Source organism: Aquiflexum sp. TKW24L, from assembly GCF_023502205.1.
In the GTDB taxonomy this organism is placed as follows: Bacteria; Bacteroidota; Bacteroidia; order Cytophagales; family Cyclobacteriaceae; genus Cognataquiflexum.
Window position 1 is genome coordinate 1 of the sequence record NZ_JAMFLG010000036.1, and the last position, 46,410, is coordinate 46,410.

At 40.7% G+C, this 46,410-nt stretch carries 36 protein-coding genes; 17 read left to right on the forward strand and 19 right to left on the reverse strand.

The features are described from left to right. Positions 1-342 precede the first annotated feature (342 nt). The gene (locus M3O96_RS18005; RefSeq protein ID WP_249722839.1) at positions 343-810 is read right to left on the reverse strand and encodes a hypothetical protein; all 468 of its coding nucleotides are present in this window, start codon (positions 808-810) and stop codon (positions 343-345) included. A 199-nt stretch (positions 811-1,009) separates the two neighbouring features. Between M3O96_RS18005 and M3O96_RS18010 the strand changes: the two genes are divergently transcribed. Then, positions 1,010-2,083 (forward strand): Gfo/Idh/MocA family protein, encoded by a 1,074-nt coding sequence (locus tag M3O96_RS18010; RefSeq protein WP_249722841.1) that lies wholly within the window; start codon positions 1,010-1,012, stop codon positions 2,081-2,083. A 253-nt stretch (positions 2,084-2,336) separates the two neighbouring features. Here the strand turns inward: M3O96_RS18010 and M3O96_RS18015 are convergent, their stop codons facing one another. Then, positions 2,337-2,663 (reverse strand): hypothetical protein, encoded by a 327-nt coding sequence (locus tag M3O96_RS18015; protein ID WP_249722843.1) that lies wholly within the window; start codon positions 2,661-2,663, stop codon positions 2,337-2,339. Positions 2,664-3,075: 412 nt separating this feature from the next. Between M3O96_RS18015 and M3O96_RS18020 the strand changes: the two genes are divergently transcribed. Next, positions 3,076-4,374, forward strand: a complete 1,299-nt coding sequence (locus M3O96_RS18020; protein WP_249722845.1) for a cation:proton antiporter — start codon at positions 3,076-3,078, stop codon at positions 4,372-4,374. A 111-nt stretch (positions 4,375-4,485) separates the two neighbouring features. Here the strand turns inward: M3O96_RS18020 and M3O96_RS18025 are convergent, their stop codons facing one another. After that, the gene (locus M3O96_RS18025) at positions 4,486-4,749 is read right to left on the reverse strand and encodes a hypothetical protein (protein WP_249722847.1); all 264 of its coding nucleotides are present in this window, start codon (positions 4,747-4,749) and stop codon (positions 4,486-4,488) included. A 588-nt stretch (positions 4,750-5,337) separates the two neighbouring features. Between M3O96_RS18025 and M3O96_RS18030 the strand changes: the two genes are divergently transcribed. Continuing rightward, positions 5,338-6,330 carry a glycosyltransferase gene (locus M3O96_RS18030; protein ID WP_249722849.1) on the forward strand — a complete coding sequence of 331 codons (993 nt, stop codon included), beginning with the start codon at positions 5,338-5,340 and terminating at the stop codon, positions 6,328-6,330. A gap of 117 nt (positions 6,331-6,447) precedes the next feature. Here M3O96_RS18030 and M3O96_RS18035 read toward each other — a convergent pair whose 3' ends face one another. Further along, positions 6,448-6,966: a YciE/YciF ferroxidase family protein gene (locus M3O96_RS18035; protein WP_249722851.1), complete on the reverse strand. Its 519-nt coding sequence runs from the start codon at positions 6,964-6,966 to the stop codon at positions 6,448-6,450. A 396-nt stretch (positions 6,967-7,362) separates the two neighbouring features. Here M3O96_RS18035 and M3O96_RS18040 point away from each other — a divergent pair, with 396 nt between their 5' ends. Continuing rightward, entirely contained in the window at positions 7,363-7,965 is a 603-nt protein-coding gene (locus M3O96_RS18040) for a DUF4142 domain-containing protein (RefSeq protein ID WP_249722853.1), read from the forward strand. A gap of 338 nt (positions 7,966-8,303) precedes the next feature. Here M3O96_RS18040 and M3O96_RS18045 read toward each other — a convergent pair whose 3' ends face one another. The 4 genes from M3O96_RS18045 to M3O96_RS18065 form a co-directional block, all read right to left on the reverse strand. Further along, the gene (locus M3O96_RS18045; RefSeq protein WP_249722855.1) at positions 8,304-9,344 is read right to left on the reverse strand and encodes a glutathione synthetase; all 1,041 of its coding nucleotides are present in this window, start codon (positions 9,342-9,344) and stop codon (positions 8,304-8,306) included. A gap of 13 nt (positions 9,345-9,357) precedes the next feature. Next, entirely contained in the window at positions 9,358-11,193 is a 1,836-nt protein-coding gene (locus M3O96_RS18050) for a peptidase MATCAP family protein (RefSeq protein ID WP_249722857.1), read from the reverse strand. Between the two features lies 1 nt (position 11,194). Then, complete coding sequence (locus tag M3O96_RS18055; protein ID WP_249722858.1) at positions 11,195-11,968, reverse strand: N-formylglutamate amidohydrolase; 774 nt, start codon at positions 11,966-11,968, stop codon at positions 11,195-11,197. 656 nt (positions 11,969-12,624) lie between these two features. After that, on the reverse strand, positions 12,625-13,905 hold the full coding sequence (locus M3O96_RS18065; protein WP_249722860.1) for a mandelate racemase/muconate lactonizing enzyme family protein: 1,281 nt from the start codon (positions 13,903-13,905) through the stop codon (positions 12,625-12,627). A gap of 376 nt (positions 13,906-14,281) precedes the next feature. Here M3O96_RS18065 and M3O96_RS18070 point away from each other — a divergent pair, with 376 nt between their 5' ends. Next, positions 14,282-15,568 (forward strand): PQQ-dependent sugar dehydrogenase, encoded by a 1,287-nt coding sequence (locus M3O96_RS18070; protein ID WP_249722862.1) that lies wholly within the window; start codon positions 14,282-14,284, stop codon positions 15,566-15,568. 26 nt (positions 15,569-15,594) lie between these two features. Continuing rightward, a complete protein-coding gene (locus tag M3O96_RS18075; RefSeq protein ID WP_249722864.1) occupies positions 15,595-15,927 on the forward strand; it encodes a hypothetical protein in 333 nt (110 codons plus the stop codon). Positions 15,928-15,990: 63 nt separating this feature from the next. On the opposite strand, the gene M3O96_RS18080 is transcribed toward M3O96_RS18075, so the two are convergent. The 7 genes from M3O96_RS18080 to M3O96_RS18110 all read right to left on the reverse strand — a co-directional run bounded on the left by M3O96_RS18080 (position 15,991) and on the right by M3O96_RS18110 (position 24,255). Continuing rightward, positions 15,991-16,818: a ZIP family metal transporter gene (locus M3O96_RS18080; RefSeq protein ID WP_249722866.1), complete on the reverse strand. Its 828-nt coding sequence runs from the start codon at positions 16,816-16,818 to the stop codon at positions 15,991-15,993. A gap of 216 nt (positions 16,819-17,034) precedes the next feature. After that, positions 17,035-17,454: a DsrE family protein gene (locus M3O96_RS18085; protein WP_249722868.1), complete on the reverse strand. Its 420-nt coding sequence runs from the start codon at positions 17,452-17,454 to the stop codon at positions 17,035-17,037. A 72-nt stretch (positions 17,455-17,526) separates the two neighbouring features. Then, positions 17,527-19,944, reverse strand: coding sequence for a TonB-dependent receptor plug domain-containing protein (locus M3O96_RS18090; protein ID WP_249722870.1), 2,418 nt, complete (start codon positions 19,942-19,944; stop codon positions 17,527-17,529). 131 nt (positions 19,945-20,075) lie between these two features. Further along, positions 20,076-21,338 (reverse strand): NAD(P)/FAD-dependent oxidoreductase, encoded by a 1,263-nt coding sequence (locus M3O96_RS18095; protein ID WP_249722872.1) that lies wholly within the window; start codon positions 21,336-21,338, stop codon positions 20,076-20,078. Positions 21,339-21,475: 137 nt separating this feature from the next. Further along, positions 21,476-21,952, reverse strand: a complete 477-nt coding sequence (locus M3O96_RS18100; RefSeq protein WP_249722874.1) for a nucleoside deaminase — start codon at positions 21,950-21,952, stop codon at positions 21,476-21,478. 492 nt (positions 21,953-22,444) lie between these two features. Beyond that, complete coding sequence (locus M3O96_RS18105) at positions 22,445-23,185, reverse strand: LytR/AlgR family response regulator transcription factor (protein WP_249722875.1); 741 nt, start codon at positions 23,183-23,185, stop codon at positions 22,445-22,447. Next, a complete protein-coding gene (locus M3O96_RS18110) occupies positions 23,182-24,255 on the reverse strand; it encodes a sensor histidine kinase (RefSeq protein ID WP_249722876.1) in 1,074 nt (357 codons plus the stop codon). The genes M3O96_RS18105 and M3O96_RS18110 overlap by 4 nt, the downstream gene beginning before the upstream one ends. Before the next feature lie 268 nt (positions 24,256-24,523). Between M3O96_RS18110 and M3O96_RS18115 the strand changes: the two genes are divergently transcribed. Next, positions 24,524-27,037: a TonB-dependent receptor gene (locus M3O96_RS18115; protein ID WP_249722877.1), complete on the forward strand. Its 2,514-nt coding sequence runs from the start codon at positions 24,524-24,526 to the stop codon at positions 27,035-27,037. A gap of 337 nt (positions 27,038-27,374) precedes the next feature. On the opposite strand, the gene M3O96_RS18120 is transcribed toward M3O96_RS18115, so the two are convergent. Both M3O96_RS18120 and M3O96_RS18125 read right to left on the reverse strand, forming a co-directional pair. Continuing rightward, entirely contained in the window at positions 27,375-28,352 is a 978-nt protein-coding gene (locus M3O96_RS18120) for a pyruvate dehydrogenase complex E1 component subunit beta (protein WP_249722878.1), read from the reverse strand. 116 nt (positions 28,353-28,468) lie between these two features. Then, a complete protein-coding gene (locus tag M3O96_RS18125) occupies positions 28,469-28,894 on the reverse strand; it encodes a rhodanese-like domain-containing protein (protein ID WP_249722879.1) in 426 nt (141 codons plus the stop codon). A 232-nt stretch (positions 28,895-29,126) separates the two neighbouring features. Between M3O96_RS18125 and M3O96_RS18130 the strand changes: the two genes are divergently transcribed. Together M3O96_RS18130 and hisS are read left to right on the forward strand one after the other, a co-directional pair. Next, positions 29,127-29,630 (forward strand): metallophosphoesterase family protein, encoded by a 504-nt coding sequence (locus M3O96_RS18130; RefSeq protein WP_249722880.1) that lies wholly within the window; start codon positions 29,127-29,129, stop codon positions 29,628-29,630. 451 nt (positions 29,631-30,081) lie between these two features. After that, on the forward strand, positions 30,082-31,449 hold the full coding sequence (gene hisS / locus M3O96_RS18135) for a histidine--tRNA ligase (protein ID WP_249722881.1): 1,368 nt from the start codon (positions 30,082-30,084) through the stop codon (positions 31,447-31,449). A gap of 228 nt (positions 31,450-31,677) precedes the next feature. On the opposite strand, the gene M3O96_RS18140 is transcribed toward hisS, so the two are convergent. After that, positions 31,678-31,959, reverse strand: a complete 282-nt coding sequence (locus M3O96_RS18140) for a hypothetical protein (protein WP_249722882.1) — start codon at positions 31,957-31,959, stop codon at positions 31,678-31,680. A 192-nt stretch (positions 31,960-32,151) separates the two neighbouring features. Here M3O96_RS18140 and M3O96_RS18145 point away from each other — a divergent pair, with 192 nt between their 5' ends. Together M3O96_RS18145 and M3O96_RS18150 are read left to right on the forward strand one after the other, a co-directional pair. Further along, a complete protein-coding gene (locus tag M3O96_RS18145; RefSeq protein ID WP_249722884.1) occupies positions 32,152-32,484 on the forward strand; it encodes a YbaB/EbfC family nucleoid-associated protein in 333 nt (110 codons plus the stop codon). Next, positions 32,484-33,488: a glycosyltransferase family 2 protein gene (locus tag M3O96_RS18150; protein WP_283774037.1), complete on the forward strand. Its 1,005-nt coding sequence runs from the start codon at positions 32,484-32,486 to the stop codon at positions 33,486-33,488. The genes M3O96_RS18145 and M3O96_RS18150 overlap by 1 nt, the downstream gene beginning before the upstream one ends. Here the strand turns inward: M3O96_RS18150 and M3O96_RS18155 are convergent. Next, positions 33,485-33,703: a PspC family transcriptional regulator gene (locus tag M3O96_RS18155; RefSeq protein WP_249722887.1), complete on the reverse strand. Its 219-nt coding sequence runs from the start codon at positions 33,701-33,703 to the stop codon at positions 33,485-33,487. The genes M3O96_RS18150 and M3O96_RS18155 overlap by 4 nt on opposite strands. A 67-nt stretch (positions 33,704-33,770) precedes the next feature. On the opposite strand from M3O96_RS18155, the gene M3O96_RS18160 reads away from it, so the two are divergent. From M3O96_RS18160 to M3O96_RS18185, 6 genes are all read left to right on the forward strand, one after another. Beyond that, positions 33,771-35,558 carry a tetratricopeptide repeat protein gene (locus tag M3O96_RS18160; protein ID WP_249722889.1) on the forward strand — a complete coding sequence of 596 codons (1,788 nt, stop codon included), beginning with the start codon at positions 33,771-33,773 and terminating at the stop codon, positions 35,556-35,558. Positions 35,559-36,193: 635 nt separating this feature from the next. Further along, complete coding sequence (locus M3O96_RS18165; RefSeq protein WP_249722891.1) at positions 36,194-39,448, forward strand: SusC/RagA family TonB-linked outer membrane protein; 3,255 nt, start codon at positions 36,194-36,196, stop codon at positions 39,446-39,448. A 59-nt stretch (positions 39,449-39,507) separates the two neighbouring features. After that, entirely contained in the window at positions 39,508-41,259 is a 1,752-nt protein-coding gene (locus tag M3O96_RS18170) for a RagB/SusD family nutrient uptake outer membrane protein (protein ID WP_249722893.1), read from the forward strand. Positions 41,260-41,418: 159 nt separating this feature from the next. Beyond that, positions 41,419-44,940 (forward strand): CRTAC1 family protein, encoded by a 3,522-nt coding sequence (locus tag M3O96_RS18175; RefSeq protein WP_249722895.1) that lies wholly within the window; start codon positions 41,419-41,421, stop codon positions 44,938-44,940. Positions 44,941-44,999: 59 nt separating this feature from the next. Then, on the forward strand, positions 45,000-45,248 hold the full coding sequence (locus tag M3O96_RS18180; RefSeq protein WP_249722896.1) for a ribbon-helix-helix protein, CopG family: 249 nt from the start codon (positions 45,000-45,002) through the stop codon (positions 45,246-45,248). Further along, positions 45,229-45,639 carry a type II toxin-antitoxin system VapC family toxin gene (locus M3O96_RS18185; protein ID WP_249722897.1) on the forward strand — a complete coding sequence of 137 codons (411 nt, stop codon included), beginning with the start codon at positions 45,229-45,231 and terminating at the stop codon, positions 45,637-45,639. Before M3O96_RS18180 ends, M3O96_RS18185 begins: the two co-directional genes overlap by 20 nt. Positions 45,640-46,410: the final 771 nt, after the last annotated feature.

Consider the following 46,410-nt stretch of genomic DNA (forward strand, 5'->3'; position numbering starts at 1 on the left):
CTAGTCCCCAACATTAATTCGAATGTTCAGAAAGAGTAATGACATTTAATGTGAAATAAATAGGCCTCGTCCACGATAGCGATCGGGATCGGCCACCGCGGTTGTTCTTGGGAGAGGGGCAGGAGAGGAAAAGCGGCGGTGCCGCTTTTCCTCTCCTGCCCCTAAACAATAAAACACTAGTTCCCCGAGCTTGCCGAGGGGCAATTTAAGTTTATGTCATTGGTAACCGCAGCTTGCGAAGATTATCTGATACAGTGTGGCGGACATAAAAAATTGTAAAAAAATGACAGGGAGGTGAATTTGGCCAGTATTGGCTATCAAAATCACTCTCTATCATTTAAATTAATGCGTTTCCGTGTTTTCTTCAGGATCTTTTTTTGGTTTCTCCTTTTTGATAGGTGGATTGCTTTCCCTGTCTGCATGACCAGGTTTATAGGAATCATCCAATTCCGTCGTCGGATCTACGATGATGTTATCATCATCTTCCAGCGCTTCCCTTTCTTCTTTGTGGTCATTCTCGTGAGGGTCATTTTCCTCTCCAATAACTCTCTTTGCTTTCATTTTAATGTCTGAAGTGATCTTGTAAGGGTTTAAGGTTACTATTCCTTCCCTTTCGAGAATAATGGTATCGTTCTGAGAATTCCTATTGCGCTGAGCACAAAAAATTTGAATATTTTGATCCAAATCTTGATTACAAAATAAAAAGGCGAGGCCACGCCTCCGATAGTGGCTTTTGGTATTCTCTTCTTTGATTTTGGTAGGAGCTCCTATTGGCTGCTGATTTTGCGGATTCGATGTGTTGATGTCCATGGTCTGTTTTATTGATGTTGTAAGCCTCTTAGTTCAATTGTCAGACCGAAATAATTTTTGATGGGAATAATGTAAAAATTATTGAAGCCTTTGGCTGAGGGTTTGTAATTATGAAACTAGTGGTTTGGCGCTTCCATGACGGTTTACAAGAGGCCATGTGCTTATCTACTATTACTAAAAACCCCAACCTAAATTCATCATGACCTCAGGCCAAAATTTCGAACAAAAAAGTGCTGGCGAATCGGGCCGATTGCCGCCTGTGATAGATGGACCTGTGCTCAATATAGCCATTATGGGTTTGGGAAATTATGGCCACATGATCGCAGATGCAATGAAGTATTGCAAACGGGCTAAAATAGCCGGGGCAATCAGTGGATCGCCTTCAAAAATCAAAGAGTGGCAATCGAAATACAGCATACCTGAAAAGAACTGCTACACGTATGAAAATTTTGATGAGGTTAAAAATAATCCCGATATAGATGCTGTCTATATCATTACGCCAAATTCCCAGCATCATGGGCAATGTTTGAGAGTGGCTGCGGCCGGCAAACATGTAATCTGTGAAAAACCAATGGCAATCAATGCAACAGAAGGTCAGGAAATGGTCGATGCCTGTAAAAAAGTGGGAGTGAAGCTGCTGATAGGCTACCGGATGCATTTCGAAGCCAATACATTGGAAATCATCAGGATGCGGAATGCCAGTGAATTTGGAGCAATTAAATTTTTCCAAGGGTTATGCGGGTTCAAGATCGATGAATCTGCCAAGAATAGGCTCAATTATGAGACGGCAGGTGGAGGAGCAATGATGGACATGGGGATCTATGCGATCAATGGTTCACGGTATATGGTAGGAGAGGAGCCGGTGTGGGTCACAGCCCAGGAGATGAAAACCGATCCGGAGATGTTTAAAGAAAGGGTGGACGAATCCATAACTTTCCAAATGGGCTTTCCAAGCGGAGCAGTTGCTTCATGTTTATCCACCTATGCGGCAAATTTTTTGGATAAATTTTTTCTTCTAGGTGAAAAAGGATTCGCTGAAATGCAGCCTGCTACAGGTTACTACCCCATCCAAGCCTGGACCCACAATGGTAAACTTGAAATGGGTCATGATTCCCACCAAACCACGCAGATGGACCAGATGGCCATGATTATTTTGGATGGGATAAAGCCGACGATTCCGGTTGACGGGGAAGAAGGCGTCAAGGATATGAAAATAATCGACGGAATATATAAAGCAGTAAAAACAGGTCAAAAAGTTATGTTGAACCTTTGAAAGTGATTAACTCATTCATTTTTTTATGGTTATCCGCTTCTTTGCCAGTAAACCCATATTCTTCTTCAGTAAGGACGGAAGACCGAAGACCGATGTACCGGGAAATTAAGTCCTCAGAACTGAATTAGAATAGTTATCTTCTCCTCAAGCCCAACGTGCAACATTGCGGATACTCATAATTTTTTTAAAGGAGTAAAAGCAATTTAATCTAGGAACAAGATATTGTTTTAGCAGGATGACGAATTTCATCCAATTACCTATTGGGATTAATTTCCTCAGCATCCTCTTTTATGGGAAACTCCTGATCATCTTCTTTTTTTCCTGGATCTGAAATTTCTTCATTTTCTCTTTCAGGAAAAGATATCTCCTTTTCTTCTTTCCATTCCGGCTTCGGTTGATTGTCGGGAAATTCTCTATCAGGTCCCGGATAAAGTAGGCTTATTGGAATAATCCATGAACGCCAAAATGATGGAAAATACATGCCCGGTGCAGGCACTTTGACTATCCCTGTATTTGTAGAGCAAATGTTCTTTACACTACTTGTGATTTGAGTAGAAGTGTTTTCGGATTTCAGTTTCATACCAATTGTGTTAAGTTTGAATCAACAAGAAGTCAATTCTCAGACCAAAAATACTAATGGCAATAAATGGATTTTCGTGGCCATCCAGCTAGATTTTTTTCCCTCAAGAATCACTAGATTTCCCAACAGGACTGACATTGATGATAGAACAGTTTTTTTTTCTATAAAGATGAGGGAGCGTTGGGATCTCTTCCCATCACCACACCATGGGAATTTTTTGTAACATTTCGGTAAGTGATCGAACTTCGACCGGCTGTATTATTATTCCTATTTTCAGTGAAAAACTGCACGTTGAAAAAGAGGAACATTCCAACAATTTCCGAAAGAATAATTCCCTGCATAAAATTTGTATGGTAAGCATGGGCAAAACTTTAAGAGGTACACTCCTTCGGAATACAAAACCACAATTAAAATGAAATTTTTAGAAAATCTAGAGTTTTTTGCAACCTACAAAATACTGTTACTCTTGGTTGGCTTGGCTATCCTTGCTGCCACTTTCCTTCCCAGATTCCTTTCCTCCTCACCGGTATCCATGCCCATGATAGTATTGGGCATAGGTGTGATCGCAGGATTATTGACCATAGACATTGATCCCGGATTTATGTATTCCAAGACTAAAATTTTGGAAAGCGTGACAGAAATCGCCGTCATCATTGCCTTGATGGAAGCAGGTTTGAAGATTGACCGGCTATTTGGATGGAAAACATGGAGGATACCCTGGAGATTGCTGAGCATCACCATGCTGCTCACCATCTTGCTTATTTGGCTTACAGGATGGTGGATTGGAGGATTGGTGCCTGCAACAGCATTGCTTTTGGGTGCCGTCATGGCACCGACTGACCCGGTTTTGGCAAGTGATATCCAAGTTGCAGCTCCCAATAAAGGTGCAAAAGATGAGGAATCCGGCAAAAGAGAAGAAGAACCACATACCGAAGAAGATGAGGTGAGATTTTCTCTAACATCCGAGGCAGGCTTAAATGACGGATTGGCGTTTCCTTTTACCTATCTAGCCGTTTTTATAGCAGCTTCTGGATTCAGTCAGGAAGTGGTTTGGTCATGGTTAGCTACCCATGTGATTTACAAAATTGCAGTGGGAGTTGGCATTGGATATTTTGTAGGGAGGCTCGCCGGAAAGCATTTGCTTTCTATTTCTGCATATAGTGATCATTCCAGAGCAATATCCGGATTAGCATCACTGGCACTGACACTCATTCTTTACGGCGTCACTGAATTGCCGGCAGGATATGGGTTTATAGCCGTATTTGTCGGTGCTTTGGCATTGCGGAGGTTTGATCCTGATCATTCACAACACACACACCTCCATGGATTTATTGATAAAACACAGCGGATCATGACCGCTTTCATGATTCTGGCGTTTGGTATCGTTTTGGGCCTGGGTTTTCTGTCAGGAGTCACAATGGCCGAGATGATGATTGCGGTTTTAATCGTGTTTTTGATTAGACCACTGTCTGGCGTGCTAGGTCTCTTGGGTTCAGGACTCCCCAAAAAAGAAATCGGCGCCATCAGCTTCCTTGGGTTGAGGGGAATAGGTTCCCTTTATTATTTCTACTACGCGATAAACATTCAGGAATTTGAAGGGCAAAATTCCGTTTTGAATATCATGATGGTCACTATTCTTTTATCTATTGTCGTCCATGGAGTTCTATCTCCGGTCATCATGAAGCGACTCGAATCAGCGAAAACAAAGTAATTTTATTGGGTTGGGTTTAAAAGAGGATGTGGTGTTGAATAAAAAAAGCATCCCAGCAATCTTAATTGCCGGGATGCTTTGATATACATTGCTTGATGTTAAAACTGATGATTAAAAACCTTTATCAGATTTATCAGATCCTTCTGTTTTGACGATTTTGTTGTAAATCCCAAAAAGCAATAGTGGGGAGACCCATTGGCCTACAAACAAACTGCTGTTGTCTTTTTTAAACAGTTGAAGCGTCAAGGAGACCGCCATGATTGATACTGCTGACCATAGGAATACGTCAGAAGGGATTTTTGCAGTTTGGTTCTCAATGGCTTTCGCAACTTCTCCTTCTCTGTGTTGGGGGTTTTCTCTTTCGTGGTTTGTCATGGTAATAATAATTTTGGTTAGAATTCATTTGAACCCAAATATCGTATTCGGGGTATCACAGAATCTTCAACATTCATTCCAATATGGACCCGATTAGGGAATGGAAGAAAAATCACCTAAAGTACCCTATTATTAACCTTTTAAACCATTTTTATCAGCGTTTTAGAGATTTTTCTAGAGGCAAATAATATACACAGTGTAACCTTTCTGCATTCACTCTGACTCTTACCTCTTTTAGCATTTTTTTTCAAATATATCAATCTTGTAACACTTTCCATTCTAAGTATAAGCCAAGAAAATTTCATGTAACTATATTTATTGCACACTGATTTATTGGAAAGTATTAACAGAAGCGACTTTTTAATTTTCAGCAAATCAATACTTCCTGATTGATATTCTGACCATTTTAATAAGCTCAAAATGCCATTAACCAAACCACAGAAATTAAATCGTTTGAAAATAAAGGGTCCTCCAAAAACCCAAACATCAAATTCTTCATTTCAAGGAAATACCTCTAAGGAGGTTTATGACATAATCGTTTTTTGCCATTTCAGGTGGGACTTCGTTTATCACCGGCCACAACAAATTATGAGCAGAATGGCCCATGATTTCAAGATTCTTTTTATTGAAGAACCACTTCCAAAAGCGGAAAAAAGCAATTCTATTAAAGTCATAAACAACAACCTGCATGTATTACAACCCAATATTACCGACCTCAAAGAACTTTCTCAGGTTCTCTCAGGTATCATAGGAAAAGAGGCAGAACCTATAGCATGGTTTTATTCACCATCATTTTGTGGGGTTTTGGAGGAATTTAATTTTTCAACCGTGGTGTACGATTGCATGGATGAACTCCCCCTGTTCAATGGATCTTCTCCTGAACTGAACGACCAAGAATTGCTGTTGCTCAAAAAATCCTCAGTCGTATTTACAGGGGGGAAATCTCTTTTTGAAGCCAAATTTCCATTACATAACAATGTTTTCTGCTTTCCCTGTTCTGTGGATATGGAGCACTTTTCAATTGCCACCAATACCATTGGCATTCCTGAGGATTTACTTTCCATCACAACTCCCATTATAGGATTTTTTGGGATTTTGGATGAGCGGATCGACATGCAGTTGATTGAGGAAACAGCAAGATTTCTCCCTGAATATTCTTTTGTTTTTGTTGGTCCTGTAGTCAAAATCCGTGATGAAGATCTTCCAAAACTGCCAAACATCCATTATTTGGGGATCAAACCTTATTCAGAGCTGCCCCATTTTCTGAAGTCTTTTGACATCGCCATGATGCCATTTGCGCTCAATGGGTCGACAAAATATGTCAGTCCCACCATCACCTTGGAATATATGGCAGCAGGCAAGCCAATCATTTCGACCAAAGTCAGTGATGTAGAAAGAGACTATTCAGGTTGTATTCGTCTGATCAGCAGTTCAAGTGAATTCGCTTCCGACATCCAAAAAATCCTGAGCAAAGAAATTACCCCAAAAGTGTACCTGTATGATGCCATTCTCAACAAAACATCTTGGGATCGAACGGTAAACAAGATGAAAGCAATTTTAAAAGAGAATGTCAAAGGTTAATTTTCAGTGTTTGTTTTCTTCAAATGATTGAAGCCGTCTTCCGGATTCTTATCTGAAACAAACAAAAAAAAAGATGGAATCAAATCCCATCTTTTTTATCAGTCGGTGGTTCTTCCCTTATTCTTGGTAAGCTTTTTCATTCACTTCCTTCTCGGCAATTTTAGACAATAGTTGGTCGGCCTTTTTTTCTTCTTCGAGCGTTTGCTCAAGGAGTTTTGCAGCCTCATCATGTCCCATCTTTTTTGCCATTGCTACCAACGAACCATAAGAAGCAATCTCGTAGTGTTCAACTTTTTGGGAGGCAATGATAATCCCGGCATCTCTTACCATAGAATCCTCTTTGGTGTCAGACAGGATGTCTTCAGCCTCGGAAATCAACCCTTCCATGGCATCGCATTTTTTGGCCTGTGCTTTCTCATCAAGCAGTTCAAATACGGACTCAAGACGGGTCACCTGATTTTTGGTTTCCTCCAGGTGAGCTTCCAATGCTTCGGTTAGCTTTGGAGAAGTAGCTGCTTTGCTCATTTTCGGCAATGCTTTTAATAAATGCTTTTCCGCCCAATAGATATCCTTAAGTTCTTTTAAGAAAAGTTGGTGGAATTTTGATTCCTTCATTTCTGTGGTTTGCTTTGCCATAATGGTTTTATTTGGTTTAGTAAAATTTTAAAATTCTAATCATTTAGAATATCAGTGAAGGTTCAACCTTCCTGCCAAAACAAACTTATCGTCTCAGTAACATGGCAAAACCTGAATTAGCGAAGATCGATGGCTTAAAAAGGGAAGATTTATTATAACACTGTTACTTTTTTACCCCAATCCAAATTGACATGTAACTCATTCTAAACAGTAAGATTTGGAATGAGGGCATGATTTTTCACCTTGAAATTTAGTAAACATAATACCTAATTCTATAACCCATATCCCCTCCAAAATCCCGAAATTTGGGGAGTTGATTATTATATTTCAAAAAATACTATCATGTGTTTCTAAAGGAAATAACATCGTTCTATTTAAACTAAACCAACTTTATTTATGAAAAATCTTTTGAAAATTAAATCTATGATGCTTCCCCTCGCTATCGGGGCTGTAGCAATGTTAGTAGCTTGTTCGGAAAACAAGACCCAGGGTTCAAAGGAAATCGCTGAAGAAATGAACGAAGACAGGTTGGACAACGACCAAAACAACATGGCCATCATCCAAACCAAAAATGATGATCAATATCTAGTCGATGCTGCCGAGATCCACCTTGAGGAAGTCAGTCTTGGTAAATTGGCGCAGCAGAAAGGGACTTCTCCAGCTGTAAAAGATCTCGGTAAGAAGATGGAGGCTGAGCATTCTAAGTCTTTGACCGCACTGAAGGCTTTGGCTTCCTCCAAAAACATTGTCATACCTAACACAGAAACTGAGAATACCAGAGGCACTATTGAAGACCTTAATGAGGAAACAGGAGAAGATTTTGCTAAGGATTACAGTGAAAACTCTGTAAAAAACCATGAGGATGCCATCAAGCTTTATGAGAACGCCGCCGAAAATGCTGAAGATCCTGAAATCAGAAGCTATGCAAACCAGACGCTTGCTACCTTGAGAAGCCATCTTCAACTCGCCGAAGCCACAAAAGAGGGTGTTAAAAAATAAAAATCAAATAAACCACTAGATCAATTTTTTACATCACCACGAGACATAAGTTTTCTTGGGGTGAAAGCAGAAGCAGGAATGAAGATTGGATAAAAAATATCCGGTTTTCATTCCTGTTTTTTTTTGGGAAATATACTGTTAGCATTTAATCAACTCAAAATTGTATTTAAGCAAACATGCCAGTAAATTGATTTTCCATTATTACTATTTATGCCGAAAGACAGGATTGCACTGTAAATCGGACTTCCGACTTCCGTCAATATTGGTGTAGAATATAAGGCTACTGTCAATGAAGAGAATAAGCATAAACTCAAATCCTTAACCCAAACTTATCCATTCTACAACACCGCTAGATGGATATTGCTGACATCCTTTCCGTAGATGCTTTTTAGATGCACCTTATACTCGATTGATTGGATCACAGCACCTCCAAAATCTACCTCAGATAGCGCAGAGATTAAGTTCAAAGTCCCCGGGCTGAAGACATTGATCTCCATCATCTTGTTGCCCACGATATCGACACCGACCAAAAACATTCCGTCTTGGATCAATTTAGGTTTCAAAATCTTCACCAGGTCAATCATTTCCTGGTCAACTTCTGCAAGGTCCCCTTTACCTCCCGCATGCAGGTTGCTCCTGATATCACCTTCTTTATTGGTCCTTTTCAATGCCGCATATTTCCCCTTGACTTCCAAAGGCACGCCGTTCATTAAGAAGAACCTTGTATCCCCATTTTTTGCTTCCTGCAAATACTCTTGCGCTATCACAAATCCATCAAGAGAAATTGCCTCAATGATCTGATTCATATTGGCTTTGGAATTTTTATCCACCACAAATACATTTTTTCCACCTGAGCCCTGCAATGGTTTCAAGATTATCTTTTGTTTTTGTTGAATATAAAATTGCTCAATTTCTACCGGGTCTCTGGTTATTATAGTTCTGGGGCGTAGGATTTCGGGATAATGCTGGAAATACATTTTGTTGACGGCATTTGAAAGACTTTCTGGATGATTAAGGACAAGAACGCCATCACGGATTGCAATCTGACTAAAAATATATGGCGCAGATTGCGCCCAGTTGCGGCGGTTGAGATCTTCTGAAGGATCATTCCTTAAAAACAACACATCGAGATGCTGCGAACTGATAACCAAAGGTTCTGCATTCAGTAGGGCTTTGAGAAAAGTCTCGCTTGTTTTGAAACTCTGTTCTCCAATGGACCTTGATTTTACAATCATATGTCCGTCAGCCGCGTACCCAATATCACCCACTCCGGCTATATAGACAGTATGGCCTCTTTTATGTGCTGCAAAAGCAAGGTAAATGGTTGTGTAAACAGCTTTTTCGGTAAAAATGTCATTGACGATAAATGCGATCTTCATTTGGTTTCTGGGTTTATGTGGTTAGGTTATCCAATGACATGCCGGCCTTAATTCTTTCCAATCTCAACTTTGATTCCTCAGAGTCTAGGTAGGAGGGAAGCATGGGTTTTTTTAAGATCCTGACATGGGTAAGTTCCTCAATCAAGGGTAAATGTTCGAGTGCAAATTTCCCTCCAAATAATAAGGAAAGGTCACCGCCTTTTTGAATAAAATCGAGGACTTGGATCAGCCCTTTGAGGTAAATGGAATCTTTGGTATAACCACCCCCACGGTGAACCCTCATACTGACCATGAATGCCGTTTTGGGTTTAAATCCATATTCTTTCAAAAGAAGGTTAAACGTCTCAATGAAATCTGCCCCTTGTATCAAGGAGTCCACTGCCATGACTCTGGCAGCCAAAACTTTGAGCCTGTTGATATCCAATCCACCAACTAAATATTCCGAAAGTACAGCCAGGCCTTCTTGGGTTTGCTCATATCCCGCAAACCCGGAATACATCAATCCAAGGGGTTGGAGATGACCATTGCAATAGGTCAAAAGGTGTGTTCCTACCTCATGCTGGATCAAAGCTTCCATTCTAGAAGCACTGATAGTTAGATTTTTTCCTATTGACAATTCTGGACCCGATACGATCAAGCCATTTACGTTGTCCTTTATTTTTACCCTGAGATTCAAATGCGGAAAAAAGGGCCGGTATTTATCCAGTTCCTGATCAGCATACTGTGCAAAATCGACGGCATTTACCGTTTTGTTCTCGGGTTGTTCATTTGCGAGACCATTGTTCAATAATGAAATGGCACAGTTTCTAACTACCTCATTAACTTCCCCAAAAACACTCCGGCTGGTATGTAGAAATTTCTTTGTTCCCCTTTCCTCCAGCATGATCAGCTGCTTTTCTAATTCCAGGCGCTTATCTCTCAATAAAAAAGCCAATGTGGGGTGATCTACATTTTCCAAACTGATATTAAAAAGCTTCCTCTTTTCAATCTCAGGATCCAGAGATATCAGGCGATAGGTAAAATTCGGAGGTTTGGTAAACTTGTTGTCTCTAAATTTTTTCCATTCCTCTGTACTGTTAACTGGTGTAACCCGAAGGATAAAATCCAGCTTTTCGCTGATTTGGGAAATCTCCTTATCAGCTGAACGTGTCAGACTATCCAGCCGAGTTTTTCCAAGGCTGAGGTAATGTTCAAATTTGTTGTCCGACTGTACCCTTACAAATTCATAAGCTGCTAGCTTGATCACCCCTGCAAATTTTCTACTCATCTGCCTGTAAAAAATAGGGAATTCGAGCCTGTTTTCTATGTCTCTGAAAATGGTGGGAAAGGCTATTCCCAAAAGTAAGGTCCCCGTTTTTTTGAGAAAATCCAGCGCGATCATTGGACCAAAAGTCTCCGGATGACGGTGGGCAGATTCTTTTAATATAATCTGAAGTCCGGGTAGATGGCGCTTGAATTCCGAAAATCCTTTTTCTAAAGCATCAACCGTGGCTGTAGTTTTCTTTCCCGGATAACAAATCTCAATATGCTGTGAACTTTCAGGATTATCATTGTTCCAGATTTCGAGGATCATAAAAGTTTTGAAATCCGTGATTGCAACTTCTATCAATCTCTTCAACAAGTTCTTGACATCCAAGTCCGCCCTTACGATCAGAAAAGCCCCTTGGGTCCTTACAAGAGAAGCGAGATAAAACTCCGGGGTATCTATAAAGCGATATACGCAGATAAATGGCAGCTTTTGATCGATCACCAATTTGCCCCCATTTGGTAAATCTACGGAGATAAACTCCCCTTTTTCGAAGGATTCACAAATCGAGGCAATCTGGGTGGGATCAATTTTATCTGTCATTCTAAAGTGTTTTTTTTAACGTTTCTAAAACCAGGTAAGTAGACGAATAAACAATTTCGGAAATTAAGCGGATGTCATTTTCAAAACCCTTACCGGTAAGTTCATCCATAAATATTTTTTTGAATTCAATACTGATAGGGCAAATGTCATCCCCATATTGCTCAAATAGCCATTTACCAAAGTACCCTCCTTTAAATTTAATATTTTCCCTCACGTCCAAGTTGCGGCCACCATAGTCAAAAGCTCTAAAACTTACCATCAAACTATTCAAGACCGGCTGCCATACTTCCCGATTCATATTGTCAGTTCCCAAGTTGACATCAGGATTTGCAGAGGGGTCTGCGATTATTCCTTCCCTTTGGTGGTTATAGCTGTGGATATCAAATACAATGATCTTGTCGTGTGTAGAAAATAGCTCATCAAAATACTTTTTGGCGGCGGAGTAAAAATCGTCATAAACCTGGAATGACCTTTCCAAATCGTCAGGTGACAATGGCTTTTTCCATACTTCCAAACCCCAGGCATCATCAGGAACTTGGTATACTGCTTTTTCCCTTGGCCGATTTACATCGACCTCGAATCTGGAATGGTTCACGATGATCCGGTTATCCCATTTGTTGGCCCACGTTCCGGTAAAGGGGTCTTCTTCCCTTAGCCTTCCTTGCTCATCAAGTGAAAATAAAGCTCTCAGTTCCTCCCTGACAGCATGCCCTTCATGGATGGCAGTCATGACCAATGGTGAAACCCCTTTAATAAAAGTAAAGTAATGAGTCATCAGGTATTGATTTTTTTCTGAAACTGCCAAAACCATGCCTTATGCGACATTGAATTAAAAATTAGACTTAACACTGCCATGTCAGCAAACTATCGTCTACCCAAAGAGGGTAAATTCAATTTGATATGGGCCCATATTGCTTTCAGTAGCCTAAAAAGTGGCCTGAGAAAATAAAGAAAACTCATAAAGAAAACTTCAGAACTTCTTGGACAAGTTTTGATACGAACTTAATCGAAGATACTTCGGCCCCGTTCATCACGTAAAAAATAACGCCACCAAGGCTACCTACAAACTTGGTTCAAATTGTGAATTTAGCCATAGCTCCGTTATATCAAAGTATACCTTCCTTTACCTCTCAGTACTAGCTCCCCTATACTTTGACCGTGTTTATACCGTGTTTTCACCGTGTTGGAGGGGAATCCTAGTTCCTTACTGAGGGAGTTATTTTTATTGATGCCTTTCATTTTATTTAGGAATTCGAACAGTTATTGATGGTGATTTTTTTCAATTAGGTGTGGTTACAAACTTGATCCAACTTGAGGGTCTGGCAATTTCTGCTTCCGTCAAAATAATATTCCATTTTCCTAAAGGCCAGCGCAGCCAACGAAAAGGTGACATCAAAGCTTAAAATCAAACGGAGGCGTAATGAAGCGCCTTTATTTTCCGGCAATGGTTTCTACGTTGACATCCTTGCTTTCAAATAATCCCGGCATAAACTGAAGCCCAAGGCCCGGCAGGTCGGGTGGGGTGACCATACCATTTTTGACCTGAGGCGAGTTTTCAAAGAAGTAGGAATCACGCTCTTTCCAGTAAGGATAGACGCTTTCTACAAAGTACAGATTGGTGATTGCGGCAGCCAAGTGTGTAGAGGCGTACCATAATATCGGTCCACCTGCAGTATGCATCATTGTTGGGATGTAGTAGGTATTCGCCATATCCGAAATTTTTTTGCCCTCTGATATTCCCCCACACCAGGTAAGGTCATACATGGCTATTTCTGCTGCTTTGGACTCAAACATCTCCCTAAAACCAAACCGGGTGGCTAGGCGCTCACTGACTACCAAAGGGATGCTAGTCTCCTGATTGAGTGTTACATAAGCCTGCATATTATCCTGCAGGAGCATGTCCTCGAGAAAGATCACATTATAGGGTTCAAGTGCCTTGGCGATACGGATGGCACTCGGAAGATTCCAAATGCTGTGAAATTCGCAACCTATTTCCAGGTCATTCCCCACCGTATCTTGCACCCGCTTGATCCAGGTCAATGATTGATCGATTTCTTTTTGAGATATATACTCCCCATTATTTTTGTATCCTACTGCATCGAAAGGACAATATTTGATGGCAGGGATACCTTGGTCCACGAGAAACCGGGCGATCTTCTCCATATCGGTATCGAGTTTCCAACCGTTAATATTTCTCGAATCGGTGTAGGTGTTATAGACCCTTATTTTTTTATTTTTTGAGCCCCCAAGCAATTGATACAATGGCAGTTTACTTACCTGCCCGAGAATATCCCACTGGGCAATATTGATAGCTGACAGTGCCCGCATCTCCGCACCGCCGGTCACATGAAATGCATTCTGTCTGAATATCCGTTCCCAAGTCTGTTCAATTTCCAGCGGATTTGTCCCTATAAGTTTACCCGCCCAACTGTGCCATTCAAGGTCTTTGATCGCAGAAGAACTCGCTTCGTTGAACGGATAAGTTTCACCCGTCCCGATAATACCTGCATCTGTATGCAGCCGCACCCACATCCACTGCACGTTAGAACCTGCCACTCTCAGGTTCTTGTTAAATCGCACAATATCGATTTTGGTGATCTTAAGATCGGGGGCATTTGCCATAGCCTTTAATCCCAATGGTGACAAAGCATTTAAACCCATCAGACCAACGGTACTCAGGGCAGTTTTCTGCATAAAATCTCTTCTGTTCATAATTAAATATAAATAATTGCGGGATGAAATGTATCTCCTATTAGAAAGATTGGAAGGGTGAGTTACCAATCTGTTTTAACACAATAGCCATTACTTGAAAGTAGAGGACTGCATCGCTTCATTCTTGGCAACAAAGCAGGAAATTCTCGCCACATAATGTGGCAAAAGGATTTTCTTGAATTGTTGTAAGTGACATACTTACTGCACAGAGATTGTTTTTTGGATCATATTGGTTCCGATCTCCATTTTGAAGGCAATAGGGTTTTTTTGGTTCATTTGTTGCCTCTTTTCAACAATATGGGGTAATCCAAACTGTTTACCCTAATCTCATTTGCAGAGAGAACCAAAATATATTTTTAATAAAAATACTCAATCCATGAAAAATTTTATCATTCCGATGTCGCTGCTTTTAATGGTCACTGCATCCTGTGCCACTAGGGTCGTAAGCGATGAAAATGCTCAATTTTCCCGCCAAGAGGCAGATACGGTTGAAACAGCTATTGGTCCGCTCGTTCTTCCTGCACCTGACTCTACGGAGTCCGTTAGAAACGAAAGCAAGCTTGTTGATTGGCCTACCGAAGGGCTTCCTACAGCTCCCGAGGGTTTTGTTGTGTCCAGATTTGCAGATGGTTTTGATAATCCACGCATCACTTATGTGGGGCCAAACGGTGACCTGTTTGTAGTTGAAAGCAATACCAAAAATAGTGCGGACAGGATTACCATCATGCAGGATCAAGATGGAGATGGCACTTATAAGTTCAGGGAAATTTTTATAGATGATCTTAACAAACCGTATGGCATGTTGGTGTTGGGGGAATTTTTTTATATCGCCCATACCGATGGCGTATATAGATATGCTTATCAGCAAGGACAAAAGAAACTTACCAGCGTAGGTGAAAAAATCCTTGACTTACCTGCCGGTGGATATAATAACCACTGGACCCGGAACCTGATTGCAAATGAAGACAATACCAAAATCTATGTGTCCGTGGGTTCTGCCAGCAACAATGGCGAATATGGAATGGATGAAGAGATACGAAGGGCTTGCATCTTAGAAATCAACCCGGATGGAAGTGGAGAAGTAGTATTTGCGTCAGGTCTGAGAAATCCTGTTGGCATGTCATGGAATCCCCATTCGGGTGAGTTATGGGCCGCAGTCAATGAGCGGGATAAATTGGGCGACAAATTGGTGCCTGATTACATCACAAGTGTAAAAAGAGATGGATTTTATGGATGGCCTTATTCCTATTTTGGGCAGATCGAGGATCCCCGCATGGAAGGTCAGAGGCCTGATTTGGTCGAAAAAGCAATCATACCGGATGTTCCGGTAGGGAATCATACAGCGTCATTGGGACTGGCTTTTTATGACGATAATGTGTTCCCCGAAAAATACCGGAACGGTGCCTTTGTTGGACAACATGGATCTTGGAACAAGTCAGTTTTGAGTGGATACAAGGTTCTTTTTGTTCCCTTCGAAAACGGGCAACCTGGACCGCCTGAGGATTTTTTGACTGGCTTCATTGCAAACTTAGAAAAATCAGAAGTATATGGAAGACCTGCCGGTGTGGCTGTGTTGCCTGACGGCTCGATTTTGGTCAATGATGATACAGGAAATACTCTTTGGAGAGTGAAAGCGGTGAGTAAGTCAAATAGTACAGATTAATACATTCAAACCAAACCCAATTTATCATGAGCAATCAAAATGAGAATAAAAGTCTAAAGTTGGAACCAGAAGAACTGAATCAGGAAGGTCTTGATGACGTACAAGACCAAGATTCCACCACCGAATATGACCTTACCGCAGAGGACAGACAGGCACTAGGTCCAAAGGACCTGAGCATGGATGGTGGTGAGGATGAGGAATTGTTGAGTCGCAAGCGACCGGTAGATTTTGCAGGAGAGGATCTTGATATCCCCGGTCGTGAACTTGATGATGCGCAAGAATTAACAGGTAATGAGGACGAGGAAAACAACCATTACAGTCTTGGCAGTGATGATAACGAAGAGCTTGAAAGGGAATAAGGTTTGATTTAGGATAAGGCTAAACGAATTTTAGGTAGGTCTATAGTGTAATTATCTATAGTCTTACCCCAAAGCCACATCCAATATCATCATGACGGTAAATCCCAACATAAACCCGAGAACAGCTAAATCTGTGTATTTGTCTCGTTGGGTCTCGGGAATAACTTCTTCGACTACTACATAAATCATTGCACCCGCAGCAAAGGAAAGTGCATAAGGCAACACGTTCTGCATGTGAATGACGGCCACCGCACCCAAGACGCCTGCAATAGGTTCAACGACTGCGGATAATTGTCCGTACCAAAAGCTTTTTCTTCTACTCACTCCCTGTCTTCTCAGGGGTGCCGCGACCGCCAATCCTTCCGGGAAATTTTGGATGCCGATACCGATGGCCAAAGCCACTGCGGCAGAGATACTAGCCCCTTCCATACCGTTGGCAGCTGCGCCAAACAGGATGCCCACAGCGAGCCCTTCAGGGATATTGTGAAGGGTGATTGCCAACAGCAATAGGGTAGACCTGTGCCATTTGGTAGCTACACCCTCAGTTTCTTCTTTTTTGAAATTGATATGAAGGTGGGGCATGAGTTTGTCCAATCCGAATATGAATAATCCGCCTAAAAGAAATCCTACGGCAGCCGGTAGCCAAGGCATGGTAGGAAACATTTTTTCAGAATGCTTGATGCTCGGTGCCAACAGTGACCAAAAACTCGCCGCAATCATGACACCTCCCGTAAATCCGAGCATGGTATCAAAAACAGCCCTGTTGATGGTCTTGAAAAAAAAGACTAGCGATGCTCCCAGAGCAGTCAAAAACCAGGTAAATAAAGTCGCAAGCAAAGCGGCTTTGACCGGGCCGATTTCAACTGCGAAAATTTCAATGGATTCGATCATTTGATGTGATTTCCACAAAATTATCCAAGTTTCCCGAATATTATCAAAAAAAGAAAAAGGCAGTAAAGAATCATTTCTCCCCGATAATTAAACCTTGGTACACATTATTTTCTGAATGGGTCCAATCATTAAAACCCGGACTGAAGTTCGGCTGAGCCTGCTGTCGTCTGTGGACTATGGACTGAGGACTAATTGACCTTGATATTGCCTTCTCTCTTATCCCCCCGCCTTGATATAAATCCAGCCAGCTTCCTGCTTCATAACAAGTTCGAGGATGGCGGCAGGGACGAATCCCGCCAGTGGCAGAAACTGCTCTTTCTTCATTTCCCTTTGTTTTAGGGTATTTTCGCAGATAACAAATACCACTCCTTTATCTGTTAATTTTTGTAAGTCCATTTCGAAAGGATTGTCAGTCTTGCGGAGTAAATCTATCCCCATACCATGTGTGACCACTTCGATTTTGGCATTAGGAGCTGCGGTCAACACATTGTTGAGTTGACGGATAAATTTTTTGTGGACCTCCTGTTCACCATCCGTCAGTTGGTAGAGGATTTTATGTTCTGCGGTGGATACTACCTGCGCCGAAGCGGATACAGTAAACAATACCAATAAGAGTAAAGTGAAGGAAGTGCGCATATTTTTTTCTGTTAAGTTACCGATTTGGTGGATGTAAATAAGTGAGTTGAGTCACGTCAAGCTTTTAAATATTCAAAAATTTACCATCAAACTCAAGATAAAATTCCTACCGGGGGCAGCAATTCCTGAACTGTAAGTCCTAAACCTGACATCAGTAATATTTTCAAATCCCGTGCTGAAGGTCAAATGCTTATGTGCTTGATACATTCCTTTTAGGTTCAACGTTACCCAAGAAGGACTATATGGATTTCCATTGGCATCGATGGCATACAATTCAGGTTTTCCTCTTTCTTCAAGCGGAAGTTGTTCAAACGAAAATCCTCCTGAATATTCGGAAAATACCTGCACTGTCAATTTTTCTTTTTTGAATTCTAACCTGCTCACCCCAAAGGTAGGAGGAGCATGGCGTGAGGGGCTTTGACTTCGGTTATCCATTTCCTCCGTTCCTTTTTGAATGTTTAATCTTGAGGAAAAAGTCAGGTGCATCGGCAATTTGATTTCTAAAGCAGCCTGAAGCCCGATGATTCTCACAAATGCAGCATTTTGTAATGCCAACACTTTGCTCAATTCCCCATCATAAATGATGCTGTCCTGACCGTTGAGGGTAAAGTCCCGCCTGACGAGTGCATTGTCCAGATAGGTGTAGTAAGCGGTAAGGTCTATCATCATCCAATCCCCAAAAACCTTTCCTACGTTTGCCTCCAAATTATAAGCATATTCTGCCAGAAGATTAGGATTTGGTACCATGACGGTACCCGGTTCGGAGTCAAAAACTTTCCCAATATCATCCACATTCGGTGATCGGAATCCGGTGGAGGCATTGAGATGAACTGTCCAGTTAGATGCCGGTGTATACACCCAACCAGTACTTGCGGTGAGCGCTCCCTCCCTATTTTCACTTTGCTCAAAGGGGAAGGGATAAAAATCCAGGTTATTGCTGAAGTCAGCATTCAGTCCAAAGTAATTATACCTCAGCCCAGCCTGGATCAAAGATTTTGAGGAAATTTTCTTTTGGTAAGTACCATAGGCAGCATAGGATTTCCATGTTGCATCAGGATATCTAGCAGGACCCACAGAAATTTCCCCAGTATTGATGTTCTCATCTGATCCGATGGATAGGACGTCATTTTGGACTAGCTCAAGGCCATAAAAAAGCTTGGCGTTTTTTGGGAATGCTTTCAAAAAATCTAGGTTGGCGGAATAGGCCACGACATCCTCGGTTCTCGTTCGGCGAATTGGATCGTTGAAATTCCTGTCGATCCTACTTTCTTCAAATTTTTGAATGGCAAGATTTAAAGTCACCTGATCAAAGGCTTTTGAATCAGAGGTATGGGAAATCTTGAGGTGGTTCATCATCCAAGACTGCGGCCCATATTTCCACTCGGCACTGCTTGGCTGACCGTTTGGCCTTAAGCGTATCAACCTGTCATACCTCGAAAAAGTGGAAGTTTCTGAATAATGGAAGCCGTATTGAAAATCCCATTTTTCATTGGGAGAAAACCTGATTTTCTGCATCAGGTTGAGTTGGCTGTAATCTGAAGGAACCTGGATAGTTGGATTGGGATTTTTAACCAAAAGGTCTTGGTTGTTTTGGGTAACCACATAAGTTGGCCTTAAGAACTCCTCCGGACCGCGGCTTCCCATCTTAAGGTCTCCAAAATTATGGTTGCTGAAACTGCTTACTCCTGCCCATTTTTTTTTTCCATATTTTAAGTGAACATGTCCCGTTTTTTCCTTATTGGCGGTGCTTGTTCGGAGGGTGACATTTCCCGAAAGATTTGTTTTTTCAGAGTTTGAAAGTTGGGCCTGAAGGGTCTGAAAACTCATCACGGCACCGATCGCATCGCTGCCATAGATGATCGATCCCGGCCCAAAAAACACCTCTGTACTTTCGGTGGCAAATGGATCTAAGGAGATGACATTGTGGAGGTTGCCACTTCTAAAAATGGCTGTATTCATTCTCACTCCATCTATGGTGTAGAGCAACCTGTTGGTCGAAAATCCTCTGATCATGGGGCTTCCACCTCCCTGTTGGCTCTTTTGGACAAAAACTTCACCTGAGATGGCCAACAAGTCTGCTGCGGTTTGGGGATTGAGGAGATTTCTTTCTTCTGTGGTGATGCTTGTAATCCTTGCAGGAATTTCCTGACGTGATTGGCTCCATCGGGTAGCCGAGACAACTGCTTGCTGAAGGGTGATTTCAGAAGGAGTGAGGTAAACCTGAAAACCACTATTTTCAAGTTGGCTATAGCTTCGGGTAATAGGAATATAACCAAAAAGCCTGATGTCTATTTTTTCCTGACCTTTGAAGAAGCTTATATTGGCCTCCCCCTGCTCATTGGATTGGACCATCAGTTTGGATTTTGGGGAGGAAATAGTGACAAATTCCAACCCCATCTCTGAACCCGACTCCCTGATGGTTAGAATCTGTCCAAAGGCAATTGTGCCCAACTGAAATAAAATCAAAATCAACAACCCTGTCCTGAGCATTCTTTTAAAAATTCGCTCGGGAAGTTAGAGAACTTTTGAAAAATAAGAAGGGGATTTTATGTGAATGACCGTCAAGGAGAGATGCCTCCTTATAAATAAAGATGGCCCGGTGTCTCTCCGGGCCATCCTAATCAGGCTCTTCCTCGTAGCATCATGTCCCAATACATTCTTGGGAGCACGTATTTTTTGAGGAGCCACATACTGTATTGCTCTTTTGAGGTATCCACAAATCTAGAGATAAGCGGGTCACTGTCTCTGACGTTGTCATATTTGAATTCTGCCAAAACCATTTTGCTATAACCCGTCACCAAAGGGCAGGAAGAATAGCCCTCATATTTCAATTCGCCAACCTTTTTGGTTTTCATCAGGTGAAGCAAATTTCCTACGACGACAGGAGCTTGCTTTCTCACGGCTGCACCTGTTTTGGCTGTCGGCAATGCAGCTACATCACCTAAGGAAAAGACATTGGGGAATCTCAGGTGCTGAAGCGTATTGATGTCTACATCTACCCAACCTTTGCTAGGTCCTTCTTTCATAGATACGGGAGAGTTTCTCACAAAATCCGGTGCCTGCTGCGGTGGAGCAATGTGCAGCATGTCATATTTAATGGTAATATCAGATTCTCCTGTAACCTGTTCGCCAACCTTATCTACTAAGGACTGCGCACATTGAGCGAAATTCTCATGGGTATACCTGAAGGTGATTTCCTGCTTTGCTCCGTCTATTTTGACCGGGGCATAGAATGTTTTGAGAATGATATCCCTGTCAATGATGATTTTGTTCAATGTCTTTGCAAAATCTGGAACTCCAAAGATTACTGTCCCGGGAGTGGCAAAGACCACATTGGTTTTGTCCCTCACTCCGGATTTTCTGAAATATTCCTCAGCGAGGTACATGATTTTCTGTGGCGCTCCCCCACATTTGATGGGAGTGGTAGGTTGGGTAAAAATCGCATTGCCACCTTTGAAATTCTTCAATACTTCCCAAGTATGGTTTGGATTGGTATAATTGCTACACACTACTCCTTTGTCCATCACTTCTGAAAGCCCCGGGAGCAATTCTGGAGCCATGATCAGACCTGGAGCCAACACCAAAAAATCATAAGTCAAATCACCTGACTTTACTGTTTTTACGGTATTTTTTTCGGGGTTCAGATCGGTGGCTTTGTCTTTGATCCAAGTGACACCTTTTGGGATATACCTAGCTTCTGACCGCTCTGTGTCCTCAAACTTGTAGGTTCCGGCACCCACCAAAGTCCAGGCAGGCTGGTAATAGTGTTTTTCAGAAGGTTCAAGAATGGCTATTTGAAGATTTTTATCTTTATTTCTGAGTTGTGCAGCAACTGTAATGCCGGCAGTGCCTCCTCCTATGATCAATATCTGATAGTGGCCCATGGATATTTTGGTTTTGTATACGATAAAAGTAGTATTCTGAAAAAATGGAAACAGTGATTTTAATCACATTTATTCCATGTTCTAAAAAAATTAAAATAATCAAAAACCGAATTTGGTTTGGTAAAGGGTAGGGATTTTTAATACAATGATTTGTTGTCAAGCAATTCCCATTCCTTGAAAACCTTTTTGGCGGCTTCCTTAGAAAGTTGGGAAAAAGGAATTTTCCTTTCATTCAAAGGCAACTCCAATTCCTCATAGATAAACTGGTCATCAAATCCCACTGCGGCTGCATCCTTTTTGGTATTGGCAAAAAACACCCTCTCAGGTCTCGCCCAATAGATAGCGCCCAAGCACATGGGGCAGGGTTCACAGGAAGTGTAAAGGTCACACCCTTCCAATTGGAAACTCCCGAGGTTTTTGCAGGCATCCCGGATAGCGACGATTTCGGCGTGGGCTGTCGGATCTTTGGTATCGAGGACGGAGTTACAGCCTTGGCCTACTACCTTTCCGTCTTTTACGATAACACAGCCAAATGGACCGCCTTTCCCCTGGATCATCCCCGAACGGGACAAGTCAATGGCCATTTTCATGTATTTTTGGTGGATTTTTTCCATGGGGATTTTTTTAAGTACTAATTATCAAGAAGTAAGAACCGAGAAACGAGAAACGAGAGCCGAGATTTGGAGTCGCAGATGGCAGTCGCAGTGTGCAGTGATTTGGTTTACGTCTTGAGATCAGTTAACCAAATAACCATTAACCAAGTATCAAGTACTAAGTATCAAGTATCAAGAAGCGAGATCCGAGAGACGAGACATGGAGTAGCAGTTGGCAGTGGTTTGGTTTTGAGGATAAAGTATCAAGTACCATGTATGAAGTACCAAGTATCAAGTATCAAGATATAACAATAGGAAATTAAGGATCCGACTTCGACCTGGTATCAGTTAACCAAATAACCAATTAACCCAATAACCAATTAACCATTGCTCCTATTTCCCGATGCCTGGACTCGATAACAATGACAACCTGACAACAATTACAACCACTACAACAATTACAACCACTACAACAATTACAACCAAATAACCATTAACCCAATAACCATCCCCTCACCCAATCCATTTATTCAAAAACTCCAAAAAGGTATCTTTGTAATTTTCGCTGACGATAATTTGAGAGTTACCGATTTGAACCACATTCCTCGATACCGATTCAATATGGTCGAGGTTGATGATGAAGGAGCGGTGAACCCTCATAAAAGTATCTTCAGGCAATAAATCCTCCATGCTTTTCATACTTGTCAGGGACAGAAGGGGATTGGGTTTGTCCTTGAGGTGGACCTTCACATAGTCTTTATAGGCTTCTATGTAGGTGATGTCTTTGAGCATCACTTTAACGAGTTGGTATTCGATCTTGAGAAATATATAATCTACCTGTTTTTCCGTCTCGACCTTTACTACGGAATTTTTATTCTGATTTTCAAAAAACTGGTAGGCTTTGGTAGCGGCTTTCAAAAAATCCTCATAACTGAAAGGTTTGAGAAGATAATCCAAAGCATCTACTTTATATCCTTCCACCGCAAATTGGTTGTAAGCGGTCGTGAATATGATTTTTGGTTTTTTGGAGGCCTTTTTCCCATCAAGAATCCTTGCCAATTCCATTCCCGAAAGGTCAGGCATCTGGATATCTAAAAAAATCAAGTCTACCTCATTTTGATTCACATAACCCAATGCCTGTATGGCGTTGTCAAATTTGGATTGCAGGCTTAGAAATGAAGTCTGTTCTATGAATTTGGCAACCAACTCCAAAGCCAATGGTTCATCGTCTACCGCAATGCAATTGATGGTCATGAGAGGTTGAGTTTCAATGTAATCCTAAACTGGTTTTCAGCGTTTTCTTGGTCAATGTCCAATGTATATTTACCCGGATAGAGAAGATCTAGTCTTCTGATGGTATTGGTCATCCCAATCCCGCTTGCACTTCCTTCAGGCGTATTTTCTGTTGATTTGAATATCGTGTTTTCAGTATGCAATACAAGGTAGTTTTTCTCTCTTGAAAGTGAAATAAGAATATTGCTTTCTTTTTGTGAACTGATGCCATGCTTGAAGCAGTTTTCTATAAAGGGCAAAAGAAGCATTGGGGCGATTTCCGCTTCTTCGATTTTTTCAGGAATCTGAAGATCCAATTTTACTTTGCCTGTAAGCCTCAGTTTCATCAATTCAATAAAATCCTTGATAAACTCATTTTCCTTGGTCAAAAGGGTCTGGTTTTTTTCAGTTTCATAGAGAACATACCGCATCATCCTACTCAACTTTAACAATGCTGTCTTTGCCTTTTCCACATCGATGTTGGTAAGTGCATAGATATTATTCAAGGTATTGAAAAAGAAATGGGGATTGATCTGGGCTTTGAGGTAGGAAAGCTCAGAATTGATTTGTTGCTGTTGTAATTCAAGCCTGACCTTTTCATCTGACTGCCATTTTTGCACTACAGCTATACTGGTGCTGATCCCTACTGCCAAAATAAAGATTAAGAAATTAAACATGTCATAGGAGTAATTTCTTCCCCTAGGTTTGTATGGTACGTCAGGTCTAAAGGCCTTATGCATCAGTTCCGACATATTGGTCCAATCGTCATATAATATAAAAATTGCGACATAAACAATTCCCCCGAGCATGTTGAGTCCAACAAAAAGCGAAGTTTTGTTTTCAAACAAAAGCTTTGGAATCAGGTAAAAGAAATTGAAATAAAATGTAGCCACCAGAATGGCAAACATCAAACCTTGCTTGATCCAGAATTCATCGGGACGCTCTACACCCGCAGCTAAAGGTGAGATCAAAAAAATGACTGAACCAAAAAAACTCCAACCCAAAATATGTATGAGCAGAGGTAAATTTTTCTTGAAGGTCATTCCAGGCATATTAGTGATTATTTGTAAATATCCCGTAAACTAAGAGAAAGTTGGGCGGTAAAACCACAACAATCTACCAATCAGGCGATTTGGTCGACGAAATGGAATATTTCAGGGTTAAGGTCCCGAAAAATCCCCAAATATGACTTCATCAGGTATTCTTTCCCTTTTGTCGATGCAATTTCACTCCCTATCTATTTGATTTTTATATGATTTAAATCAGATATTCCTTTGTTGGGTAATCTGTCCAAAAGACAAGCAGATTCAAAACAAAGAGATGAAAACTTCAATCCACTTATTATTTGCGCTATTCCTCATTATAGGGATCAATGTCTCAGAAGGATACGCCCAAGGATCAAAACCTGAATATATTGTATCGGGAAAGGTACTAGATAAATCAAACAACCAACCTGTTGCTTATGCAGCAGTGTCATTGGTAGATGCCGAAACACGTCAGAACGTGGCCGGAGCGGTTGCTGATTTTGACGGGGTTTTTATTATATCAAACTTCAAAAACGGCAATTACCTCGTTCAGGTATCTTTTATGGGTTTTCAGGCAATTACCTCAGACCTAATCGAAATTACTGATCAAAACACTTCTACGGATTTGGGTTCTATTTTATTGGTGCAGGAAGCTGTAGCGCTTCAGGAAGTAACTGTCATGGGACAGCGTGACCTGATCGAAGAAAGAGTAGACAGGACGATATATAATGCGGAAAATGATAAAACACTTGTAGGTGGTGATGCCTCTGATGTATTGAGAAGGGTTCCGATGCTTTCTGTGGATATGGATGGTAATGTGTCCATGAGAGGTAGCTCAAGTATTTTGGTTTTGTTAAATGGAAAGCAGTCTGCCATCGTAGCTACAAACGTCGCTGAGGCTTTAAAGCAGATTCCTGCAGAAGAAATTAAATCTGTGGAAGTAATTACTTCACCCTCTGCCAAATATGATGCAGAAGGAACAGGTGGAGTAATCAACATTATTACTAAGAAAAACAACATTCAGGGTGCTTCCCTAAATATCAATAGCAGTGCGGGATTAAGGGGATCAAACCTTGGATTAAATGCAAGTTTGAAGCAAAAGAAAATGTCTTGGACACTGGGCGGATTTGGAAGGGCAGGATATAATATCCTTGGATTTTTTGAAAACCAACAGTACATCACGAATGCCGACGGAACTACAAGAAACATTTCCCAATACGCAGATACAAGAAGCAACATGCTTTTTGGCAGGTATAACTTAGGGTGGGATTATGAAATCAACAAATTCAACTTTTTGACTGCTTCCGTAAGTTATGGTCTTCGTAACATGAGAAACCGACAGGATGGATTATTGACAGATACTTACTTGGATGAAGTACTTCAGAGTTCATTGTTGAGAGATGTCAATACAGATAACCTTTCCAATAACGTGGATGTGAATTTCAACTATACCAAATCTTATGAAAAGAAAGGAAAAGAATTCAGTATCTCCGGCTTATTTAGCCAAAATAACCTGACCAATGATTTCATCAACAGCCAATATGATGAAAATTTCACAGGCATTTCGAGCAGGATTAAAAACCTGAACGCAGGTATCAACCGTGAATTTACCATTCAGTTGGATTACGTCACGCCTTTGGCTGAAAATCAAATCCTGGAATACGGTGCAAAAAACATCCTGAGAAAAGCAGTCAGTGACTTCGCATATTTCACCGCTGAAGGTCCTGATGGAGAGTTTGTGGAAGTTCAAGATGTTACATTTTCCAACGAATTCAGTTATGACCAGAATGTAACTGCTGCTTACGCATCTTATACCACCAACTTTTTGAAAAACTATGCCTTCAAGGGAGGAATGAGATATGAATACACAAACATCAACGCGGATTTTACCAATTCAGAACTGAATGGGGAGATTCCATCATTTGGAGTTTGGGTTCCTAGTTTGAACTTGAGCAGAAAACTTACAAAGGGAAATATGATCAAAGCAGCCTATAACAGAAGGGTGCAGAGACCGTCATTAAATTTTCTTAATCCAAACATCAACGCAGCCAATCCTCAGCAAATATCTCAGGGTAATCCATTGTTGGAGCCTGAGTTGACTGATAATTATGAAATGTCATATAGCACCTTTTTCAAAGGTTCAAACTTGAATTTCACTACCTATTTCAGAAACACCTCAGGTTCTATACAGCCTGTAAGGACTGTAAGACAAGACGATATCATTTTCACTACCTATGAAAACATCGGTCAGGAAAAAGCATACGGATTATCAGTATTTGCCAATGTAAACCTGTCAGGTAAATTCTCTGTCAACGGTAGTGTTGAAACTTACTATGCACAGTTGGATAATGGTTTGTCAGATCCTTTGTATGCTGCTTCCAATGATGGATTTGTATTCAGCGGAAGGGTATTTGCCAACTATTCATTGCCAAAAGATTGGCAGGTTCAGGCTTTCACCTTTCAAAGAGGAAGAAGGGTTGAATTGCAGGGAACTTCAGGTGGATTTGGTGTCTATGGTTTGAACTTCAACAAATCATTCAATGAAAAAAGAGGTTCAATCGGTTTTGGTGCTGAAAACTTCTTTACCAAAGTATTCACGATCAACAATGAACTGATTACGCCAACAATTATGCAACAGAGTACAGTTGGATTGAAAAACATGAATTTCAAGATCAACTTCAACTATAGAATAGGAAAATTATCAGTCGATGGACCTTCCAGAAAAAAGAAAAGAGGAGTGACCAACGACGATCTTAAAGAAGGTGGAGACGGCAACAGCGGTGCAGCCGCCGGCGGATCGCGCAATTAATAAATAGTTAAATGATTGGGTAATAGTTATTAATTAACCGTTAGGTTTTGCCTAGCGGTTTTTTTATTTTTTTTGATATTATGTATATCCGCTTTTTCACCACCATCGCTATTTAAAAAATGACCTCGACTTGCGGACAATAATATTAGATAGAATGGTCAGAAACCATTTGGCATAGATTTTCCCCAAAGATTTTTTTTAGAAATAAGCACAAAAAAACCACCCGGACTGCCCAAGTGGTTTTTGTAACTTATTTCAAATTCTCGGAAACTTGTCACTTACTTTTTACCTTTCACTTCCTACTTCCTTCCCTCCCAACTTCCAAACTTCCCACTACCTACTTATACATCACCTTCTTCACAGCATCGATGGTCCTCTTTACATTTGGCAAGGTTGCTTCAATATAAGTAGGAGAATAACTCAAAGGAATATCCATCGAATTCACCCTGATCACCGGAGCATCCAGATAATCAAAGGCATTTCTTTGGATATGATAAGCCAGTTCTGAAGATAGGGCCGCAACAGGATTGGCTTCTTCCACGACCACGCACCTGTTGGTTTTCTTTACAGATTCCAGACAAGTGGCATAATCTATTGGTCTGACAGTTCTCAAATCGATGATTTCAGCTTCGATACCGTCTTTTGCCAGTTCATCAGCAGCTTCATATACCACTTTCATCATTTTACCAAATGAGATGATGGTAACGTCTTTTCCTTTTCTTTTGACATCGGCAACACCGATGGGCAATAAATATTCACCTTCTGGAACTTCACCTTTGTCACTATACATCAATTCAGATTCCATAAAGATTACTGGATCAGGATCCCTGATGGCAGCCTTCATCAAACCTTTTGCATCATAGGGATTGGAAGGAACAATCACTTTCAGTCCAGGAGTATTTGCAAACCAGTTCTCAAAATTTGAAGAGTGGGTAGCACCAAGTTGACCTGCGTTACCTGTCGGTCCTCTAAATACGATTGGAACACTGTAGGCTCCTCCGGACATCGAAAGCATTTTGGCAGCGGAGTTGACGATCTGATCTATGGCAACCAAGGAAAAGTTGAAGGTCATAAATTCGATAATTGGCCTCAAACCATTCATGGCAGCCCCAACTCCCAAACCTGCAAAACCAAGTTCTGCGATCGGGGTATCAATCACCCGATCCGGACCAAACTCGTCCAACATTCCTTGGGATACCTTGTAGGCGCCGTTATATTCTGCCACTTCTTCGCCCATCAGAAACACGTTTTTATCGCGTCTCATTTCTTCGGACATGGCCTCTCTTAATGCTTCTCTATATTGAATAACTCTCATTTTAAACAGTATTTGCGGTCGTAAAAATAGGAAGTAATCCCTCAAATCCAAAACAAGCTTTGGTTTGAGGACCTATATTTTAGGAATGGTTTTTTGGAATGGAAATGGCTCTTGGATTATTGTTTTTCAGGTTTGGTTACAGGCTTGCCCGATTCGACCCAATTATTCAATCCGCCTTCGAGCATGTATATCTTTGTGAACCCAAGTTCCTTCATTTTTTCTGTGGCAGGGATTGTTCTTTTTGCAGACCTACAATAGACATAATAGGTTTTCTTTTTGTTGAGTTTGCTGACTTCTTCCTCAAAGTTGCCTCCGGTCCAATTGACGAAAGTTGCCCCTTCGATATAACCCTCAGCAGTCTCTTCGGGGGTGCGGATATCCAAAATCACCGCCTTCTTTCCTTTGTGACCTTTGATGTCAAATTCCTCAGGGCTAAGTTTGGCAGCACCTTCCTGCGCAATGGACTCTTTTGGGAATGCAATGAAAATCGTGACGATCATCAGCGTCAAAACTGATTTTATCCAAGTTGTGTTGTTGTTCATGATATTGTTGGTATTAGAATTTTTAGGATTTCTTTAGGTATGTACCCTATCTTGCCCCTAGCCATTATTGAACTCGGAGGGATTACAATTGATTGGCTTTGGACTGTCGACTGTGGTCTAATTATCCGCAGTGCTAATCTTTGGCATTTGCCTGTGGCAAAATAGCGGATAATTATATTTCTTTATTTCTTTAGCAACGAATTTACTTATTAAAAAATTTAAAAAGCCCAAAATGAAGAAAATCGGCCTTATTTCTGACTCGCACGGATATATCGATGAGCATGTGATTAGCCATTTGGTAGATGTCGATGAAATATGGCATGCCGGGGATATCGGCGACCTTTCTGTTTTAAGTCAGCTTCCAAAGGAAAAGGTCCTGAGAATCATTACAGGAAATATTGATGACCAAGAGGCAAGAAATGGATATCGGGAAGAATTGTGGTTTGAGGTGGAGGGAATGAAAATAGGAATGATCCACATCGGAGGCAAGCCTCCCCAATATGCCAAAGGAGTCAAAAACCTGATCAGGCAGCACGGGGTGCAGCTATTTGTTTGTGGGCATTCCCATATCTGCAAAGTGGAATTTGACAAAAACCTGAATTGTCTTTACATGAATCCCGGCGCCATGGGTCAGTCTGGCTTTCATATTGTCAGGACGATGTTGCTGTTTGAGATTGAAAGCGGCAAGATCCAGAATCTGAGGGTGGTGGAACTGGGGAAAAGGGGGAGAATTTAAGGGTTAATTGATTATATGGTTAACTGATTATTCGATAAACTTCATTGTGCTAAGTCCAATTCTAAAAATTTGAATTAAGAGCACATTCAGTTTGGCCGATTTAAACAATTAACCAAATATCCCTTTAACCAAATAACCATTAATCATTAACCAATAACAAAAAAAGGCAACGTGTCTACCGTTGCCTTTTTTATTTCTTTGGAAAGAAAAGAAAAATAGGATTAAGCGAAGTTCTTTTTTAGCTCTTCGATGTCAACATTTTTGATTACCGGCTTGGCACTCAACTGTTTGATCTTAATCACTCTTGTATTTTGCTTAAGTCTCTTTCTTTTCAATTTTCTTTTTAATGCAGTAACTCCCATCGTCTTATTCTTTATGTGACCTCAAATGAAGCGCAAAATTAAGATAAAAATTTGATTTTGCTTAACTTTGCCCAAAATTAATGTAAAAGATGGCTGTCCAAAAACCAAGTTTGCCCAAAGGAACCCGTGATTTCGGGCCACTCCAAATGGCGAGGAGAAATTTCATTTTAGATACAATCAAAGATACCTTTAGGCTTTTTGGATTCCAGCAGATCGAAACTCCCGCCATGGAAAACCTGAGTACCCTGACAGGCAAATATGGGGATGAAGGCGATCAGTTGCTTTTTAAAATCCTCAATAGCGGCGATTTTATCAAAGATGTAAAATCGGAAGACCTTCAAAGCGGAAGTTCACAGGTATTGCCTAAAGTGGCAGAAAAAGGCCTCCGGTACGACTTGACGGTTCCTTTTGCGCGATACGTGGTCATGAACAGAAATGACATCTCTTTTCCTTTTAAACGTTTCCAAATCCAACCGGTATGGAGAGCGGACCGACCACAGCGGGGAAGGTACCGGGAATTTTACCAATGTGATGCAGATGTGGTCGGGACTGATAGTTTGGTATGTGAGCTTGAAATCCTGTTGATGATCAAGCGCGTTTTTAATACCCTTGGCATTGCAGATTATGACATCAAAATCAACAACCGCAAAATCCTGACAGGAATCTCTGAAGTGATCGGTGAAAAAGGCAGAGAAGGGGAATTATGTGTTGCGATAGATAAATTAGATAAAATAGGTTGGGAAAAAGTACAGGAAGAACTGACACAAAGGAATTTTGCGCAGGATTCTATTTCCAAGCTAGAGCCTATTATCAGTCTCAAACAAAGTAATGCAGACAAACTCAATTTCCTAAAAACCTTTCTAAAGGATTCCGAAACCGGAATAAAGGGAATTGCCGAACTCGAAGAAGTTTTGGATTTGCTTCATCAATATGGAGAATCCGAAGACCATGTAGATTTCGATGTTGTCTTAGCTAGAGGCTTGACATATTATACAGGCGCAATATTCGAAGTCAAAGTCAATAAGGTTACCATTGGATCGGTAAGTGGCGGAGGAAGGTACGATAACCTGACGGGAGTGTTTGGTTTGGATGGCGTGTCAGGGGTAGGATTTTCCTTTGGTGTGGACAGATTGTACGATGTAATGGATGAATTGGGGATTTTTCCTGAGAGTAATCTGGACAAAACAAAAGTGCTGATTACCCATTTTGATGAAAAAGGATTTGCCTATGGACTTCAAATCCTTCAAAAATTAAGGTCAGCAGGTATTTCTTCAGAACTGTTTCCCGAGACAGGGAAGATCAAAAAGCAATTGACTTATGCAGACAAAAAGCAAATTCCTTTTGTGATCGTCTTAGGAGATAACGAAATCCAAGAATCAAATATCAGCCTCAAAAATCTAAGTTCAGGCTTTCAAGAAACCGTCAGCATTGAAAAAGCCATTGAAATTCTGTGTTAGTACCAATCAAGTATCAAGTAGTCAGTATCAAGTAGCAAGAATTAAGGCATAAGAGAACAAGCGAGATAAATAAAACAAGAATCGACTCAAGATATGTTAAAGCTTAAATAGGAATCAATCCAAGGTTTGATTCCAAATCAATTAACCATTTACAAATAACCAAATAACCAATAACCAAATAACCAATAACCAAATACTTGTACTGAGCGGAGTCGAAGTAACCACCTTTCAGTCCACTACCAAAATCGCATTGATGGGAATATGTCTGTTACATTTCAATGAGACAAATTTGTCTCCTACTGCCCATACAGTAGTGTTGATCTGAAAGGTTTTGCCATTGGCATCCTCAAAAGTTATGGTTGATTTGCTACGAAGGAGGTTGCCTATCGCTTGGGCACGCATCAGTTCAAAATTCCTTATCTTTCGCTCCTTTTCATCTTCAAGAACCTCTTTTTTAGAAAATCTGAGTTCATCGATTTTTTCCTTCTCTATCTTCTCAATGGTTTTCATATGATTTCGATTTATAGAATAAATATACAGGTTATCAATCGATTAATTTTTTCAAAAGGTTTCAAACCCTACATTAAAATTGTCAATGGTAAAGATTACATAATTTAATTCAGTCATCTTTTGCTTTCCTAAGTTGTGCTTCCAACATGCTTGAATTCCCTTATATTTGTGTCTTAATATAAATGAGGTGCTATGTTTGATATGATGAGTATAATGAATAAGGTGAAGGAAGCCCAGGCAAAAATCAAAGATGCCCAGGCCAAATTAGTCCACCTTATAGCCGATGGAGAATCCGGAGCTGGATTGGTTAAAGTAACTGTTAATGGTAACAGAAAAGTAATGTCCATATTTATGGATGATTCACTTGTGAATCTTGCGGACAAAGAAATGCTCAGTGACCTCGTTGTAGCAGCCACCAATAAAGCGCTTGATGCCATAGAAATCAAAATCAAAGAAGAACTCAAATCTGCTACCGATGGCATGATGCCCAATATTCCGGGAATGGATCTTGGCAGTATGTTTTGATGCAGGATGCCGCAATAGTAATATTGAATTACAATGGAGGGGAAATGATGCGAAAATTTCTTCCATCGGTTTCCCAACTCTCCATTTTTCAGGTTGTCGTTGTAGACAATGGAAGCACAGATAATTCAGTAGAAGTGCTTCAAACTGAATTTCCCCATATCAGGACCATTATACTTGATTCAAATTTTGGGTTTACTGGAGGCTATAACCGCGCTTTGGAAATTCTCAAAGGATCATTTGATTATTATATCCTTCTCAATTCTGATGTTCAGGTAGAGCAGGATTGGGATATTAAACTCATTCAATTTTTGAAAGAAAATTCCTCCATCGCAGCAGTTCAGCCAAAAATTTTATCTTATAAGAATGAGGGATATTTTGACTACGCAGGGGCTGGAGGGGGATTTGTGGATGGATTGGGTTATCCCTATTGCAGGGGTAGGATTTTCAATTCGATCGAAATGGATACCGGCCAATATGATGATACCGTGGAGGTAGATTGGGCTTCAGGTGCTTGCATGGCGATCAGGTCCAATATATTTCATACTGTGGGAAGATTTGATGAAAGTTTTTTTGCCCATATGGAAGAAATTGATCTTTGCTGGCGGATAAAAAAAATGGGATTGTCAGTCTATTATTTGGGTACTTCAAAAGTATGGCATGTCGGGGGTGGTACTCTGGACAGGTCAAACCCTTGGAAGACATTCCTGAATTTTAGGAATAATCTCCTCATGCTTTATAAAAATGTAAGTCCAAACCGATTTTTATTGATTTATTTGGTAAGGTTGGTGTTGGATTTATTGGCCTCAGTCATATTTCTTGCGAGGGGGAGCTTTCGGGATGGACATGCTGTATTTGAGGCCCATATTGAATTTCACAAAATGAAATCAAAATTGGAAAAAACCCTTCCACCCAAACAAAAAAATAAGAATGAAATCCAACATTTCAGGAAATCAATCTTATGGGATTATTATATAAGAGGAAAGAAGACCTTCAGCGAACTTTAGTCAAAGAGAACAGGATTGTTCATCTTGCGAAAGTATTTCCTGATCTTCATCATCATGGCAAGACTGACATAGATAATGATCGGAGAACCAAGGGTGATAAAAGAACTGTAAATGAAGAATAATCTTATGCTGTCGATGGGAAAATGAAGACGTTCTCCGAGCTTGTAGCAGACGCCAAAAGCCCTATCTTGAAAAAAAAGTTTTACTTCGTTCATATATAGTTGGTTTTGGATAGCGATGTAAAAGTACTAATTTAAATTCACTAATCTAAATTGATGCCCGATGTTTAATAATCTGATAAAATCAGCCTTCTTTTTTTTAATAACCTATATCATAGCCTCATGCAGTCCAAAAATCGGAATGTATGATGGTCTTTTGAACGGAATTGTCGCAAAACCCGAAGTTTTGCAATTACACAGGGACTCTGTGCGGGTGAGCATTCAGGGTGCTATTCCTTTGGCATTATTGAACCAAGATGCAAAAATCTATCTCTATCCAGAATATGTGTATGGGGAAGGTTCGCTGAGGCTGGGTGAGATTATTCCTTTTGACGGGGCTTACAACAAAAAACTGATAGATGCCATAGTGGACGAGCGTATAGTGTTCCCATATCTGCCTGGAATGGAAAAAGGTGAATTGGTCATAAAAGGAATTGTAGAAAGGAAGAAAGGGACTTTTCAAGCTCCAAACAAAGTTTTGGCATATGGATTAGAGACAACTCCATTATTGACAAGGTATGGTCAGGTTCTTCCAGATCAGCCAATTCCAACCATCGGGATTTACATGATGAGAGATTTTCAGGATATGAACCGGATCGTAACACGGGATTTTTATATTCCCTTTGAATTGGGAAGCAGTCTAAAGCAGGATCCTATATTTCCCGTTGCATTCAGGGATTATTTGATCAAAGGAGAACCTTGGATGAAAATCAATAAAGTAATTGTGACAGGATTGTCTTCCCCGGAATCAAGGGACAACGTCCTAGGTTTGCCAAAAAAGAGGAGTGATTTCATCGTTGAAAAACTGAAAACAAACCGATCCTTGACAAATATTCCGATAGAATCAATGTACCGTGCAGGTGATTGGTTTGACCTGAGGCAACTCTTGAGTGATTATGAGGGAATCTCCCAACAACAAAAAGAAGAAGTTTATGCCATTTTATTGAATGAAAAAAGCTTTGCTTCGCAATTGTCTGATCTTCAAAAGATCTCCGCATACAGGAATATTTCCAGGGATTTGTTCCCTAAATTAAGGTCTGCCAAAATTTCTTTTGAACTTGAAAACACCAAACTGAACGACTTGGAGATTTCATCCGGGGTTTTTGCACTACTCAACGGGCAAAATCCGGTAGAAGGATTTGATCAGGATCATCTGACTTATGCAGGTCAAAATGTACTCAAACTGGACGAAAAGGAGGCTGTCTACAAAAAACTCAACGAACTTTTCCCAAGTGAACTTTCCCATAACAACCTCGGGGTTGTCTATTTAAACATGGCTCAACGCGAATTGGATGTTCGTGAAAGGAATATTTTCATCAGTGATGCAATTTCAAACCTCTCATCGGCCAATAAAATTAAAACCACTTCCATTGCACTTCACAATATCGGCAGGGCCTATTTGTTGCGGGGGGATTATTTCGAAGCTTACATTGCCATCTCTGAGGCATCAACCTTGGAAAAAGAAGAAACAAATGATTTTCTAAACTACAATGAAGGTCTACGTGGTGCTTTGGATATATTAAATGGGGATTATAGACTTGCCACCATCAGATTTAACCGAACAGTTGAAAACGAAAGTAATTTTTTCAATAAGGGGATTGCCTATTTTTTATCAACAGATTATTTATTGGCATTGGAAAACTTTGAGGCTTCAGTACAGTCTGACAGAGATTCTGGGTATGGGTTCTATGGGTTGGCCTTGGTCGCAGCGGTCAATGGGGAGAGGGATACAATGATCGAAAACCTCGGGAAGGCAATCGATCGGAGTGAATTTCTAAAGGAAAAGGCCCTTAAAGATATCAATTTCCAAAATTTCAGGTCGGATCAGGCTTTTATTAATCTGTTTAAGTAAGAAGTGTATATGTGATTTTTTTCCAATAACCATAAAAAACTAGGTTTGGATTTCATTTGAAGTGGTTATAGATTTTGAGTGTGGTCTATGGACTGAATATCAATAGCTCTAATCATTAATTTCAGATTGTGGCGAGGTAGTGGATATTAACAAAATAGTACGTAAGAAGGAGAATATTATCTACTATTAGACCATATTTCATTTTTTAATAAAAATTTTTGATTTTCTTTTTAATCATTTATATTAGTTCCTGAGATAGGAGTTTACCTTTAAAAAACTTCCATTCTTGAAATTGTTGACGAATAATATATTTTACATATATTGGCGTCCAGATAAATTAACATCTGTTAACATTAACCCAAAATCTCTATGCCTATGAGTCCATTCTTTTTTTTTGAAGAGTAAAATAAATCGTTTTAGCACCCCCCTTATTGATGTTTTGAATTAATAATCAAAACTAAGTAAAGACAGGAAACCTGTCAAGGTATAATCAGCAATAGTCAAGGAAATTAAAAATCTACTTCCAAAAACTGTTGCAATTATTTTGAAGATACTTGCAAACGATTGCACTATCTGTCGAATTGATGAAAAATTTTAAAAATATTATCAATTAATAACTAATACCCAATCAATCTATGTTTATGGAAAAACTCTACAAAAGCCTAAGTGTATTCCTACTACTCTTAGTACTTTCCAGCGCCACGGCGTTGGCACAAAAAACGGTCACCGGAACCATCTTGGATGAGTTCGGCGACGGATTGCCCGGCGTTACAGTACTGGTAAAAGGAACCACTACAGGTACAGCCACCGATATTGACGGAAAATTTTCCCTCAATGTGCCAAGCAACGAAAGTGTGCTTGTTTTCTCTTTTATTGGTTATAGAGCTGTCGAACAAATAGTGGGAAACCGCTCTGTGATCGACTTTGCTATGGCGCCGGATGAAAGACAGCTATCTGAATTGGTTATCACAGGTTATACCATTGATAGCCGAAGAGAAACTACAGGTGCGATATCCACTGTTAACCCAAGAGACTTGACCATCATACCTACAGGTAACGTGGAGCAGGTACTTCAGGGTAGGATTGCCGGTGTTACTGTTGTAACCAACGGTCAGCCTGGTACAGCATCTCAAGTGAGGGTTCGAGGTTTCGGAGCATTTGGAGGTAACCAGCCGCTGTATATTGTGGATGGTGTGCCGGTGGAAAGCACCGACTTTCTCAACCCTGATGATATAGAATCTACTACTGTATTGAAAGATGCAGCTGCTGCTTCTATATACGGTGCCAGAGCAGCTAACGGTGTCATTATTTACACTACCAAAGGAGGTAATAAAAAATCTCAAAAATTGAGATTCACTTATGATGGTATGTATGGTGTCACCCAGCCTGGTTCGGGACTTGACATGGCCAATCCACAGGATTTTGCTAATTTAACATGGTTGGCTGAAACCAATCAGGCTCGGATTGACGGCAGAGCACCAAGGTACGAGCATCCTCAATTTGGTACAGGTTCCACACCAGTAATGCCATACTATATTAATGTGGGTGGAGCAGCAGGTGTTGCAGGGCCATTTAGCCAAGCACAATTGGATGAACAAAGGGCTAAGTACAATGTCAATCCGCGGTTAGGTCCTGTTCACCAATTGGTCAGAGCTGCGACAGGCGAAGGTACTGATTGGTATGATGCAGTAACCAGAAATGCTCCTGTTACAAGACACTCTATGGGATTCTCAGGAGGTAACGGCACAAGCAGGTTCTTTATGGGTCTCGGTATCCAGGATCAGGCAGGTATCCTTATCGGAAATGATTTTAGAAGAGTTTCCTTAAGAGCAAATTCAGAGCACAATGTGGGATCCAAAGTTAGAATCGGCCAAAACTTCCAGGCAACTTACCGTTCTGTGTTAGGACAAGGTGGAGGCAATAACGGTCAAGGAGTGGCAGGTGACGAAAATGATATCCTTCAGGCTTTCAGGATGCCATCAATTATCCCTGTAAGGGATGAATTCGGTGGCTATGCAGGTACTGCAGCTAGAGGATTCAACAACCCTAGAAACCCTGTGGCAAACAGAGAAGGTTTGGAAAATAACAGAAATTTCAATGCCAATGCTTTCGGTAACGTGTATTTGGAAGTTGATCCTACGGAGGATTTGACATTCAGAACTTCTATCGGTGGTCAGTATGACAACTTCTACGGAGTAGGATTCAGCAGATTACAGTATGAGAACTCAGAAAACAATTCCGCTTTTGGATACAATGAGTTTTCAGGATATGTTATGCGATGGACATTTACCAATACCTTGACATACACCAAAAAATGGAATCAACATGCAGTGAGAGCATTGGTAGGTCAGGAAGCCTTGAATACCGGTGCAGGAAGAAACATTTCAGGTTTGGGTCAAAATCCCTTCTCAGAAGATCCTAACTTTGTAAATATTTCTAACTTACCAGTTCCAACAAGGCAGGTGAATTCAGGCCAGTTCAAAGGTGTAAATTTCTACTCCCTATTTGCAACTGCCAGGTACACCTTCGATGACAAATATATTGTTGACGCGACTATAAGAAGAGATGGCTCTTCAAGATTTGGTGAGAATAATAGATTCGGTGTATTTCCTGCATTTTCTGCAGCTTGGAGGATTTCTGCAGAGAGTTTCATGGCTTCTGCTACTTGGTTAGATGATTTGAAAATCCGAGGTGGTTGGGGTCAGATGGGTAACTCCAACAACGTTAACCCTGATAACCAATTTAGTTTATTTGGTGGTAACGTTGGTGCATCTTCCTATGACATCGCCGGTACCAACAGCTCTGCAGTCATTGGATTCAGAAGACAAAGATTAGGTAACCCTGATGGAAAATGGGAAACATCTGTTACCAAAAACATCGGTTTTGATGGTACGGCATTTGGCGGAAAATTGGACGTGATTGTTGATTTCTGGCAAAAAGATACTGAAGACTTGTTGTTTACTGTACCGGTTCCTTCAACAGCAGGTTTTAACGCTGCAGCTCCTTCAGTCAACATCGGTGAAATGATGAACAGAGGAGTTGACATCATGGTATCTACCAGAGGTAATTTCAACAAAGACTGGAGATATGAATTCCAAGTCAACGGTGGTTTCTTAAAAAATGAAATCGTCTTCCTTTCTGAAGGATTGGACTTCATTACTTCAGGTAATCCAAGTTTCAGAGGTATTGAACCAATCAGGAATGCAGTGGGCCAACCACTTTCCTCCTTCTTCGGATACCAAGTACAAGGTTTGTTCAGTAGCCAGGAAGATGTAAACAACCACGCTACCCAGACAGGGGCAGCTCCTGGAAGATTTAAATTCCAAGATATCAATGGTGATGGTGTAATTGACGCTGATGACAGGACTTTCTTAGGTAGCCCGGTTCCAAAATTCTCAGGAGGCTTTAACTTCATCATCGGTTACAAAAACTTTGACTTAGCGGCCTATTTCTACGGAACTTCAGGCAATAAAGTCTGGGCTCAATGGAGATGGTTTACTGACTTCTTCCAGACATTTGAGGGTGCAGCAATTTCTAACAGGTTGAATGATGCTTGGACTCCAAATAACCTTGGTGCCACAGTACCTGTTGTCGAAAAAACTGCTAACTTCAGTACTTCAAACGTAGCAAACTCTTACTACGTAGCTGATGGATCTTACTTGAGATTACAAAACTTGACCATAGGCTATACACTTCCAAATGCCATCCTTCAGAGATGGAAGTTGGAAAGATTGAGAGTATTTGCATCAGGTAATAACCTTTTAACTTTAACAGGTTATGATGGATTGGATCCAATGGTCGGTGGTAACGTAGATACTGCTTTTGGTATAGATGTAGGAAACTACCCTGTAACAAGACAATATACCATGGGTATTAATCTTGCTTTCTAATCAAACAATCTGTTTATCAAACTGTTGTTTAAAAAAAAATTCATAAATCAAGTTAAATTATGAAAAACATAAAATATCAATTCGCGGCAATGCTTACAGCAGGGATGATGCTGTTAGCTACAAGTTGTGACGATTCGTTTCTAGATGTACCTCCTGTAGGTCAATTAAGTGAGGCTCAATTGAGTTCTCTTGCCGGGATAGACGCAGTATTAATTTCTGTCTATTCCCAAGTCAATGGTAGATTTCAAAGACTTGCCTCTCCATCCAACTGGGTATGGGGAAGTATCCGGGGTGGTGATGCCAATAAAGGCACTGATCCCGGTGATTTCTCTACCATTAACCCTATTCAAAGATTTGAGACCGATGCTACCGTATCTATTCTCGAAGAAAACTGGAGTGGTAATTTTGAAGGAATAGCACGGGCAAACCAATTGCTAAGGTTGTTAGATGGAAGAGGTTCTGATGTATCAGACGCCTATGCAAGAAATGTAGAAGCGCAGGCTAGGTTCTTGAAAGCACATTTCTACTTCCAACTTTGGAGAAACTTCAATAAGGTTCCTATCATCCCAAAAGATGCTGATTACAAAAAAGGCTTGGAAGAAATCAAGAATGACCAAGAGATGCTACCTTACATTGAGGCTGAAATGAAATTTGCTGCCGATAACCTTCCTGCAACACAACCTCAGGTAGGACGAGTGAATTCTTGGGCAGCTAAAGCATACTTGGGAAAAATCATCCTATACAAAGCCAATCAAACTGGTTCAGCCGCTGATTATCAGGCTGCAAAAGTCCTATTTGACGATGTGATCGCCAATGGGGTAACCAGCAATGGCTTGAAATATGGTTTGGTTCCTTACTATGAAAACATGTTCAGAGGAGCTAATGACAATCATCAGGAATCTATTTGGGCTTACCAGTCTTCTGCCAATACAGGTTCTGTCAACAATGCCAACCCTGAGTTTGACTTGAACTTTCCATACAATACCGGGCCAAACGGACCAGGAAACTGTTGTGGATTTTTCCAGCCTAGCTTTACCTTCGTAAACTCTTTCAGAACAAGCGGAGGATTGCCACTTCTAGATGGTTCTTTCAACGCTCCTGCAAATAGAGTGTTAAGCGACATGGGTTTAGGTACAGCAGCTCCATTCACTCCGGATGCAGGTCCACTTGATCCAAGAGTTGACCATACTACAGGTAGAAGAGGAATACCATATTTGGATTGGCAAGATTTTCCAGGTCAGGCTTGGATAAGAAACCAACCAAACGGAGGTCCATATTCTCCTAAGAAATATGTGTATACCAGGGCTGAGCAAGGTTCTTTCCAAGATAACTCTTCTTGGACTCCAGGTTATACAGGAATCAACTTTATGATTGTCCGCTTTGCAGATGTTTTATTGATGTCTGCTGAAGTAGATATTGAAGTTGGTAGTTTGGAAACTGCAAGAGCTAAAGTGAACTTGGTAAGAACCAGAGCGAAAAACTCTCCAATATTAAGAGCCAATGGTACGCCTGCAGCCAATTATGTGGTGAATACTTATGATGCTGCGTGGACCGATGCCAATATTGCACGTGCTGCTGTAAGATTTGAGCGTAAGTTGGAATTAGGTATGGAAGGACATAGATTCTATGACTTAGTTAGATGGAAAACTGACAAGGCTGAATTGGATGCTTACTTTGCGTTGGAAGGCGTATTGTTGCCAGCCGCAATGGGCAGTACTGGTTATGATATCAAACATCGTTTGTTACCATTACCGCAAAACCAGATTGACTTGGTTGGTTCTAGCACCTTGATTCAGAATCCTGGATTCTAATCAATAAGAATTTAAAAATAAATGGGAGAAAGAGGTGGCTGAAAAGTCACCTCTTTTTTTGTGATTTCAATTTCATTTTTGGCTTTTCTTTTTTGGTATCACATAAATACCCGTAAATTCAAACCCTGACCCAAAGCGCTATTTAACCCAATCAGAGCCATGAAATCTTACTATTACCTTGGTGCATTTTTATTGCTATCAATTGCTTCCTGCACCAAAAAAGAAGACACACTTTTCAACCTTCTTTCAATGAAGGACACTGGGATTGACTTCAATAACCTTATTGTAGAATCAGATTCCTTTAATATCCTTACCGACGAATATATTTTCAATGGAGGTGGTGTAGCAGTGGGTGACTTTAATAATGACGGGCTTCCGGATTTGTTTTTCACAGGAAATCAGGTGGCCAATAAACTTTATTTGAATGAGGGTAAGTTGAAGTTCAAGGATGTAAGCACTGTGTCCGGCATTGAAGCAAAGGACAGGTGGAGCACTGGGGTAACGGTGGTGGATATCAATGGAGATGGTCTGTTGGATGTTTACGTTTGTGCTGCCATGTTTAAAGAAAATGAAAAGAGGGCTAACATGCTATTCGTAAACCAAGGTTTGAATAAAGATGGAATACCGACTTTTATAGAATCAGCCGCCCAATACGGTATAGCAGGAACTGACAATAGCATGATGGCTACTTTTTTTGATTATAACAACGATGGTTTACTTGACCTCTATGTACTCAATAATGAACAGAGCAAATCCATCCCATCCAATTACAGGGAAAAAATCGCTGATGGATCCGCTATCAACAATGACCGGCTTTACCGAAACAATGGCAATGGAACCTTCACTGATGTCACCATAGAGGCTGGAATCACCATCGAGGGATTTGGGCTTGGACTGGCTGTGGCTGACTTGAATGGCGACGGATGGTCTGACCTGTATATCAGCAATGATTACACTACCAATGATATCCTGTATATCAATAACCAAGACGGTACTTTTTCCAACCAATCAAAAACTTTTCTCAGACACCAAAGCATGTTTTCAATGGGTTCTGACATTTCCGATTATAACAATGACGGCTTTCCGGACATCGTCACCCTGGACATGTTGGGAGAAACCAATTTCAGGAAGAAGACTACCATTTCCAAAAACTCATACCAAACCTATATCAGTAACGAACAATGGGGCTATGAATACCAACATGTGCGCAATATGCTCCATGTAGGAAATGGACCCAATATTCCCTTCAGCGAGATCGGCTTTATGGCAGGTATGTACCAGACAGATTGGTCTTGGTCACCATTGTTTGTGGACATGGACAATGATGGAAATCGGGATCTCTTGATCACCAATGGTTTCCCGAGGGATATCACTGACAAAGACTTTGCAAACTACAGGGCTGATGTGGGGGGAGTGGCCTCTATCAGACAATTATTGGATTCTATTCCTATCATCAAAATCCCGAATTATAGCTACAGAAACCAAGGCGATTGGACTTTTGAAAACGTTGGTCATACTTGGGGACTCAATAAATCCTCATTTTCCAACGGGGCTGCTTACGTGGACCTCGATCAAGATGGTGACCTCGATTATGTAGTCAACAATATCAATGACCCGGCTTTTGTCTTTGAAAATACTTTGAATACAAGGGATTCCAAACCCAACTACTTTAGGGTAAAATTACAAGGAAGTAAAAACAATTCATTTGGGATTGGTGCTAAAGTAGTTCTCAGGTTTGGACAGGACAAATTCCAATACCACGAACAGCAGCTTTCAAGAGGGTATTTATCCGCAGTGGAGGATATTGTTCATTTCGGTTTGGACACAATAAATGAAATAAGCTCCTTGGAAATCCTATGGCCCGATGGAAGGTATGAAAAGACTGACCACCTGCATGCCAATCAGGTGATAGAACTCAAACATGCAAACGCTTCCCCTAAGCCAGGCGACCTTCAGTTTCCTTTGGGACCAAAAACAGTAACTCCACTTGTAGAAGAAATATCCGGGCACCTAGGGATAAATTTTATACATCAGGAAATGGATAAAATAGACTACAATGTCCAAAGAACACTCCCTCACAAACTCACTCAATTTGGTCCAAGCTTGGCTGTAGGGGATTTAAATGGCGATGGCTTGGAAGACTTTATCATTGGAAGTGCTTCAGGTTATTCTCCTGTGGTAAATTTACAGCAGTCGGATGGGACTTTTTCTTCGAAGGAAATGTTTGCAACTGACATTGAAAAATCCTTTGAGGAAATGGGAATGTTGCTTTTTGACCTCGACAATGACGGAGATCTAGACCTATACCTCGTTTCCGGCAGTTCGGAGTTTTTGCCCGATGCCGCCGAATACCAAGATAGAATATACATTAATGATGGAAAAGGAAACTTTGCTGAACAAAAAGAAAGCATACCTGCATTCAAATCCAGTGGTACCGTAGTCCGTGCAGCAGATTTTGACGGGGATGGATTCGTGGAACTTTTTGTAGGAGGAAGGACTCCCATCGCCCAATACCCATTGCCTGACCAATCTCTCATCTTGAAAAACAACCAAGGGAGATTGGAAGATGTCACAGACATCGTCGCACCCGGATTGCGCAGGATCGGCATGGTCACAGACGCCCTTTGGACAGATGTGGATGGAGATGGTAGGCCGGATTTGATGGTAGCAGGCGAACTCATGCCCATCACGGTTTTCCTCAACAAAGGTAGTAAGCTGCAAAAAATGACAGATTCAGGTTTGGAAAATCATTTGGGATGGTGGAACAGCCTCGTTGCAGGGGATTTTGACGGAGATGGGGACATCGATTATGTGGTAGGAAATATGGGTGCCAACAATTACTATCATCCGACAATGGACCGCCCGGTGAAAATCTATGCCAAAGACTTTGACAATAACAAAAGCATAGACCCTGTCACCATCACCTATTTCAAAGACAATGAAAACAAATACATTCCTGTGCCTGCGCACTATTGGGATGATTTGTATGGACAGAGCACCCTTTTCCGAAGGAAATTTGAGAGGTATAAGCAATATGCAAGAATCACGGAGGCTGATTTGTTTACGGCCGAAGAATTGGAGGGCGTCACCATCCTGCAAGGGAATTACGACCGTAGCAGCTACATTGAAAACCTTGGAAACGGTAAGTTCAAAATCCATGAATTACCTTTAATGGCCCAAATAGCTCCGGTTAATGGCATGGCGGTCGATGATATCAATGGCGATGGAAACCTCGATGTCCTTTTGGTGGGCAATGACTATGGCAATGAGGTATTCTCAGGCAGGTATGATTCCATGACCGGATTGGTTTTGTTGGGAGATGGAAAAGGTGGATTTGAGGCTGTAAGGAGTTTGGAAAGTGGGTTTTTAGTACCTGGAGATGCCAAATCCATGGCGGTCTTGACCATGGCTGATGGTAAAAACATCTACCTGTCTACCCAAAACAGAAGCACCATGAAAGTCCATGCGCCATTGAAGGCAAGTCCGGGAAAGGTATTTAAAGTTCCCGCAGGGATCCACACCTTGGTATTGGAATTAGAAAATGGCAAAACCCGAAAGATTGAGGTTTTCAACCGGTCAGGTTTCCTTTCCAACTTGGGAAGTACTATTTCCTTGCCTGCAAATGTGAAGAGCCTGAAAGGGATTGATTACAAAGGGGGAGTAGTGGAGGTAGAATTTTAATTGGATAAGTCAAAATATTTGTATTACATTTGTATTACAAATCTTGTAATTGTAACTTTATGCTAAATGTTAGACTTGATGAACAGACAGAGGCTCAATTAAATTCTTTGAGTCAGAAGAAAGGAGTTTCCAAATCTGCTTTGGTGAAAGAAGCATTGGATTTATTTTTAAAAAACGAAAAGGCTGAAATCTCAGCCTATGAATTGGGAAAGGATTTGTTTGGGGTGGATGGGAGTGAAGATCCTGAAGGCTCTCAAAATTTCAAGGCCAAAATAAAACAAAAATTGCATGGAAAATATTCTCATTGATGCAGGGCCCCTGATAGCATTATTTAGTAAAAGAGACAATTACCATAAAAGAGCAGTTCAATTTGTAAAAGAAAATAAGCTGATTTATTGGACGACTTGGCCCGTTGTTACAGAAGCATGTCACATGCTAGATTTCAGTATAAAGGCCCAAACCAATTTATTGGAATGGTGCGATAGAGGAGGAATTTTTTTTGTAGACCTCAATCAAAACCACTTAAAAAGGCTGATTGAATTAAGTTTAAAATATTCAGATGTTCCAATGGATCTAGCAGATGCTTCGATTATTGTTGCCTCAGAATTAAAAGGAATAAAAAAAATTGCCACCATTGATACAGATTTTTATATATATAGAGATGTCCGAAAGAATTTTCTCACAAATGTATTTTTATAACCTAAGGCGGGCTCTCAAAATTTCAAAGCCAAAATCAAACAAAAATTGAATGGAAAATAGCAACATTGATACTATCCTATTTGGTGGAATTATTCGTTAATTTTTTCCTTCCAAAAGATTATCTGAGCATCTTTTCTTTATGCAATCCAATTATAGACCATTCGAAAAACTACCCCAAAGTAGGAGCAAAGCCATACCAAAGTAGTACCAGCGTAGTACCAGCGTAGTACCAAAGTAAGTGATAGTGCGAGCTTACCCCTCTGACAAACCTGCCCATTGTTATCTCATTACCTAGAAACCCGACCAAAGTTGGCAATCCAGAAACAAATACAAACATTTTCTCCCCTATGTTTAGCAGGATTCTATGAAGCAAAATCATCTGTGAAAAACCTTTAAATCTGTGGTTAAAAAAATCCCCTTTCCTGTTTTGTAGTTGCCCTATTTTAATCACCTCATTAACCTGTAATCTCCAACAAGACCACACGAAAACATGACAACACTGATTATACAACAATTATAACAACTACAACAATTACAACTATTCTCCCCACCCGGGTGTAGTTAAGCGATTGATAGTGGAGTGGGTGTAATTTGCAATTATACCCTTTTATCTTTTCCATCCACGACAATTGTCGGGATGTAATTGGATTCAACCAATCACCCAAACGAAAGGTAATTCTTGGTAAAATGAATGGCATCCCGACAGCTGTACCATAGCCGTCAAGCTAACAAAAATAGATACGGCCTGGAGGATATTGAAAAGGGTGATAT

What these genes read in the sequence shown, in the direction of transcription:
- M3O96_RS18005 (WP_249722839.1), bottom strand. Translation starts at nt 810, where the DNA reads ATGGACATCAACACATCGAATCCGCAAAATCAGCAGCCAATAGGAGCT.
- M3O96_RS18010 (WP_249722841.1), top strand. Translation starts at nt 1,010, where the DNA reads ATGACCTCAGGCCAAAATTTCGAACAAAAAAGTGCTGGCGAATCGGGC.
- M3O96_RS18015 (WP_249722843.1), bottom strand. Translation starts at nt 2,663, where the DNA reads ATGAAACTGAAATCCGAAAACACTTCTACTCAAATCACAAGTAGTGTA.
- M3O96_RS18020 (WP_249722845.1), top strand. Translation starts at nt 3,076, where the DNA reads ATGAAATTTTTAGAAAATCTAGAGTTTTTTGCAACCTACAAAATACTG.
- M3O96_RS18025 (WP_249722847.1), bottom strand. Translation starts at nt 4,749, where the DNA reads ATGACAAACCACGAAAGAGAAAACCCCCAACACAGAGAAGGAGAAGTT.
- M3O96_RS18030 (WP_249722849.1), top strand. Translation starts at nt 5,338, where the DNA reads ATGAGCAGAATGGCCCATGATTTCAAGATTCTTTTTATTGAAGAACCA.
- M3O96_RS18035 (WP_249722851.1), bottom strand. Translation starts at nt 6,966, where the DNA reads ATGGCAAAGCAAACCACAGAAATGAAGGAATCAAAATTCCACCAACTT.
- M3O96_RS18040 (WP_249722853.1), top strand. Translation starts at nt 7,363, where the DNA reads ATGAAAAATCTTTTGAAAATTAAATCTATGATGCTTCCCCTCGCTATC.
- M3O96_RS18045 (WP_249722855.1), bottom strand. Translation starts at nt 9,344, where the DNA reads ATGAAGATCGCATTTATCGTCAATGACATTTTTACCGAAAAAGCTGTT.
- M3O96_RS18050 (WP_249722857.1), bottom strand. Translation starts at nt 11,193, where the DNA reads ATGACAGATAAAATTGATCCCACCCAGATTGCCTCGATTTGTGAATCC.
- M3O96_RS18055 (WP_249722858.1), bottom strand. Translation starts at nt 11,968, where the DNA reads ATGACTCATTACTTTACTTTTATTAAAGGGGTTTCACCATTGGTCATG.
- M3O96_RS18065 (WP_249722860.1), bottom strand. Translation starts at nt 13,905, where the DNA reads ATGAACAGAAGAGATTTTATGCAGAAAACTGCCCTGAGTACCGTTGGT.
- M3O96_RS18070 (WP_249722862.1), top strand. Translation starts at nt 14,282, where the DNA reads ATGAAAAATTTTATCATTCCGATGTCGCTGCTTTTAATGGTCACTGCA.
- M3O96_RS18075 (WP_249722864.1), top strand. Translation starts at nt 15,595, where the DNA reads ATGAGCAATCAAAATGAGAATAAAAGTCTAAAGTTGGAACCAGAAGAA.
- M3O96_RS18080 (WP_249722866.1), bottom strand. Translation starts at nt 16,818, where the DNA reads ATGATCGAATCCATTGAAATTTTCGCAGTTGAAATCGGCCCGGTCAAA.
- M3O96_RS18085 (WP_249722868.1), bottom strand. Translation starts at nt 17,454, where the DNA reads ATGCGCACTTCCTTCACTTTACTCTTATTGGTATTGTTTACTGTATCC.
- M3O96_RS18090 (WP_249722870.1), bottom strand. Translation starts at nt 19,944, where the DNA reads ATGCTCAGGACAGGGTTGTTGATTTTGATTTTATTTCAGTTGGGCACA.
- M3O96_RS18095 (WP_249722872.1), bottom strand. Translation starts at nt 21,338, where the DNA reads ATGGGCCACTATCAGATATTGATCATAGGAGGAGGCACTGCCGGCATT.
- M3O96_RS18100 (WP_249722874.1), bottom strand. Translation starts at nt 21,952, where the DNA reads ATGGAAAAAATCCACCAAAAATACATGAAAATGGCCATTGACTTGTCC.
- M3O96_RS18105 (WP_249722875.1), bottom strand. Translation starts at nt 23,185, where the DNA reads ATGACCATCAATTGCATTGCGGTAGACGATGAACCATTGGCTTTGGAG.
- M3O96_RS18110 (WP_249722876.1), bottom strand. Translation starts at nt 24,255, where the DNA reads ATGCCTGGAATGACCTTCAAGAAAAATTTACCTCTGCTCATACATATT.
- M3O96_RS18115 (WP_249722877.1), top strand. Translation starts at nt 24,524, where the DNA reads ATGAAAACTTCAATCCACTTATTATTTGCGCTATTCCTCATTATAGGG.
- M3O96_RS18120 (WP_249722878.1), bottom strand. Translation starts at nt 28,352, where the DNA reads ATGAGAGTTATTCAATATAGAGAAGCATTAAGAGAGGCCATGTCCGAA.
- M3O96_RS18125 (WP_249722879.1), bottom strand. Translation starts at nt 28,894, where the DNA reads ATGAACAACAACACAACTTGGATAAAATCAGTTTTGACGCTGATGATC.
- M3O96_RS18130 (WP_249722880.1), top strand. Translation starts at nt 29,127, where the DNA reads ATGAAGAAAATCGGCCTTATTTCTGACTCGCACGGATATATCGATGAG.
- hisS (WP_249722881.1), top strand. Translation starts at nt 30,082, where the DNA reads ATGGCTGTCCAAAAACCAAGTTTGCCCAAAGGAACCCGTGATTTCGGG.
- M3O96_RS18140 (WP_249722882.1), bottom strand. Translation starts at nt 31,959, where the DNA reads ATGAAAACCATTGAGAAGATAGAGAAGGAAAAAATCGATGAACTCAGA.
- M3O96_RS18145 (WP_249722884.1), top strand. Translation starts at nt 32,152, where the DNA reads ATGTTTGATATGATGAGTATAATGAATAAGGTGAAGGAAGCCCAGGCA.
- M3O96_RS18150 (WP_283774037.1), top strand. Translation starts at nt 32,484, where the DNA reads ATGCAGGATGCCGCAATAGTAATATTGAATTACAATGGAGGGGAAATG.
- M3O96_RS18155 (WP_249722887.1), bottom strand. Translation starts at nt 33,703, where the DNA reads ATGAACGAAGTAAAACTTTTTTTTCAAGATAGGGCTTTTGGCGTCTGC.
- M3O96_RS18160 (WP_249722889.1), top strand. Translation starts at nt 33,771, where the DNA reads ATGTTTAATAATCTGATAAAATCAGCCTTCTTTTTTTTAATAACCTAT.
- M3O96_RS18165 (WP_249722891.1), top strand. Translation starts at nt 36,194, where the DNA reads ATGTTTATGGAAAAACTCTACAAAAGCCTAAGTGTATTCCTACTACTC.
- M3O96_RS18170 (WP_249722893.1), top strand. Translation starts at nt 39,508, where the DNA reads ATGAAAAACATAAAATATCAATTCGCGGCAATGCTTACAGCAGGGATG.
- M3O96_RS18175 (WP_249722895.1), top strand. Translation starts at nt 41,419, where the DNA reads ATGAAATCTTACTATTACCTTGGTGCATTTTTATTGCTATCAATTGCT.
- M3O96_RS18180 (WP_249722896.1), top strand. Translation starts at nt 45,000, where the DNA reads ATGCTAAATGTTAGACTTGATGAACAGACAGAGGCTCAATTAAATTCT.
- M3O96_RS18185 (WP_249722897.1), top strand. Translation starts at nt 45,229, where the DNA reads ATGGAAAATATTCTCATTGATGCAGGGCCCCTGATAGCATTATTTAGT.